Below are 57671 nucleotides of genomic sequence, written 5' to 3'. Positions count from 1 at the left end.
CTTTTGCTAAATGATGGCTTAAAAAGAATCTTTGGGTCGGGTCATTCGTTATATCTCTGACTAACGCGTCAGAGGATGCCACTGCTACCCCTCACGCAAGAATTACTCAATGCCTATTGTCGCACTTTACTTCAACGGGTTGTTCTTTTTTGTCCATAAAATAAATCAGGCTGCATCCAAAAGAGTGATAATTAAAACCGAATATTACTTCGGGTTTTTCTTTAAATAGTTGTCCTGTATATTGTGAATCTAATTCAGTAAAATCTGAACCTTCACCGCTGTAGAGCATGGTGTCGATTATTTTTGTCTTTGTTTTAGCATCGATGATTAATAGGTGCTTGGCCCAAACGTAATTGTACCTCAGAAAATTTTGAATAAAGTAGCTTTTGTCTTCATTTTTATAAGTGTAGGCTTTTTCAGGAATCATTTCGGGATGATTTTGCCTACTTCTAGTGTAAGGAATTTCACTGCTGTTGATTTCTTTCCATTCAATGTTTTTGAGCTTGTCTTTGAGAAAAGGATTTTTTTGACCAACATAGACTAAGCTGGCCTCATCATGATTTCCTTGATTTAGCAATAATTCATCAACTTCAAAACCAATCATGTACTCGTGCTGAGTGAGTTCATATTTGCCTCCAATTTCATAAGGACTTAGCATGGCAACAAGCTTGGCCAAACTAACAGGGATAGTGCTGAGGGAATTGTTGACATAGTCATAAATAAAAATTGTGTCGTTTTCTGATGTATTTGTTCCATCTAAAAACCGGGTTCGATACTCTGCGTTTAGCGTGAAATAAGCTATTTCTGAAGCATTCATTTCTTTCAGTTCTGGAATCGCTGCGGAGTCGGGATGAGGAGATAATGGATAAACCTCCGACATGGAAATCATGTTCCGCATTTGATGAGGATCTCCAAAACTTGTTAGACGGAAAAGATTGAAGTCTTGGGCAAGGCTTATGGATTGAAATAGGGACAAAATGATAAACACTTTAGTTGTTAACTTCATATCTTAAGTATTTGGTGCTATAGTTCTTTCTTAACCAAAATTAAGAAAAAACACTGCAAGTGCTACTTTCAAACTTTATGAAGTCTGTATATTGAGATCAACAAACTAAAAATTAAAATCTATACTATGAAAAAGTTACTATTGATTAGCACAACTATTGCCATGTCTTTTGCCTTTACATCTTGTGAAGAAAAGACGGTAGGAGATGAAATGGAGGATGTTGGAGAAGAACTAAACGAAGCTGGTGAAACGGCAGGCGATCAAATCGAAGAGAAAACGGAAGAAGTGAAAGAGGATATTGAGGAATAAAACGTGATTTTTTCACTGTCTAACCTTCATCTTTTCAATTATTTATATCTTTACGCTATCTAATAATAGTTTACTAAAATTTATCTTATGAAAAAAGTATTTATTTATGCTACAGCATTTGCTTTTGCAATGACATTCACTGCTTGTGAAGAGAATACAGTAGAGTCTGAAATGCAGGATGTTGGAGAAGAGTTGAACGAAGCTGGTGAAGCAGCAGGCGACAAAATTGAAGAATCAACTGAAGAGGTGAAAGATAATGTTGAAGAGTCTGCGGAAGAAGCAGGAGACAAAATCGAAGAAACTTCAAATGATGTTGAAGAATCTGTAGAGAAAGGTGCAAACAAAGTTGAAGCGAAAGCGACTGAAGCAAAGCAAGAGGTGAAAGAAGCAGTGAATGAGCACCCAGCTAAAACAAATGAACACCCTGCAAAGTCTCCAGCTAAAGATGCGCCAACTTTGCAAAAGAAATAAATCTTGCTTAATTGAAGAAATTCAATTCAAAGAGAAAAGAGCTTATTCGTAAGCTCTTTTTTTGTTTGTAACTCTAGCTTGTTCGATTTGAAAAACATCTTGGGTTGTGCGCTTAATCAGGTGTTTGATTTATTAGCTATAGCACTGGAGTACCTTAAGCGCACTTTTTTAATTCAACTACCATAGTAAACTACAATGCTTTTTTATCGCGCCCTAAAACCCACAAAAGAAATGGGCTAGTGAAGTCCTTTATTTCTCGTTTTCGTATTTGCTTTTATACTTATCATAAAGCTTGGTTTGAACATTTGTTAAGTCAATAAACGCTCCGTTTACCATGCCTAAAATTAAATTGTTGCTTCTCATATCCAAAGGTGTTCCCTTGTTTACAAATAAAGTAGCTAACTTTCCCTCCTCTATACTTCCGGCTAATTTTTCTATGCCCAATATTTTTGCAGTATTTAGAGATATTGCTGATATTGCCTCTTCTTCTGTTAATCCATAGGCCATTGCTGTTCCTGCTAAAAATGGAATATTTCTCGTATTCATCGTTTCCATTCTTCCAGAGTTTTGAATGCAAAATAAAACACCAGCCTCTTTGAGCAGGTAAGGTAGGCGATAGGGTAAATCTATTGGATCGTCTTCGTTGGATGGCAGGGTGTGACCTCCTTTTATCATAACAGGAATATTGTATGCATTTAATTGATCTGCTACTTTATAAGCGTCATAGCCTCCAATGATTACAGGGAATTTTATCTCAAGCTCGCGTTGAAAGTCAATAATATCTAATAAAGCACGCATTTCATCAGCGTGTATATATAACCTTTTTTCTCCTTTAAAAAGTTCTCTCATCGCTTCAAAACGCGGGTCAAAGAGGTCTTTTGTTTCACTATAGCTCAATGCTGCTTCAAAAAACGCCCTAATTTCCTTTAGTCGGCTACTGTAGTTATCATTAGATTTTTTGGTAGGAGAAGAGGAGTTCCAATTCCCGCCCACAGCAGTGGATGGCCAATTCAAATGAATACCATCATCTTTTTTGATTACTGCGTCCTCCCAATTCCAAGCATTTAAACTCATAATAGAGGAAGTTCCAGAAATTATGCCGCCCTCAGGTGTTGCTTGTGTGTATAGAACACCGTTCGTTTTTACTGTTCCAATAATTTCAGATTCTGCATTGTATGCCGTTAGTGATCGCACATGCGGATTGTATGTCCCTACTTCTCTAAAATCTCTTGTGGCACGCACAGCGTCTATTTCTGTTAAACCTAGTTTAGAGTTTGGAGCAAAAAATCCAGGGTAAACATCCAAGCCTTTTAAATCAATAATAGTGTCCCATAAGGTAGGGTCTAGGTTGTGTGTAAGTGCATTATCGACTAAAATAATTTTATTGCCTTTTATTCCTATGAGTCCTTGGTTGATCACTTTTCCATTTCCAACATGGACCGTTCCCTTAGAAAGCAACATTGTTTTCTGCGCTGTTCCCGAAAGTCCAATAAAGTAAGTAAGTGCAATCGTTAATAGTATTTTTATTGCTTTCATTTTTTAATGTTTTGAGTCTCCAATACTGTCACAATGCCAATGTTTTTCCTTTTTTTTCACGAAAGGTTTCTTGGCTTCTCCATTCTGATTTTCACTGAGCATTTTGGTAATTATTCGTGCTTTCTCAGTTTGAATGCGGTAAAAGTGATCTACGCTTTTATAAGAATCATAAAGCAACTCTCCGTCCACAAATGTTTTGACCACCTGCGCATTTATGCTTAATGGATTGTCTGACCAAATTACAACATCAGCATCTTTTCCTTTTTTCAAACTTCCCATTCTTTCGTCAAGATGTAAAAGTTTGGCAGGATTTAATGTCACCATTTTCCATGCATCTTCTTCAGACATTCCACCGTATTTAATAGATTTAGCAGCCTCTTGGTTCAAACGACGTCCCATTTCGGCATCATCAGAGTTAATCGCTACAACAACACCTTGCTCCTGCATTAAATTTGCATTGAAGGGAATAGCATCTTTCACCTCATATTTATACGCCCACCAGTCAGAAAAAGTACTCCCGCCAGCACCATGTTGCGCCATTTTATCTGCCAATTTGTAACCTTCCAAAATATGAGTGAAAGTATTTACGGTGAATCCCATAGAGTCTGCAACTTTCATCAACATATTTATTTCACTTTGTACATAACTATGGCAAGAAATAAATCGTTCTCCATTTTTAACCTCCCAAACGGTTTCTAATTCCAAATCCTTAGCTGGAGGTAAAATATTTAAACGCTCCGCCTTTTTAGTGGAAAGTGCATTGTACTCCTCCCATTTTTTCTTGTATTCTTCAGCGCGAATGAATGCGTCGTAGAAAACCTGTTCAACTCCCATTCTTGTCTGCGGAAAACGTACTGTTTGATGAGTTCCCCAATTGCTTTGTTTCACATTTTCCCCCAAGGCAAACTTGATGAATTTAGGCATGTCTTTCACTAACATTTCCTCTGGAGAATAGCCCCACTTTAGTTTGATAATTGCAGACTGACCGCCAATTGGATTAGCTGAGCCGTGAAGTAATTGAGAAACGGTAACTCCACCGGATAATTGCCTGTAAATATTGATGTCATCATTTCTTACTACATCGGCTATGCTCGCTTCTGCAGAAATAGCTTGTCCACTTTCGTTTACTCCTTTTGAAATGGCAATATGCGAATGCTCGTCAATAATTCCAGAGGTAACATGCATTCCATTACCATCTATTTCTATTGCATTGGCTGGAATGCTAAAGGTGCCTGTTCCTACAAAATCTATTTTCCCATTCTTAAGCACGATGCTTGCATTCTTAATTACTCCTTTCGCTTCATTGGTCCAAATAGTGGCATTTCTAATAACGTATGTTTTTGTTTCTGGTAATGAGTCCAGCCCATACGCCATGTTAGGAAACCAAACTTTTCCAACTGAATTTGTGTCCACCTTTACTTTGTTTTTTTCCAAATCCTCAGGGTCTACTTTGTAGCCCGAGAGTTGTATTCCAGACCATTTTGCCCATGTTCCATCGGGCAGTTGTGCGTTACCAATGAAAGCATCAATTTTCGGACTGAAATTTCCGTGTAAAGTAATTACGCCTTCATATTTGTTGTCTTTTATCTCGAAATAGAAAACAGCGTCTCTGTAGTCTACTTTTACGCCTACTTTTGATGTCAATGTATCCACCCTTGTTTTCATTGTGGAGGAGTCGGTAATTTTTTTGTAACTCACTGCAGTTCCTGTTGGTTTTTCTGCCGAACCTTTAATATCGACAACGTAAGAAGTTTCAGGAAGGCTAATTCTGTATTTTCCACGAATGTCAATTTCAGGTGTGTTGCTTATGAGATGTTGTTTCCCAATCGACCAAGATTCTTCCAAAATAGCATTCTTCATTTCAAATGGGTCTTTGTCGAAAACGGAGAAACTAGCAATTTTACCTTCGTCCAAAGTTCCCAATTGATCTTCCATATTGAAAATCTCAGCAGGAATTGTTGTTAATGCTGCTAAAGCATCCTCTCGCGATAAACCTCTTTCGAGCACACTATGAAAATGTTTCCAAAAGTCTTCTGCTTTGGTATGTCCTTTTGAGGAAATGGCAAACTGCACATTATTCTTTTTCAACAAGTATGGATTTGATGGAGCCAATTCCCATTCCTTTAAATCACCTAAAGGGATTTGTTGAGAAATATAAGGGTCACCTACGTCATAAGCTGCCGAGAAGTTGATAGGTAAAATCATCGGCTGTTTCCAGTCTTTGAAGTCATGAATTTGTTCAAACTCATTTCCACCGCCAACAATCACGAATTCCAATCCAAATTCTTCCGCTATTTTTTGAACTCTTAAAACTTCTAGCTTGTCATTTACACTAAAGATTATTGGGCCAGAAAGTTGCTTATTTAATGCTGCTAAGGATAAATTTGCAGCAATCGATTCCTCGTGGTTTTTATAGTATTCGGCATCATAAAGTGCTTGACGCAATAAAGCGATTACCCCCATTTGTGATGAAGGGTAGGTTTGCCTAGACACTCCTTTTTCAAGTGAGAAGTATGCAGCACCATTCGCTTTTAAAATTGCTTTTTTATAAGGAATATCCCCTAAAGCGACCAAAGCTCCATTTCCACGTGCAATCCCATCATCGATGTGTGTGGCAGCAACTGAAAACCCCATTTTTTGTAAAGTTTCCGAAGCTTTTTTATCTACCTTGAATTCATTGGCAGCATTAACTTCGGGGTGAATGGATTCATTCCAATAATATGCGCCCTCTTTGCTGGTTTCAATCTGCGGATCCTCAGCGTTTTTTGAAACTTCTGCTTTAGGAAGTCCAACCGATGAGTAGCTTTCAATAAATGAAGGAACAATTGTTTTTCCTTCCATATCCATTACAATTGCACCATCGGGAAAGCGAACTAATTTTCCAACAGAAATGACTTTTCCGTCTTTGATGACGAGTGAACCTTTCTTGATTATTTTTTCTGGACTTACGATTATTTTGGCATTTCGCAAAACGTAGGTTGAGGGCTCAGATTTTTTCATTCCGTTGTTGGGAACAGGAATTTGACCAAAAGAAAAAGTAACAGTAAATAGGAGTAAAAATGACAGAAAATATATTGTTTTCATTGACCTTTCATATTTAAAGATGCGAAATTAATCATTTATAAAGAATCGATAAATCAATTCAGTTGATTTTAGGTATATTTGACCAAAAAAATAAACAAATGAAAGGATTAATAGCAGCTCACTCAGGCTTAAGGTACATTGTATTGGCATTATTGGTAATTGCCATCTTTAATGCAATAGCAAATTTAAAATCAAATAAGTATGAAAAGAAGGATAAAATGATCAATCTTTTCGCAATGATTTTCATTCATATTCAATTGTTGTTGGGGTTGGTTTTGTACTTCATCAGTCCAAAAGTTCAATTCGTGAAAGAAACAATGAGTGAACCAATTTTGAGGTTTTACACTGTAGAGCACATCTTATTGATGGTCATTGCAATCATTTTTATCACATTAGGAAGGAAAAAGGCGGAAAAGCAAGCAGAACCAGCTAAGCGTCACAAGATGATATTGAGATATTATGGTTTAGGTTTATTAATTATTTTCATTGCCATTCCTTGGCCATTTATCTATAATGTTGGTGCTGGATATTTCTAGCCAAAATTAGTTAAGAGTAGTCTTATTGTTGGAAAATATACGTAGTATTATTGAATGGAAATAGGTAAATTATCAGAGGAGTTAGAAGGAGAAAAAGCCGTTTTAGTTGGTGTAATTGAACAAAACCAATCTGAAGCAGAAGCGATTGATCACATTGACGAATTAGAGTTCTTAGCACTTACTGCTGGAGCAATAACAGAAAAGAGATTTCTGCAAAAGCTTCAAAGGGCAGACTCTAAAACTTTTCTAGGCTCAGGTAAAATCGAAGAGGTAAGAAAATACGTTGTTGATGAATGTATTGACATGGTGATTTTTGATGATGAACTTTCTCCATCCCAATTAAGAAATATTGAAAAAATAATGCAGGTGAAAATTCTGGATAGGAGTAATCTGATTCTGGATATTTTCGCCTCGCGTGCTCAAACTTCACATGCGAGAACACAAGTCGAATTGGCGCAATATCAATATTTATTGCCCCGATTGACCAATATGTGGACCCACCTTGATAAGCAAAAAGGGGGAATCGGGATGCGTGGTCCAGGTGAGCGTCAAATTGAAACTGACCGTAGGATCATTAAAGACAGAATCACCTTATTAAAGAACAAACTTAAAAGCATTGATAAACAAAAAGCTGTTCAACGCGGAAATCGTGGGCAGCTTGTTCGTGCTGCATTGGTGGGTTACACCAACGTTGGGAAAAGTACAATCATGAATGCTTTGAGTAAATCAGAAGTGTTTGCTGAAAATAAACTTTTTGCAACCTTAGATACAACTGTAAGAAAAGTGGTGATTGAGAACCTTCCTTTTCTGTTAACGGATACGGTAGGTTTTATAAGAAAACTTCCTCACCAATTGGTTGAATCATTCAAATCTACATTGGATGAGGTAAGAGAAGCCGATTTACTGATTCATGTTGTAGATATCTCTCATCCAAATTTCGAAGACCATTACCAAGTGGTCAACGAAACCTTAGCAGAAATTGATAAAACAGACAAACCAACAATTGTTGTTTTTAATAAAATTGACGCTTATCAATATACTCCGCAAGACGAAGATGATTTGTCACCTAAAAAGAAAGAGAATTACACTTTGGAGGAATTAAAAGCGCAGTGGATAGCAAAAATGGATACGAATAAATGTGTATTCATCTCAGCACAAGAGAAACTCAATTTTGATGAGTTGAAACATGTGGTTTACGAAGAGGTGAAAACCATTTTTCAAATTCGATATCCATATAATAACTTTTTGTACTGATTCTTCATTCATAGTGGATACAATCCCCGACGAACTTAGCTTTGCCATAGCGCACGATGAAGTCAGGTTGATCAAAAATGGTTGAAGATTGATGTTTTCAAATCAAAGCGCTAATGAACAGAGTATTATTAACGGGGGCTACAGGAAATGTTGGAGAGGAGGTCTTGCGACACCTTTATACCTATAGTAATAAATGTGAAATTGTTGCAGGAGTACGTGATGTGAATCGTGCTAAAAGTAAATTAGCGATTTTAGAATCAATTGCTTTTAGAAAGTTTGACTTCGAAGATAGTGCTACTTTTGTCTCTGCCTTTCAAGAAATAGATATTTTGTTTCTACTTCGGCCGCCTCACATATCAGAGGTCGAAAAATATTTTAAACCCTTATTAGAAGCGGCTAAAAAAGCGGGAATTAACAAAATTGTTTTTCTCTCTGTTCAGGGAGCGGAAAAAAGCAAAGTAATCCCGCACAACAAAATAGAAAGACTAATACAATCGCTTGACTTTGAGTACATATTTGTGAGGCCAAGCTATTTTATGCAGAATTTGACTACAAGCTTAATTTCAGAAATTCAAGAGAAAAGAACAATTACTTTACCCTCAGGAAAAGCCAAGTTCAATTGGATTGATGTGAAGGATATTGGTAAAGCCACTGCGGTTTTGTTAAGTTCCTTCGATTCACATAGAAACCTAGCCTATGAAATTACAGGTTCTGAAAATTTAGATTTCTATCAAGCATCCGAGTTGATTTCTAAAGAAATAGGAAGCGAAATTAATTTTAAAAGCATCAATCCTATTCGGTTTTACTTCAAAAAGAAAAAGGAGGGAATAGAAAGTGCTTTTGCTATTGTAATGACGATTTTGCACTTTTTACCTAGATTACAAAAGGAACCAGAAATTTCTGATAATTTTAAGAAATTGACGGGAAGTAAACCAACAATTTTAAAGGAGTTTGTTGAGAGAAATAGAGCGCTGTTTCTAGGTTAGTGTGTTTATTCTAAATTTTCACGAATATATTTATTCTATTGAACAAAGCGTTCCCACAAGATTTAATCTTGTGGGAACTTTTTTTATTTCTTGGCCTATTCCCTCATCAATAAGCCACAAAAAAAGCTTCTCGCTAAATGTCGAGCTTATTTCGAAATGAAAAACAGATCGAAAAATATTGACCTGATTTTACTTGTAATTGACATGTGGGTATTAGATAGCCATTGTTTTATAAATTGATTCCACTTAAAGTTACCACTAATTTCAATTTAAAACCTTTGAGATTAGTTTAGTATGACTTATTGAAGATTTTGTAATCAACAAAAGAGATTCCACAATACTCGGTATTTTCGAAATGACAATCAATAATATATAACACCTATCATTCCGAAGGAGATAAACGACTGAGGAATCTCATTTTGATTATCGTTAAAAATTAATTTGGCTTCAAAGTCATAGTTTATAGCTAGTTATTTCTATTATAAAGAACTGGTATGATAGCGGGTAAACACTTTTATAATATAACAAATCGCCACGAATTAATGTGCCCCCCTTTTTTATTGAAAAATAACCCTTAAAGGCTACGTCGATAAACCCACCGTACCACTACACAAATATGAAAAACCCAAACTGAGTACAATAAACTTCAACCAATTCGTCATTCCTAATTCCAACATTCGTAATTGATTCTCTAAACCATCACAAACTGATGATCTTTCAACAAAGCCCTCAGCGCTGGATCTGGCCCTAAAAACTGTTCGCCAAATCTATCCATTTCTTCTTTCGTTTCTTTAGATAGATTTTCTTGAATTTCTTCTATGTATGTTTGACCAATAACAAAAGGTGTCATTTGTGGAATAATCTTTCCTCCTTGAAATTGACCTACAATATGATATTCATCGTTGAGTTTGATTTCTTCATCCGAGAACAAACAATTAGATTTCCAATCAGCTCTCCAGTCTTTGCTCCACCGACTTTGACGTTTTTCTAAAAATGAAGCGCCGCCCATCATTTTCATGAGATAAGCCTTTGATTCCTTACTCATTTTTTCAGACTGCTTTTCAGCACACGGAACACAAATCGCTACTTCAAACAAAGTTACATCCTGACCTTCGTCTACTCTTTTGTAGGCTTTTTCAATGGTGTAAGGCGTGCTTCCATTACTTAGTTCTCGCTCACAAATTTTGCAAGCCGTAAAGGGTTGATCGTCGCTGTCTGAGTTAAAATCGTTGGGGATCTCTAAATTCATAATTGTCAAATATTCAAAAAGTTCTGAATTAGCTTTTTTGCTCTTGTTTTACTTCTCTTCTTTAATAGCTTTTAAATAGGTTTTCAAGCTTTGTTCATCTTTTTTATCCAAAATAAGCAAACGATTATCAGCTTCTACAACAATATGATTGTCCAAGCCTTGAATAATCGCTAATTTATGATTGGGTAAATTAATTAAGCAATCAGTAGATTTAAAAACATGAGTATTGTCTCCTTTTACACTGTTTCCGTTGACATCTTTATCTAAATGATCGAAAAGGCTACCCCAAGTTCCTAGGTCGCTCCAGTCAAAATCGGCTAAAATAACATCCACGTTTTTCGCGTTTTCCATTACGGCAAAATCAATTGAAATGTCTTCGCAGTTTCTAAAGGCTTCGTTTACAAATTCATATTCTCCTGGTGTATTGTAGATTTTAAAATTATCGCAGAACAATTCGTGTAAATCCGGTTTGAACTTTTTAATGGCTTTCAATATGGTTTTGGCTTTCCAAACAAAAATTCCCGAATTCCAGTAATAATCTCCGCTTTTAAGAAAAATTTCAGCCATTTCTCGATTGGGCTTTTCAGTAAACTGCTTCACCTTCGAAATTTGACCTGCAATAATATCTCCGTCCTGGTGGAATTGAATATAACCGTACCCCGTGTCTGGACGTGTAGGTTTTATTCCTAGCGTAAGAATTCTATCTTCTTTATCCGAGCGAATGAGTGCCGTTTCAATGATGCGATCAAATTTTGATTCTTTTAAAATGAGATGATCCGAAGGCGCAACTATTAAGTTGGCATCTTTATTAATGGCATATATTTTTGCAGCTGCATAAGTAACACAAGGTGCAGTATTTTTTCTTTCTGGCTCAGTTAAAATCTGATTTCCATGAAGAGCAGGCAATTGTGTTTTTACTAATTCTACATAATTTTCATTGGTAACGATGAAGATGTTTTCGTCGGGAACAACATTGCGCAAACGTTCGTGTGTCAATTGAATCAATGTTTTACCAATTCCTAAAACGTCTAGAAATTGCTTTGGGTATTCTTCAACAGACATAGGCCAAAAACGGCTACCAACACCACCCGCCATTATTACTGCGTAGTTATTCTCTCTCATCATTCCTCTTTTAATGGCTCAACTTCCGCCAATCGATTGACGAGATATTGTTTGCCAGTTTTTACTTCCGTGCAAAGATACTTTCTTCTGCGTAATATTCCGCGTTGAAAGGTCATTTTACCCAGTCTAAAGTACATATTGTTACCAATGTTCTCAAGGAGTTCCTTTTTGTGAGCATCTTTATTAAACGCTCTAAGGGCTCTCATTAAATGAATGTCAGAGCAGCTCGAAGCTTTTAAATTATTCAAACTGCGAAGAAGAGCCTGTTCTATTGATTCTGGAAGTTCTTTTTTCTCTAAAACTGGAATCAAGAGTCTTTTGAACTCACTTTTCCACTCTTGTCCATGGGGTAGCACCTTTCCTCCGTATTTAATATAAGTGGTCATGTGTGCAAATTCATGAACTGTGGTAATTAAAAACGCATAAGGATTTAGATCACCATTTATGGAAATACGATGTGGTTCTCCACGAAAAGGTGGTCTGTAATCTCCAGCTTTAGTTTTTCTTGGTTTGCTAATTCTAAAGGCGATATTTTCAGAAAACATTAAGTCTACAATATAAGGAATGTAGCACTCTGGGATGTAGCGTTCTAAGGCTTTGGTTATATTTTGTCTTTTCGAATTCACAGCTCAAATGTAATTATAAGTTTATTTTTTATCGAATAATTTGTCTCGTTTAAGAATAAGCTATTAATTTAGCATAGTAATGAGCTATATAGTAAGCATAGGAAAATACGTTGGAATGATGAAAGAGGTGTTCTCTAAGCCAGAACGCTTTAAAGTATATTATACCCGTACAATATCAGAGATTAATACAATTGGAATAAATTCGGCAGGAATAGTGGCTATTTTATCCGTTTTTATGGGGGCTGTAATTGCATTGCAAACCGCCTCAAATATGGATAGTCCCTTACTCCCCAAGTATACCATTGGTTACATCACCCGATCCAGTACCATTTTAGAGTTTTCTCCAACCATTATTTCGCTTATTCTAGCGGGTAAGGTGGGTTCTAATATTGCTTCCGAAATTGGAACAATGAAAGTAACTGAACAGATTGATGCTCTTGAAATAATGGGGGTGAACTCACTGTCTTTCCTTGTTTTGCCAAAAATAATTGCCGCTGTTTTCTTTTTTCCATTCTTAATTATTTTTTCTATGGGATTAAGCATTCTGGGGGGGTATTATTCTGTTACAGCATCTGGTTTAGCTTCGCATGAAGAGTTTGTTTATGGTGTGCGCGCTTTCTTCAAAACAAGCGATATTATTTATGCTTTGGTGAAAACTTGTGTTTTTGCATTTATCATTGTGTCAGTGTCTTCCTTTTACGGGTATTATACCAAAGGTGGAGCGTTAGATGTGGGGACTTCCTCTACCCATGCAGTGGTTTGGAGTAGCATCGTTATTCTATTGACCAATTTTGTACTCACCCAATTAATTCTGATGTAATGGTTGAAGTGAAAGGTATAAATAAATCATTTGGGGATAATCACGTTTTGCATGATTTTTCGGCTAAGTTCGAAGCAGGAAAAGTAAACTTGATTATTGGTCAATCCGGACAAGGAAAATCCGTTCTTACCAAATGTATTGTTGGTTTAATGGAGGTAGACTCTGGAAGCGTTCTGTACAACGATAGAGATTTCTCTAAGATGAACAGAAAAGAACGAAAAGGAATCAGAACAGAGATTGGTATGCTTTTTCAAGGTTCAGCACTTTTTGATTCCATGACAGTGGAAGAAAATATCATGTTTCCTTTAAAGATGTTTACCAAAATGTCTAAGAAGGAAATGGAGGATAGGGCTAATTTTTGTCTGGAACGTGTTGATTTGGTGGGTAGAAATAAACTTTTGCCTGCTGAGTTGAGCGGTGGGATGATGAAGCGTGTTGCGATTGCCAGGGCAATTTCCATGAAGCCAAAATACTTGTTTTGCGATGAGCCCAATTCCGGTTTAGACCCAAGTACTTCTATATTGATAGATAACCTTATTCAGGAAATTACTTATGAATACAATATGACAACAGTGGTGATTACTCATGATATGAATAGTGTAATTGAAATTGGAGATCATATTGTTTTTATATACAACGGGAGAAATTGGTGGCAAGGAACTAAAGAAGAAATCATTAAAACAGACAATAAGGAAATTAATAATTTCGTTTATGCTTCCAAATTTATGAAGACCTTAAAAGGGAAGTTGGCTTAAAATAAAAGATTTAGAATATGAAAATTTATCACAATCCTCGCTGTTCCAAAAGTAGAAACGCTTTACAATTATTAGAAGAAAAAGGGCTGGATGTAGAAGTTGTGAAATACTTAGAGAATACTCCAAGTAAAGCGGAATTGAAAGCTTTGTTAAAGAAGCTAGATATGAAAGCGGAGGACATTGTAAGAAAAGGAGAGGCAGCGTACAAAGAGCATTTTAAAGGAAAAACCTTAAATGATGACGAATGGATCACAGCATTTGTAGAATATCCAAAATTAATTGAACGTCCAATTTTTATTAAAGGTGAAAAAGCAGTTGTGGGAAGACCACCCGAAAATGTGCTAACACTATTGTAGACAATCAGGGGTCAAGAGGTGTTCGGTCGAAATTAGCCTTTCACTGATCCTATGAAAACTGAAAAAAGCATAAGCGAAGAGCTGGATGTAGATGCTAGTATAGAGAGATGGTTTGAATTTACCTTTTCCAATACGCGAATAAGTTCCTAAAATTCTTTCACTTCAAACGGATTAAAGTTCCCCATGGCTTCCACTTCTTTAATGGTGTTTTTCTCCACACGTAAGACTCTTCCTGGGAATTTCTCAACTAATCCCATGTCGTGTGTTGCCATTAGCATTGCGGTTCCTTCTTTGGCGATAGCATGCAACAAATTCATGATAGCTCCGGAAGTTTCAGGGTCTAGGTTCCCCGTAGGCTCATCTGCTAAAATCAACTCTGGATTGTTAAGAAGCGCACGGGCAATAGAAACTCTTTGTTGTTCCCCGCCCGAAAGCTCATGGGGCATTTTGTAAGCCTTTTCCTCAATTCCTACCATACGCAAAACTTCAAGACCGCGTTGCTCCATAATTGCTTTCTTTTTCCAGCCGGTGGCTTTCATGACAAAAAATAGATTTTTCATGACAGAGCGGTCTGTCAACAGTTGGAAATCTTGAAAAACAATCCCAATTTTTCTTCTCAATAATGGAATCTCACGTTTCTTGAGTTTGTTTAAATCATAGCCCACAACTTCTCCTTGACCATCAACAAGACGCAAGTCAGCATACAAGGTTTTCAAAAAACTACTCTTTCCAGAACCCGTTTTACCAATCAGATAAACAAATTCTTTCGAAGAAATTGTTACGTTAACATCTTGCAGAACAGTTACTTTTTTCTGCTCAACTCTTCCCTGAATAATATTGATTACCTTCTCCACAGTTAATTGTTTTTACAAAGATGATTAAAATAATAAAAGAAAATTAGGTCAACAAATAACAATCTTAACAGAAATGCGTTTAAAACTTTTCACAGCTTGCCATTTTCCCTTGGCTATACTCCCTATTTTTATAGGTTAAAGTAAAAGTATTTATTAAAGTCTTACGATGATTACAACGCGTGGTTTTATTTTTCTCGTTTCTATACTCCTATCTGCAGTAGTTTGGAGTCAATCCACTGAGAAATATAGTGGAGATTATGCAGATTTTTATCGTGCAGAGGAATTGTTTGAAAAAGAACAGTACAGTGCTGCCCGTGAGGTTTTTACAACTTTTTTAGAAGGGTTTTCTGATCCTCAGGATCCTCAATACATCAAAGCAAGATACTATGTTGGAATTTCGGCTTTGGAGTTGTATAATACAGATGCCGTGAAAATATTGATGGAATTCAATAATGAATATCCAGAAAGCATATACAAAAATGGAATTTACTTCAAGATCGGCGAGCATTTTTATCAGCGTAAGAAATATAAAGATGCCAGAGAATGGTTGTACAAAACAGATCCCACGCAGATTGATACCGCTCAAGTCGCAGCTTACCATTTTAAGTTAGGTTATTCCAATTTTCAACTGAGTGACTACACTGCGGCAAGAAATGAATTCTTCGATATTAAAGATGGCAATTCTAGTTATAGCGCTCCAGCCTTGTATTATTATTCGCACATAGCTTACAAAAATAAAACCTACAGTGAGGCTTTGGTTGGTTTCTTGAAACTGAGAGAGAATCCTACTTTTAAGGATGAAGTTTCGTACTACCTCACTCAAATCTATTATTTACTTGGAGACTATGAGAAAGTCACAGAATTTGCCCCAAATTTCTCGGCAGAAGAGAATGGAATTGCCAATAATTCTGCTGAAATGAATCTGCTAATTGGAGATGCTTATTACAAAGTTGAGAAGTTTGATGAGGCAGTTGCTTACCTGGAAGATTATAGCAATAGAAAACCAATGTCTCGCGATCAAAGTTATGCATTGGGCTACGCTTACTTCAAAAGTAATAATTATGAAAAGGCCATTCGCTTGTTTGATCGTGTTTCAAGAACTGAAGATAAGTTAGGACAAACTTCTTTTTATCATATTGCGCAAGCTTATTTGTACAAAGAAGAACTCAATTACGCAAGAACAGCATTTAGGTCGGCAGCAGGGCTGAACTTTGACCCTATAGTTCAAGAAGATGCTTTGTATAATTATGCGGTTTTATCTTATAAGCTAGACTATAATCCATATAACGAAGCCATTAAAGCATTTGAATTGTTTTTAACTGAGTTTCCAAATTCTGAGAGAAAAGAAGATGTGTATAGTTACTTGGTCAACGTTTATTCGAGTACAAAAAACTATGCAGAAGCATTGAAATCATTAGAACGCATTCCGAATTTAAACATCAAATTAAAAACAGCTTATCAGGTGGTTTCCTATAATATGGGAATTGAGAAGTACGAGCGTGGCGATTTTCCAGGTTGTATTTCAGCACTTAAAGGAGTGGCGAAATATGATGTAGATCCAATGATTACCGGAAAAGCCAAGTTTTGGGAGGCAGATGCGCATTACATGATGAAAGAATGGAGTTTGTCGCTTCAAGAATTTAGAGAGTTCTTAAACGTGCCGGGAATGAATGATGTAGAATTGAAGCAATCGGCATACTACAACATCGCTTATATCTATTTTGAGCAAGAAGACTGGACACAAGCCATTCAAGCTTTTAGGACTTTTACGCAGTTAAATGATATCCAAAACGAGAATAAATTGGCGGATGCCTTCGCTAGAATTGGTGATTGCTATTATACAAAAGAAGACCCAGATTTTCAGAAGTCCGCCATGAATTATGAAAAGGCACTAAGCTACAAAATTGCGAAGAAAGATCATTACCTCTATTCCTTATCCAAAGTGTATAAGCTCATTCCAGGAAAAAGAGCTGAACAGATTTCTACTCTAAATAGAATCCTAAAAGATTTTCCAAAGTCATCATTCGTAATTCCAGCGAAATTTGACATTGCCATGAGTTATAAAAATGGCGGAAACTATGACAATGCACTCATTAATTTTGAACACATAGTCAATAACTATCCAGATAACATTTTGGTTAAAGACGCCTTGATTGAGATTGCTGATATTAAGTTTAAGCAAGAAAAGTATCAGGAATCTGAAAGCTATTTCCGTCGTGTTTTAAGTGAATTTACTTTGGATGATCCAACATGTAAAAGAGCAACGCAAGGAATTGTAGATGTGTACAGAGCAACGCGTCGTCAGGATAAAATCGTTGGTTTGAGTAAAGAATATGCTTGTGCCGATATTTCTGAAGATGATGAAGAGATTTTCTTTTATGAAACAGCAAGTGAATTATATGTCAACGAAAATTATGATGAAGCTATTCCAGAGTTAAATAAATATTTGAACCGTTATCCGAATGGCAGATTCACTGTTCAATTGTTGAGCTATTTGGCAGATATTTATTACCAACGTAGTGAAGAAGAATTGGCAATTACTTATTACGAAAACATCATCAACAGACCAAATTCAGCTTTTACAGAAGAGGCATTGGTGAGAACGTCGAAATTGCTATATAACAATGAGGAGTATTCGCGTGCTTTGCCTCATTATGAAAAATTGGAAAGTTTGGCTTCGAAAGCTCAGATTGTTTTCAATACGCGTGTTGGACTAATGCGAACTAATTTCATACTTGAGAATTTCGCAAAAGCTGCTATTGCCGCCAATAAAGTATTGCAAGATGAGTTGTTGGATGACAAAGAAATCAGAATCGAAGGAAATTACATTGCTGGAATGTCGATGTTCGAGATAAAAGAATATCAAAAATCATTGCCTTTCTTGCGTTGGACAGCAGACAATACGGGGAAAGTTCGTGGAACCGAAGCGCTTTATACTTTAACCTATGCCAATTATCATTTAGAAGATTATGCAAAAGCGGAACAATTGCACAATGAATTGTTGCAGCGAAAACCAGCTTATGACTATTGGATTGCGAAATCATTGATATTGCAAACAAGAGTTTTCATGATGAAAGATGATTTGTTTCAAGCAGAGCAAACGATTGATTTAGTAATTAAAAACTACCCGAATCAAAATGATGGTGTATTGATAGAAGCAGATAAGGTAAAGTCTGAATTGATGCAATTGAAAAACTCACCAGACGATTTCGAGGACGATACAAACAGAATGATTGACATAAATAATGGAGGCGATGAATAAGCAGATGGTTTTATTTTTTAGCGCAGTGACAAGCGTATTTTTCTCTATGCCATTGGCTTTTGGTCAGGGTGGAGGTGATGTAAATATTGTTACGGATTCAGATCGTTCAATTACACCTGCATCTCGTATTTATTTGCGTCCAAAAATGATTGATACGGCAATTACTTCACCTGTTTTGGTTTATCCTTTACTGGTTTTAAAAGAAGAAACTTCTTTTGAGGTGGAGGGAATTGAGCCGGCAAATATTCGTCATCGTCCACAACTTTCTCAGTTGTACAACGGCTACGCTAAAATTGGTGGAGGAAGTCGATTGAGAGGTTTGGGAGAAGTGTATTATAACTCGACACGTTCTAGAAAATACAATTGGGGAGCACATGCTTTACATCATTCAGAATGGGGTGAAATTAGCGAATATGCACCTTCGATGTATGATAAAACAAGCGTTAAAGCCTTTGGAAAAGTGGAAGAAAGTCGTTTTTCTTATGGTGGAGGAGCGCATTATTTGAACCAAGGATTGCATTATTATGGATTTCAAAATCCCGATGCCGATAGAGACAGCATCAAACAGCGCTATCAATCTTTTGGTTTCAATGCTTTTTACGATTCTCACAAGAAAGATTCAGCCATGTTGAATTATAGAATTGGTGTAGAATACGATAATTTCAGCGATAGAAAACCAGAAGCCGATAGTTTGTCAGACTGGCGAGGTAGAGAGAATTTCATTGGAATTAAAACCAGTTGGCAATACAATACAAGTTCGAATGTCTTATTGTCCAATCTTCGTGCGGATTTAGATATCGGTTATAACGGTTATAAATATGGCATTGGAGATACTTCAATTGCACTTTTGGACACCGGAATAGTTTCCAAAAACACAGTAATCCAATTGCGACCAGTAACCAGCTTTTATGGAATGAATGAAAAACTTCAATTCAAAGTAGGAGGGGAGTTTGCTTTGGATGTTCATGAAGAAACGAAAGCCAGCCTATATCCGATTGCAGAAGTGCGTTATTCTTTATTTGATGATATTTTTATTCCTTACGCGGGAGTTGAAGGAGGATTAAAGCAACAACGTTTCGCGCATTTGGCAGCCGAAAATGAATTTATTGGCTCTAATAACCAAATTAAAAATGAAAGCAGATATAAGTTTCATTTCGGGATTAAAGGAACATTAACTTCTCGCATTAGTTTTAATGCCAATGTTGCCTTTATGAACTGGAGAAATCACGCTTTGTTTATCAACGACACCATTTATTCTTCAGGAAATCAATTTCGAGTAGAATATGATACAGTTGCGGTAACCACAATTTCTGGTAGCATCTCTTATCAACAAGACGAAAAATTAAAAATTGATCTTATCGGTCGTTTTAATACTTACGCAGCCAACAACAATCCTTATGCATGGAATCTTCCACAATTGGAATTAATTACGAGAGGAACGTACAATATTGCAGATAAATTAATTGCTAAAGTTGATTTTTCGTTGGAAACAGGGCGTAATGCACGCGTTTTTGACCCAACATTGGAAGGAGCAAAGCTTGAGGATGGAATGTATTTCAAAAAACTAGGAGTTTTGGCGGATGTGAATATTGGAGCAGAATTTAGGTACACACCACGTTTATCCATCTTCGCTAATTTCAATAATATTGCAGCACAAAATTACCAACGCTGGAACGGATATCCAGTAAACGCATTTCAATTTATGGCAGGATTGACCTTTAGGTTTTAAGGAGATTGTATTTGAATGCTAAGATAAAAAAACGCTTTTTCAACTATTAATAAAGAAACAATTCCTATCTAGAAAATGCTGGTTCGGAGAAACTCTCCCTTTGGAGGGAGATACAGAGGGCGGATTTGCTGTACCGAGATTTTGGTTTTAGACTAGTCAAAGTCTAATATCTAAAATCTAAATATCTAACATCTAATTTTCAATACCATGTGTCTAATAGCATTTGCATACAACGTTTCTAAAGAATATCCCTTAATTCTTATCGCCAACAGAGATGAGTTTTATGATCGTCCTGCACAAAAAGCGCATTTCTGGAATTCAGAAAGTGAGCCTGAAATTCTTGCAGGAAAAGATTTACAAGGAGGAGGAACTTGGTTTGGAGTGAGTAAAAATGGCAAGTGGGGAGCCGTCACCAATTACAGAGATATTGAAAATATTAAGGAAAATGCGCCAACACGAGGGAATTTAATTCCTGATTTTCTAAAGTCTTCAGATTCAGCGGAAGAGTATCTTTCTCAATTAAAGATGAAGGCTGCTGAGTACAATGGTTTTAATTTGCTTCTAGGAGATGAAAATGGAATATATCATTATTCGAATATTTCAAATGCCATTACTAAAATACAACCTGGAATTCATGGAGTAAGTAATGCTTTGTTAAACACGCCTTGGCCGAAATTAGAATTCGCAAAAAGTGAATTAGAGGATAAAATTCAAAGTCATAATTTGAACCAAGAAACATTGTTTACCATTCTTAAAAACGAAAAGAAAGCCGATGTGGATCAACTGCCCAAAACAGGATTAACAGATGAATTAGAAAAGCAACTGTCCTCTATTTTTATCGATATTGACAATTATGGAACACGCTGTTCTACTTTGCTTTTTATAGATAAAAGTAGAAAGATGAAGTTTGTGGAGCGGACTTATGATGCTGGAAATATTGAAAAAGGAGAAGATGTGGTGTTTGGGTTTTAGAAGAATGTTTTGGTAAATTCGATTTGTAAGATAAGCTTCCTTTTGTGCAGAATGACTTGCTGTTTTTTGAAAAAAAAAATGACGGATTTGTCAAGTATTTTAGTCAATTCATTAAAAATTATTGCTTGATAATTCTAAATACTTTGCTCTCATTATTATCAATTACACGTAAGAAATATATTCCACGTTCAAACCTACTCAGATCAAACGTTTTATTGTTTCCAGAGAAATTTTCGAAGTGATATACTGTTTTTCCTAAGCTTGAAAAAATAGTAATTGTTGAATTTTTCAGTGCTTTACCAGATACCGACATGTTGATATTTCCATGCGTCGGATTAGGGAAAACAGTTATTGAGTAGGTGTTTTCTTCTTCAAATAATACAGATTTTATTGTTGAGTACTCGTAGTCCCCATTAAAATCAGTTTGTTTTAATCTGTAGTATTGAAAACCTATTTCAGGTTCTAAATCGTATAAGGTGTATTCAATTTCATAAGTAGAATTTCCAGCACCGTTTATTTTGCCAAGGCTTTTCCAGTTATATCCATCTGTTGATTTCTCAACAGTAAAATAATCATTGTCTCTTTCACTTAAAGTGACCCATTTTGTCCTGACTCTGTCAATCTCTTTAATTGCATCAAAATATAGAAGGTTTATTGGTAGTGGAATTAGGGGTGTACAAGTTTCTGGATCAACGACAATATGAGAGAATTGGGCAAAACCATCCGCATTCCCGCCTGAAAAAGGTGAAACAGATATTGAATAACAGATCTCATTGGTCGTTTGAAAGCTTGAAAATCCGTCTGCCAAACCACCGGCAAAAGGAGTGATAGTTATAGCATTACAAGAATCACCATACCTAATATTTGAAAAACCATCTGCAATTCCTCCTGAAAATGGATTGACGGATATGGAATAGCAGGTGTCGCCAAACCTTGAACCTGCATATCCATCGGCTACACCACCACTAAAAGGACTAACTGCAATAGCGTTACAGACGTTGCCAAAGTGAGCCTTAGCAAACCCACCGTTTATTCCACCCGAAAATGGAGAAACAGAAATTGAATTGCAGTTGTTGGTAGCGAGGAGTGCATTGCTGCTTCCATCAAACTTACCGCCCAGAAATTGTGAATTGCCATGGAATTTGAGTAAGGTGAAAAGTAACGCAATAAAAGAATATCTTGCTGTTATAGCCATGATTTATTGGTCTAAAATTGTCTAACTCCTCTTCCTCCTGTCTGTTTGTTTCGATTGGCATTATAAGTATTATTTGTTAGGTTAGCACGATTTGCAATCTGATTGTAAATAGCCGATGCATCCCAGTTTCCACCTCTTACAATAGTATGAGTTGGGTCTAGACTCCACCCTGTTTGATTTACCTCACCATTTGGACTTATCTCACCATTACCCAATATTCCAGTAAAAGGAGCTATGTTGCCATTTGCAAATCCTACAGAAAATGTTTGCTCCCATACATTTCCAGAAAGTTCCATAACTCCCCAATAAGAGGCTCCCGCCCCAATTCTATCAGTAGTTTGAGTAGCTGCAAACCCAACTCTTAAAGGGCCAAGGCTTGAGGATCCATTATAGGCACATAGACCTCTACCTGGAATTAGAGTTGCATTAGAAAGTTCAGCACCAGTTCCTCCGCCACTAAGAGAACTCGACACAGCTGAAGTAATTGATGTATTTCCCCATGCATACTCCAGGTTTACAGCAGGTGTTAATCCTCTGGCAGCTTTTTCATACTCTAATTCTGTCATTGGACGCAATGCAGACCAATCTAAATAAGAAATCAAATCTTGCCAATTTAAAAAATTACAAGCTATATTATGACCATCAGTAGACTCGTTGAATGTAGCATTGTTATTTAAATTACACCCATAAACTGCGGGAGTAGTTACATTACCCTGTGACTGAATTTGAATTCCATTACGGTTACGGATTTGAGATGCGTGATCAGATAATGCATTAGTACCAACCACTGAATTAGGTATGCGCTCTGTTCTTGAAGTTTGTTGTGTAAAATTCAGCAAATTTAAAAAAGAAGCATATTGCTCTTGAGTAATCTCGTACTTCATTATGTAAAACCTTCTAAATCCTTTAGGGAAAGCTGAAGGAACAGCTGGGTTATATGTAGGATGTGTTGTTCCTTGACCATTGTGCTTTAAGGCGCCTTGTGAAATGCTATTTTCTGAATTGACTTTATAAGGTTGAGCGGTTACGTTGTTTCCAGCAATACCGTAAGTGCTGGACCCACCAGCTTCAAAAGCCCCGTCTAATACTGCAACCATCTCAATACCCATAACTTCAAAGTTTACATTTGCTAAATTATAAGTTCCTTGAAGTTTTATAGTTACTTAAGTTGAAGGGATGGAACCAAAACCAAAGGTTGAACGTCTTATAAACACACCTTTACCATCTGGAACTGGATTTACAGCTAATAAACCTGCCGCTGTATGATCAGCAGCCGTAGTACTTACGTTTACATGTTCCCAGGCTTTGTCGAAAGACTGACAATCTTGAGCCTTAATGAAAATCCAAACAGCATCCCAATTACTAGGCGGGTTATTTGTGAACCAACTGTTATCCCACGAAATGTTAAATTGAATTGTTGATGTTGTGGCATTTACATTTGTTATTTGCAGATTATTGGCAAAAGTTGTACTGTAAACCATTGTAAGAAAAGTAGTGAAGAATAAAAAGATATGTTTCATGAAAAATAGTATAATTATAGCAAAAATAATTTTTGTAAAAATAACTAAAACGACATTACACCGTTGCCTCTAAAGGACATTTCTTAAAATAGCTTAAAAGCTTTACGTAAAATTGATTTTTGGATTGATCAGGTTTAGTTTAGTTCAATCCTTGTCTTTCCTCCCAATAATCCCCCAAGCTGCCGCGAGATTTAGCGCAGCTTCTCGTGGCCTTGGGCAGAAAGATTGATTTTACCTCCCAAAACTTCTTTATATTCCCCCAAAATATCTTAAATTTCACCTCGTTATAAATTTCAAAAACAATCTTTGAACATTAATTAAGTTTAAAGTGTTTTGTAACTATAATAAGTAAATGTACTTTTGCGGTAATACGATTTTAACACATGACGAAATTTAACCCTGGTCTTCTCTTAAAAGACATCAATAATCCTGCTGACTTAAGAAAGTTAACAGAAGAGCAATTACCTCAAGTTTCTGAGGAAGTGCGTCAATATATTATTGATGTTGTATCTGAAATTGGTAATTCGCACTTTGGCGCAAGTCTAGGAGTGGTCGAATTAACCGTAGCCTTACATTATGTTTTTGATACGCCAACCGATCAATTGGTTTGGGATGTTGGACATCAGGCATACGGACACAAGATACTTACAGGAAGAAGAGATTCATTTCCAACCAATCGAACGAAAGGTGGAATTAGTGGTTTCCCGAAAAGAAGCGAAAGCGAATACGATACCTTTGGTGTGGGTCATTCGTCGACTTCCATCTCTGGAGCTTTAGGAATGGCGGTTGCCAATCGTTACAAAGGTCATCCAGAGCGTCAACACATCGCTGTAATTGGTGATGGAGCAATGACTGCTGGTTTGGCTTTTGAAGGTTTGAATCATGCTGGATTTGAAAAAGATGCCAATTTATTGGTGGTTTTGAATGACAATTGCATGTCCATTGACCCTAATGTCGGGGCATTGAGAGATTATTTGACAGATATTACTACTTCTCATACTTACAATAAAGTAAAAGATGAGGTGTGGACAATGTTGGAGAAAATTTCAAAATTTGGTCCTGATGCTCGCTCGGTGGTGAGCAAAGTTTCAACCGCTTTGAAAGGAAGTTTGTTGAAACAAAGTAACATGTTCGAATCGCTAAATTTCCGTTATTTCGGGCCTGTAGATGGTCACGATGTTATCGGATTAGCAAAAGTACTTGAAGATTTAAAAGATATTCCTGGTCCGAAGATTTTACATTGTTTGACCAAAAAAGGGAAAGGTTTCAAATATTCTGAGGAAGGAAATCCAACACAATGGCACGCGCCAGGGGTTTTTAACAAAGAAACAGGTGAAATTGTAAAGATTGTACCAAGTTCTCCTCAGCCTCCAAAATACCAAGAAGTTTTTGGACATACGATTGTAGAATTAGCAGAGAAAAATGGAAAAATCATGGGTATTACTCCTGCGATGCCTTCAGGTTCTTCTCTAAATATTATGATGAAAGCAATGCCAGATCGTTCATTCGATGTGGGAATTGCAGAACAACACGCAGTAACTTTTTCCGCAGGATTGGCTACTCAAGGTTTAGTGCCTTTCTGTAATATATATTCTTCATTCATGCAACGTGCCTACGATCAGGTGATTCATGATGTAGCATTACAAAATTTGAATGTTGTTTTCTGTTTAGATAGAGCAGGTTTTGCCGGAGCAGATGGAGCTACACATCACGGAGCTTACGATATCGCCTACATGAGAAGTATTCCGAATATGATTGTGGCAGCACCTATGAATGAAGCTGAATTGAGAAACATGATGTTCACAGCGCAGCAAGAAAATATGGGACCATTCAGCATTCGTTACCCGAGAGGTAAAGGTGTGATGACCGAATGGAAAACAGCGATGAAAGCCATGAAGGTTGGAACAGGTCGTAAAGTAACAACAGGTGAAGATATTGCTATTTTATCTATCGGTCACCCTGGGAATTTCGCTCAAGAAGCCATCAAAGAATTGGAAGGAATGGGCGCTTCGGTTGCTCATTACGACATGCGATTTGTAAAACCACTCGACGAAAGTTTGTTGCACGAAATATTCTCAAAATTCGATAAAGTAATTACCGTAGAAGATGGTTGTTTGATGGGAGGAATGGGAAGTGCGATTCTAGAATTTATGGTAGACCAAGGATATTCTTCAAAAGTAAAAAGACTTGGAATTCCAGATGAATATATTCACCACGGAACACAGCAAGAGCTTTATGCAGATATGGGTTACGATGTTAAGGGAATTATCAAAACGGTTGTAGAAATGCTTCCAGAATTGGTGAGTTCAATGAGCTCGGAGGAAAAAGTGAAGTATTTGGTGGGGTAGGAAAAAGATTGTAGAATTAAATTACCCCATTTAGAGGCGTACGGCCGTTCGCCTCTACATGGGGTAATTTATTTTTCGTTAAATCGAAAATCTAATTTTTTAATTCTATTTCTTTGTTAAACAAAATACTCCTCTTTCAACCTACATATTTTTTATATCTTTATTCCATTAAACGATAAATATCTCAGACCTCATGAAAGCACTAATTTTATTCAGCATTCTATTTATTTCATTTACTTCCTTTTCTCAAAAACAAAAAGTTAAAGTAAAAAACGACATTGTTACTTTGGATGGAAATCCTTTATTTAAGATGGTTTCAAGCAATTATCCTGATGGATATACTTTGTATAGTCTGGATGATGAAAAGTTGGCGGTTTTTAATTCGCAGTTTTATAATGACCCTAAACAAGTCACAGCAGGAAGTCCGGAAGGGAGGGTTGGTTATTTTGAAATCACTTTCTTTAATGGAGATTTGGACCAATGCGAAATTCGAATTGTGGGCTTTAAAAAACAACTCGCACAACATATTATCTCTGCTGGATTAATTGAAGACGGAAAGCTAGTTGAAAAAGCAGTGAAAGAGTTCTGTGCTATCAATGGCTCGCGATTTTCAGAAGACCGAAAAAATAGCGGAACAACTATTATTATCAACAATAACTAGTATGCGATAAGAAACGTAGGATTTTTCTTATGAATAAAAAGAGCATGGTGTCGTTGACTTTATTTTTCCCTGTTCATTTAATTCTGTTTTTCTGCCTAGCCTTCAGCACTAATCGTATATTTACTCAATGTTTAAAAAATGATGAAGTTTCATGAGTAAAAAAGCCATCGTAATTCTGCTTGCACTGTTTTATGGATTTACCCTATTCCTGACCTTGAATAGACACAGTAAAGCGGGTGTCCAGAATTATCACAGTGAAATTTGGGCAGATAAAGCAGGGTATTACGTTTATTTACCTGGCTTTTTCATTTATGATTTTGAAGCAAAAGACTTCCCGAAAGAAATTGATCGAAAAACTGGTCATGGTTTTTTCTTGGAAGATGATAAGGTGAAAACAAAATACACTTACGGGGTTTCATTATTACAAGCACCGTTTTTCCTTGCGACTCATGTTATAGCCACAACTTTTGGATACGATGCTGACGGTTTTTCCAGAATCTATCACGCAATGATTAATGTTTCGGCAGTTACTTATTCGTTTTTTGGATTGATTTTGTTGTATTTGTTCCTCATCCGGCATGTCCATAAAAAAGTGGCTTTTCTGACAGTGACTTGTTTGTATTTAGGAACGAATCTGTTCTATTATTCCATTTTTGAAACTGGAATGTCGCACATTTATTCCTTCTTTTTATTTACTTGTTTTTTATACTTGTCGCCCTTTATTTTCAAGCCTAAGCAAAGTTTTTTTCTGTACATTTTATTCGGTTTGATCGTTGGGTTGATTGTCGTGATAAGGCCCGTAAACGTTTTTCTCCTACCTCTATTTTTCGTGTTCAATAAAACTAAAATCACAGAATTAGTAAAACAAATTGGTCCAATATTAATAATGCTAGCTGCAGCTTTTGTTACTTTAATTCCTCAGTTCTTGTATTGGAAATATGCCTCAGGAAGCTATTTGTTTTACTCCTATTCCAATGAAGGTTTTAGCAATTTGTTTTCGCCTAAACTGCTGAATATTTGGTTTTCGACAAATAATGGATTGTTCGTTTACAGTCCTTTAATTATATTTAGCTTGATAGGAATTTTCTTTTTAAAGCAAATTTCTGTTCAAAAAAGAATTCTTTTAGCTTCGTATTTCCTTTTTATTTCAGTCGTTATTGCTTCTTGGCACGATTGGACATACGGTTGTTCTTATGGCTGCAGACCATTTGTAGAATATTATGCTGTTTTGGCTTTGCCATTGGCCATTTTTTTGAGAGAAATCAATACTCAGAAATATTTAAGAATTGTTATTTGGATAATCATCTTGTTAATGATCGTTTATACGCAGAAAATAATGTTTTCTTATGATGGCTGCTGGTATGGTGGAAATTGGGATTGGCAAGAGCTGTACTCGATTCTGACCGGACCAACAAAGTGATTCTTCTTAACTGTTTTTTTGTTGTTAAAAACGCTAAAATATAAAATTGGAATTTTTACAAAGTCAATCCAACTATCAGCGCAGTATAAAGAAGGAAATTATGAAATCTGCAAAAAAAAACTGCAGGAGAAATATTCACCTAAGCACTTCACTCAAGCCTAAAACATATTATTAGAATTCCTGAGCATCAAGAGTCAAAACTCCCCCGTTAATCCTTAAAAATTAAACATTAATAATTATAAAATCAATACTTCACAAAGACATTCTTCGGCTCAGTAAAGAACTTCATCGCTTCCCAGCCGCCTTCTCTTCCTACACCAGAAGATTTTGTTCCTCCAAATGGCGTGCGTAAATCTCTTACCAACCAAGCGTTAATCCATACAATTCCTGCTTCAATGTCATTGGCCATTCTGTGTGCGCGTTTCAGATCATTCGTCCAAATCGTAGCAGATAATCCATATTCGGTGGAGTTCGCCATCATCAAGACATCTTCCTCGTTTTCGAAAGGTGTAATCGTAACCACAGGACCAAAAATCTCTTCTTGGTTCGTTCTGCAATTGAATTCTAATCCTTCGATTATTGTAGGAGCAATATAAAAACCTGCATCATAAGGTGCCTCTAATTTCACTTGATGTCCACCGGCTAGAATTGTTCCCCCTTCTTCTTTGGCTAGTTCAACATAACTCAAGACTTTCTCCATGTGCGATTTAGAGACTACAGCACCCAATTGTGCTTTTGGATCAGTAGGGAAGGAAACCCTAGACTTTTTAATTTTCTCTACAAATTCCTTTTTGAATCGCTCATAAATTCCTTTTTGAACGAAAATTCTTGAACCACACAAACAAATTTGACCTTGATTGGCAAAACTAGAGCGAATGGTTGTGGTCATCATTTCATCAAAATCACAATCATCGAAAATGATGTTTGGGTTCTTTCCACCTAATTCTAAGGAAAGCTTTTTAAACATCGGTGCAGCAATCGTAGCAATCGTTTTTCCAGTTGTTGTTCCTCCAGTAAATGAAATTGCTTTCGTTACTTCATGTCGAACAATTGCATCTCCAGCGGTATGACCAAATCCATGAACAATATTTAAAACTCCTTTAGGAAAGTTGATGTCCTCCATTACTTTACACAGTAAATAAGCGGTGTAAGGCGTAACTTCAGACGGTTTAGCAACCACGCAATTTCCTGTTGCCATCGCTGGAGCAATTTTCCAAGAGAACAGGTACAGAGGTAAATTCCATGGAGAAATACAGCCCACAACTCCTAATGGCTTGCGTAAAGTATAATTGACACCTACACCCACCATTTCATGCGATTCTGAAGCGTAATGTTGAATTCCTGTAGCGAAAAACTTAAAATTAGAGATTGCACGTGGAATATCAACATGTTCTGCCAGTTTGATTGGTTTTCCATTGTCTCGACTTTCTGCTTCAACAAATTCAGACATTCTTGCAGCAATTCCGACGGAAAGTTTCATCATCCAATCGCCACGTTCTTCAATGCTTAGTCCAGACCAACTTGGGAATGCTTCCTTGGCTGCTTTTACCGCTTCTTCAACATCTTCCGCTTGCGAATCTGGAATTTGAGAATAGGCAATTCCTTTTGCAGGTTCTATATTGTCGAAGTATTTTCCTGCTTGAGGTGCAACAAATTTTCCGTTGATGTAATTCTGAATTTTTTCCATGTTGAAGTACTTTAATCTTGTCTTGTAAAAATATAAAACTTAAGCGATTTCCCTCGTTTTTAATCTAAAGGTCGCCATCATTAAAATTCCAAAAAGAATACATGCAAATAGCAAGTGGGCAGTTTGAACCAACCCAGGAACGTTAAAGTGGTTTAGGATTACGCCACTTAATAATTCAATGGCTAACATTACGAAGGCCCAGTGAATGATGCGTAAATCTTTTGTTTTCCTGGATATCCAAAACATTACTGCCATTAAAATCAAAACTAACCACGAAGAGCTCCTGTGAATAAAGAAAATCATACCCAAGTTCTCTGCCCAACCTTCTCTGCCGATTCCTGCTTTTGTGAGGTGGTCAATTTCTTCACGGACTTGAGTACCTAAAAACATCTGTGCAAATACGACGACAAAAACGAAAAATACCAAGGCGTAAAATGATTTGCTTACTTTTATATTCCTTTGTTGAGAAGGAGCTACTAGACGAATAATATAAAGTTGTAATCCGATTATGATTAAGGCGAAAAGAAGGTGAACAGTTATGGTCCACGGAACCAAATTAGTTGCTACTACAATAGAACCAAACCAAGCTTGAAAGAGCAGGAAAATGAGATTAACCGTGGCAATAACCACTAATTTTCTTTGGCGGTACTTGGCGATTATCCATAGAAAAACAAGCAAAACTCCATTTCCAGCTAAAAAACCGAACAGTCGATTAACATATTCTGTCCAGGTTTTTCTTGCATTAAAATCTTGTTCATAAAGGATGGATTTGTCGTTACGAATTTTTTCAGCACTTTCTTCTAATCCGATGGCAGATAGCATATTGCTAAACTTCTCTACTTTTTTTGCTCGTTTCTCACTATAAATCCCCTTGTAATTTTCGGGCAAATTATCACCATTTGTTGGCGGAACCCATTGCCCAAAACATTTTGGCCAGTCCGGACAACCCATCCCGCTTCCTGTTATTCTAACAAAACTTCCCGCTATGACTACAAGGAATATAAAAACTAAAGTTATCCAATTAACGCGAACAAACCACTTACCGTATTTCATTACTAGCTATTTTTTGAAGGTAGAAAACCTGTTTTAAATTTACTTTCTACTGTAAGGCAAAAATACTATTCAATCGTTTATAAAGTCTGAAATCAAGAATGTTTTTAATCGAAATGATGAATTAGAGACGAAATTTTGATTTGTACTGCTTTTTTAGGCCATGGGTGTTTGCACTTGCATCAGTATGGGCGATTTACAAACTTAGCGAAGCAATCTCATGTCCAATCAAGTAATCGTCCCTACCATGCGCAGGAAAATTTCATAAATAAAATTTCCGAAAAAAAATATTTAAGAATGCTAAATGCCAAGTTTTGAATTTAAAAGTTTAATAGCAAGACAGTCAATTGCATATGTAGGGACGATTTGCAATTCATCCGTACTAATGTCAATGACTGTTTTTAAAACTGGGAGTAACGACGCTAATGGATTTTTAAAACAAAATTAAATGGCTTTGAAGTTCATTGAGACCGAGTTAACACAATGTCTCGTATTCTTCTCCGTAAAATTTTCCCCTTCAAAAACGTGACCCAAATGTCCTTTGCAATTAGAGCAAACTATTTCTGTTCTTCTGCCGTCTGCATCTGGAACTCTTTCTACCGCTCCCTCGATTTCATCGTCAAAAGATGGCCAACCGCACATGGCATCAAATTTAGATTCTGAGGTGTAAAGTGGCTGGTCACACTGCTTGCATGTGTAAATTCCCTTAGCGTTTTCATCGAGTAAAGTTCCAGTAAATGGACGTTCAGTACCTTTGTTAAGGATTACTCGTTGTTCTTCCGCAGTTAATGCATTATATTTTTGATCGATGTTTGACATGTCTTTAATTTCTTAAGTTAACGTTTTTGCTTATTTTTTGTTTATGTAAACAAACATTTTTCTAATCTGTTCTTGGTCGTAATCCTTTATAGATCTACCAAATTAGTAGATTACAAAAATAATCAAAGCGAACAAAAAAAAATGGGTTCTAGCCTTGATGCATTTCCGTCCAAGATATAGGAAAAATTTCAAACAACTGCAGTATGGTGATTTGTTTTCTTTTTGTAGTTTTATGGAACTAATTAAGAAGCAATGAGTTTAAAAATATTTTCTCTATTAATGACGGCTTTTATAGTATTCACCGCTTGCAAAAAAGAGGGGTGCACAGATAAAAGTGCTATAAATTACAATGCTGAGGCAGACAAAGATGATGGTTCTTGTGTTTACAATTCTGCTGGTACGGGCGGTACCTTGGAGATCCCGGATTTCTATAGTTTTGAAGACAACAAGGGGAATTCTACGGTTCAATTTCAAAGCCAAACAGATATACTTCAACAACTAAAAGAAATGGTTGAAGTGCTGGAGTCGGGGACAGATGGGGCCATTTTGCCTAACACAATTTTCAACATGTATGGTAATCAAGATGGAAATGGTGGTGGAAATTTCTCTTTTTATTCTGATTATGGTTTGGCGTTTCAGACTTCCTCTGATGGCGAAGATCAAATTAGAGATTGGTTCTACGATTTGGCTTCTGCAAGTAATTACAATGGATATACTGCGGCAAACGGTCAAGCGGGAGTATTAATGTCGGGTTCCAAAAAATACTTATTTGATGAAAAAGGATATGAACGTGTTCGCTTGATTGAAAAAGGACTGATGGGAGCTGTTTTTATGTATCGTGCGCTAGAGGTGCTTTTAGGTGAAGATTATATGAATGTTAATAATTCTGAGGCAGTTGACCCTGAGAATGGTGAGTATTATACAAAGATGGAACATCATTTTGATATGGCTTTTGGATCTTTTGGAGTGGATACAGATTTTCCAACTCAAGTGCCTGATCATTCTTGGGGTAAATACTGTAATGAGAGCGACGCTGCCTTGAATTCTAACGCTGTTATGATGGACAACTTTTTGATGGGACGCACCGCAATTTCAAATGGTGAATTGGTTGAACGCGATGCTGCTATCTCCCAAATTCGTTTGATGTGGGAAAACATAGCTGCGCAACAGGCACTTCATTTTTTAAATTCGGCGAAATCAACATTTAATTCTGATAAGGCGAAGACGCTTCATGCACTTTCAGAAGCCTACGGTTTTTGTTGGATCCTGAGATATGCTCCAGGGGAAACCCGAAGGCTGACAAATTTTGATTACGGAACGTTAATTGGAAGTTTCACAGATAATATGTGGAATATGACGACTTCTAATATCAATGACCTTATCTCCTTTATTGAATGGAAATATAACTAGGGCATGGATAGTAGCCTTGCTTAAAGTGATGTTCATCGTATTGTTTTCTGAAGGGGTTGTCTAGTGCTTGGCGTGCACGGTAAGATACCATAAATAAAGAAAGTGCTTTTTGCGTTAGTTTCATTACTTTTAACCGCCTTATGTCTAGAAAGGCCTGATATGAATAAACTCAAGGCGCATCAGAGATTTCCGATTTTATAAAAGTCCCCTGTTTCCGCCCCATCACTATGTTCCACTTTTTTGCAACGAAAAGCGATAGCTTTTAACGCAGTGTTTGCAAATTTTTAGCAATCAGTATTTAAAACACTTTTTGTTTAAATGAGGTAGTTCGACTGAGTCATCTCTTCATAACGTTCCTGAGTATGATAACGAATTTTAATGTTTGATGATCTTTTTTATGTGCAATAGGATCAACTGTTAGGCTTGTAAGGAATCAACTTTTAAGTTTTTTCCTTGATTTGTGTTGAACATTTTGTCTTGTTTTGGCATTAAAGCTAGAATTAGAGTTGGGCGATTATCAAAATCGGATATTAAAAAACATACTTTAATTTATTCTTATGTATCAGTTTTTTAGTGTTTTGTGATTGTTTTGAAAGGGCTTGGTTTATTTAAAACGATTCTAAATACCGTATTTGTGGTATTGCCTATTCTTTAAACCCTCTTTATTTTTGCCGAAAAATGATTAAACAATAAAAGATGATTAGAAAAATATTTGTTTTCACAGCAGCAGCAGCAGCAACAATGTTAGTCGCTTGTAAAAAAGAAGGATGTACTGACGAAAACGCTATGAACTACAGCACTGAGGCAAAAAAAGATGATGGTTCTTGTGTTTACTCAAGCGCAGGAGAAGATGCATACACTGTTCCTACAACTTATGTTTTTACAGATGCCAACGGAAATTCAACGGTAAGCTATGGTGGTCAAATTGATCGTTTATCTCAATTAGAAGAGATGGTCGTTGTAATGAAATCAGGAACAGAAGGGATGGTTTCAGAGCAGGATTTGTTGGATATGTATGCAAATACTGGAGATAATGGAGCTGGAAACTTTTCTTTTTCTTCTTCAAAACAATTAGAAAATAAAACATTTACAAACGATGTTCAAATGTTTAAAGACTGGATGGCTGATTTAGTTGTTGCAAGTAACGACTTTGCTTCTACTGCAGCTGATGGTCAAGCAGGAGTTTTAACTTCAGGAACGAGTAAATATTTATTTGATGCTAACGGTTATGAGCCAGTTCAATTAATTGAAAAAGGTTTAATGGGTGCGATTTTTATGAATCAAGCAGTGAACGGATACTTTGCAGAGGGTAAAATGAATGTGGATAATAGCGATGCAGTGGATGCAGCAGCTGGAAAATATTACACAACTATGGAGCACCACTTTGATGAAGCATTCGGATATTTTGGTGTTGAAATTGACTTCCCATCTAGCATCCCTAGTAGTTTTTGGGGTAAGTATTGTGATAAGCAAGATGCAGATTTAGGTTCTAACGCAATCATGATGAACAATTTCTTGAAAGGTCGTGCAGCAATTTCAAATGATGATATGGCAACACGTGATGCAGCAATTAAAGAAATTCGTTTGATGTGGGAAACAATCTCTGCAAAACAAGCGGTTTATTACTTAAACTCTGCAAAAGCACAATTAGGTTCTGACAATGCAAAAGCATTCCACGCACTTTCTGAAGCGTACGCATTTGCTTGGAACTTACGTTATGCTCCACTTGAAACAAGAAGAATGTCGCAAGGCGAGCACGCAACTTTAATGAATATGTTCCCAAGCAATATGTGGGATATTACTGTAGCAGACATCAATGCAATTGCAGCGAGTATTGACGGTAAATTTTAATTAAAAAACTAAAGAATTATGTTGAAAAGATCGGTAGGTTTTGTTTTAATGCTCAGCGTCGGACTTCTTTTTTCTTGCAAAGACAAGAAAGATAAGGACAGCGAGGAAAATGAATTCAACAAAGCTGAAATGTTAACCAATGTTTCTGCAAATATCATTCTTCCTTCTTTAACGCAATTCGATGCTGAAATTAGTGATTTGAAATCAAGCTTTGTCAATTTTAAAAATGCCCCAACACAAGCAAATCTTGACGAAGTAAAAATGAATTGGAAGGCGAGTTACTTAACGTGGCAAACTTTAAAGATTTTTGATTTTGGTCCTATTCGAGATATCGGATTTAAAAGCTCTACAGGAACATATCCTGTCGATCCAGCAAAAATTGAATCTAATATCAATTCTGGATCATATAATTTAGCCGCAATTTCAAATTTAGATGCGATTGGATTAAATGCCTTGGATTATTTATTCTACAATTCAAATGCATTGGCTGAACTTCAAAATAACGCTGCTTATGTTGAATATGCAGAGAAAGTGATTCAGAAATTGTACAACGAAACACAGTCTGTTGTGAATGCTTGGTCGTCTTATAAATCAACTTTCAATGAATCAACTGGAACTTCTTCAACATCAGCTTTCTCTGAATTTGTGAACGAATTCAATAGAGATTACGAACTGGCTAAAACAGCTAAAATCGGAATTCCAATCGGAAAAGCTAATCTTGGTTTGTCAAATCCAGAGTATGTAGAGGCACGTTACAGCGGAATTTCATTTGATTTATTAATTGAAAGCATCAAGGCATTGAAAGCGACTTACAATGGAAAAGGTTTAATTAATGGTAAATCTGGACTTGGGTTTAGCGATTATTTGGTGAATCTTGAAAAAACAAGTCTTGACAATACAATCAATAATAAATTTGATATTATTTTATCTAAAGCAGAAGGTTTTTCTATGACTTTAGAAGAAGCAATTAATGATCCTTCAATGGAAAATCAATTGGATGAATTGTATTTGCACCTACAACAACAAGTTGTCAATATAAAAACAGATATGACAGCAGCCTTTGGAGTATTGATCACTTATCAAGATAACGACGGTGATTAAATCTCTAAAACAAGGCTTTAGAGCTGATTTTTTTAAGCAAACAGCTATAGCTCCATTAATTATGTTTCGCATAATTTTTGGAGCTATGCTGCTTTTTAGCAGTTTGCGTTTTATTATGAAGGGTTGGGTGGAAACACAATACATCGAACCAAAATTTTTCTTTGGGTTTCTTGGTTTCGAATGGGTAAAACCCTTACAAGGAAACTTGATGTATATTCCATTTATACTCATGGCTATTGCAGCTTTGTTTATCATGTTGGGTTTTTTCTACCGCATCAGTACTTTTGTGTTTTTTGCGTGCTTTACTTATGTTGAACTGCTCGATAAATCCAATTATTTAAATCATTATTACTTCCTAAGTTTAATGAGTTTCTTGATGATGTTGGTTCCTGCACACCGTGATTTTTCAATAGATGCAAAGCTTTTTCCTCACATCAGAAGAAAAGAAACCGCAGCTTGGCACATTAATATTTTAAAATTTCAATTGGCTGTTGTTTACATTTTTGCAGGAATAGCAAAAATCAATTCAGATTGGCTTTTTGAAGCTCAACCTTTAAGGACCTGGTTGCAGGCCCATCACAATCTTCCTTATGTTGGAGGGATTTTAAAGGCGGAAGTTACAGCTTACTTCTTTAGTTGGATGGGCTGTATTTACGATTTGTTCATCGTGTTTTTCCTAATGAGTAAAAGAACAAGACCATTTGCCTATTTAGCCGTTATCTTCTTTCATATCGTGACTTGGTTGCTTTTCCCAATTGGCGTTTTCCCTTGGGTAATGATTTTCTCAACCACAATTTTCTTTGGAGTAAAATTCCATCAACAGCTTTTAAATGGGCTTAAAAGATTGTTTAAATGGACAGAAAATATTCCTGAAACAATAAAAAACATTCCTACTCCAAAGCCTTTTGTGAAATATGGAATCATTTTATATATCGCTATACAAATTCTTGTTCCTTTACGTTTTGTGGCTTATCCAGGCGATTTATTTTGGAATGAAGAAGGATTTAGATTCTCCTGGCGTGTAATGTTAATGCACAAAGAAGGTCACGCCACTTTTTACGTTACTGATAGAGAAACGGGACGAACAATTGAAGTGAACAATACTGATTATTTGACTGTAAGGCAAGAAGATCAAATGATGACGCAGCCCGACATGATTTTGCAATTTGCTAAGATGCTACAAGAAGAATTTGATGGAAAAACTTTTTCCAATAAAGAGCAATCGATAACTTTGCGAAATCCAGCGGTGCATGCTGAAGTTTATGTTTCGCTAAATGGAAGAAAATCGCAGTTGTTTATTGATAAAAAACACGATTTAACAGCTTTGTCGTATAATTTAAAACACCGTGATTGGATAGAACCTTTTGAAAAATGAGAGCAGTATTTTTTATCATATCTTTTTTAATGGCATCCATAGTTTTCGGTCAAGAAAAGTACAATGGAATTGTTGTGGATCAGTTTAATGAAGCCCTGCCTGGAATAAAAGTTCAGAACTTGATTTCAAAAGATTTGGCGCGCTCTTCATTAAACGGTGAATTTGTTATTCGTGCAAAACATGGCGACACAATTCAATTTACGTTTAATCAGTTTGATACTTTACGCGTTCTTGCAGGAGTCGATATTGCAACAAAAGGAGAAAGCCGATTGAAAATGTGTTATGAAACTCAAGCTATTGGAGAAGTAATTATCGTGAAAAAACGAATGGCCGATTTTAATGTTGGTTTTATGCCGCCAATCAAAGGCGTGCGCTTAAATACAGGAACCAACTCAATCATTGAACTAGAAAATTTAAGCGGCGCAAAATCAACAGGAAATGCGCGAGAAATGTATGCTAAAGTACCGGGTTTAAACATTTGGGAAAATGACGGAGCAGGAATTCAAATTGGAATTGGTGGAAGAGGATTAAGTCCAAAACGTACTGCTAATTTCAATACACGCCAAAATGGATATGACATTAGCGCGGATGCTTTGGGATATCCTGAAAGTTACTACACACCGCCAATTGAGGCATTAAAAAGCATTGAAATTATCCGTGGTTCAGCCGCTTTGCAGTTTGGAACTCAGTTTGGAGGACTGCTAAATTTTGAAGTTTTAGATCCAGTTAAGCATACACCATTCCAGCTGACTTCAAGAAATACCTTAGGAGGTTATGGATATTTTAGTACGTTTAACCGTATTTCTGGAACACACAATAGAATGTTTTATCAAGCCTATCATCAATACAAAAAAGGGGATGGTTATAGAGAAAATAGTGAGTTTTTTCAACATCAGGCTTTTGCACAATTTGGGTATTATTTAAATGAAAACTGGACAGTAAGTGCAGAGTTTACGCATATGAATTACGTAACTAAGCAAGCTGGAGGACTAACAGATTTAGGATTTGAGGAAGATCCAAAACAAAGTATTAGAGATAGAAATTGGTTTGCTGTAGATTGGAATTTATTGGCTTTAAAATCAACCTATGAAATTAATCAATCTACGACCTTTGATATTCGCGCCTTTGGGATGATTTCTAACCGAAGAACAATTGGTTTTTTGGGGAAAATAACACAAACTGATTTGGGTGGAAATCGAGAAATGATTTATTCCGATTTCATGAACGGCGGAGTAGAAGCGCGTTTCATGAAAAAGTACAGTTGGTATTCAGAAGATGATAAAATTACTCCAAAAGTGAAGGGTGCTTTACTAGTAGGGGCAAGGGTTTATCAAGGTGAAACACAAACCAAGCAAGGAACTGCAGCAGATGGAGATGATGCAAATTTTATGTTTATTAACCCCGATGATGTCGAAGGTTCTTCATTTATTTACCCTTCTGTAAATCAAGCTTTGTTTGCAGAGAACATGTTCTTTATTGGAAAGAAATGGCGAGTGAATTTAGGAGTTCGAATTGAAAATATTTCGACAAGTTCTGAAGGATTTTACAAGCAATATGTTGTTCATCCTTTAAATTTCGACACTTTGTCGATTACAAGAGCAAGTGATTCTAATTCTATTTCCCGAACAGTTCCTTTATTTGGAACAGGAGTTTCTTATAAAGTAGGAAAGAATTCGAGTTTGTATAGCAACCTAACACAGAATTACCGCGCCATTAATTTTACAGATATTCGTGTAACCAACCCAAATGTAGTTGTCGATCCAAATATCAAAGATGAATACGGATTTACCTCAGAGCTTGGGTTTAGAGGTTTGTTAAAAGATGTTCTGATTTATGATTTATCAGCCTTCTATATTTTCTATGGCGATAAAATTGGACTAGCTCCAAAACCAAAAACCGTGAAGAAAGAGAGAACAAATATTGGTGATGCTCAAAATTACGGAATAGAATCTTTTGCTGAAATTGATTGGTTGAAATTAGGTGAAAAAGAAAGAAATTGGGCGCTAAAAACTTTCGTTAACGCTTCTTACATCAACGCCAATTATATCACTTCGAAAGAAGCTAATTATGTTGGAAATAAAGTGGAATACGTGAGTACTTTTATGGTGAAATCTGGAATTAGTTCTTCGTTTAAAAACTGGACATTAAAAGTGCAAGGAAGTTTTAATTCACCGCAATTCTCTGACGCGTCAAACGCAGTTGAACCAACAGGAGACGCTGTAATTGGAGAGGTTCCGGCTTACATGGTTTTTGATTTCAGCGGAAATTATAAATTCAAAAAATATTTCCAAGTGGAATTTGGGGTGAATAACTTTACGAATGCGAGTTACTTTACAAGAAGAGCAACCGGTTATCCTGGACCTGGAATTTTACCTTCTGATGGGATAAATGGATATGTTACGCTGCAGTTTAAGTTTGCAAAGTAGGGTTGTGTAGAGAAAGAATTACGCAAAGTTTGTTAGAGTGTTTACGAATGACATCGCATAACGAATGACTAAAATAGCCTTGCATAAACTTAATTTTGTTTGACTTAATTTCGTACAGATAAAGCAATGTCCCAAAGAGAAATAAAAATACTGTTTTTTAAAATCTGCGAAAATCAGCGTTCGAAGATCCGCGTCATTCGCGTTCCATTACAGCGCAAGCTTCAAACCAACCTTCAAGCCACCCCCGAGCAAACCAACCACCAAACCACGTTAAACTACTTGTCCGACAACAGACGGATTAATCATTACCTCACGTAATCCTGTTTAATTACCAGCATATATTGGTTGTCATCCAATTTCAAATAACCTTGGTCGTAGCAGAAAATATACTGACTTCCTTTTTTTGTTGTGTAGATATTTGTGTAATAATGAAAATTAAAACCTTCTTCAGCCATTGTGATGCCATCAACCGTTTTCTTACCATCTGGATTTAATTTCGCTAAAATCCTCCTGTTTTTTCTGAGAATATTATTGATTCTGCGCATGTAATTACTGCTGTCTTCGTTCAATCTGTTGTTGAAAGTGTTTCGGCAATAATCTCCACAAAACTTTTGATCACGCCTTCCTGATAATGGCGCTTCACACTCTAGACAAGTTCTTTTTGCTTTGGTTTCTGACATAAGTAGACGGTTTTACAAATCACTGCATCTAATTTAAGGAAAATAAATGGGTTCAAACGAGGCCGTCAGAAGATTATTGCAAATACGACAAATGACGTATTGCTGTGATTGGGGCTCAAGCTTAAATTTGTACAAAACTAAATATTATGAAACATTCAAAAATAATTATTGCAAGTTTAATATTGGTATTAGGACTAGGTTTCACTTCCTGTAAAAAGGAGGGTTGTACGGACCCGGTGGCTGTAAATTATAATGACGATGCTGAAAAAGACGATGGAAGCTGTGAGTATGCTACACCGGCAGCATCAGCTCCTACATCTTACTCTCCTAGTTTTGCAGGAGAATTTGGTGCACTAATCGCCATTAAAACCATAAGTACCTCAGAAAGTCCAATTGGTCCAATCGATACCGAATTAGGAACCGCTGTAGCCGTTTTTAGTGAAAATTCTGGAAATTCATTCGTTGGCGCTGGAACTGTAAAAGTAGAGGGTGAAGTCCTTTCAAAGCAAGACAACAACTCTTATGTTTATATGCCGAGTCAGACAAATCCTATGGGCTTAACATATGGTTCATCTGTAAGTTGGGAAGGAACAGGAGCAACTTGGGAAGCTTTTTCTACTTCCACTAATCAAGGGTTTTCAAGTGTAAACCCAATTACATCGGGTGATATTTCTACTTCTGGTGACTATACCTTAACTAGTGGTTCGGTAGCAAATGCAGATTCAATTTTGTATGCAGTTTATGGTTCAAACGGAAATCAATTAGTAATTCTTGGAGGAAACACAACTTCTCATACTTTTACCGCGGCAGAGCTCAGTAATTTAGGAGAAGGTTCAGGTTACGCGCAAGTTGTAGGATTAAATTACGACCAAAAAGTAATTGGAACAAAAGATTATTGGTTAATCAATGAAACGGTTAGAACGAAATCCATTGAGGTTAAACCTTAATCTTCATGTGAAATATTTGTAAATCCTATCATTTAAATCACAAAAATGTTGGTTGGGAATTCGTAGGACGATTTGCAAATCGTCCGTACTACGAATATCCCAACCAATTTTTTTTATCCCTAGCTGGTGCGAGATTGCAAAACGCCCTCCTAGCTGGTGCGAGATTCTATCTCGTACCATGCTAGTATTAATGACTATGCTCTGTCTCCCCTTTCAACATCTCAGCAATTAAATAATACGCTCCATTCTGAACAATCTTCGCATTTTCTGGTAATGGCGTTAATAAATCAATAGAAACCCAATCGCCTTCTTGTTTTCCAGTTTTAACTTCAACCATTTGAAATTCAAACTCTTTTTCTTGCTGCTCTTTAGTTTGAGTATTGATGAAAATATAAGACTTTCCATCTTCGGTAATTACAGCAGACTCTGGTAAGGCCATTAATTCATTTTCTTGTGTGAAAATCTTGCCCTTTATGTACATTCCTGCCACTAAGTGAAAATTCTTTTCCTCGATTTCTGCATGAATGTGAACTGCTCGCGGTGCTTCTTCAAATCGCTTTCCGACAGATATAATTTCTGCTATCAAAGGTTGAGTAGATGTGGCGACTGTAAATTCTATCTTTTGACCTTTCTTTACATGGATAATGTCTTTTTCAAATACCATAAAATCCGCATGAAGATGTTCTGTGTTTACAATCTTAAACATTGCTGTTTGTTGTTCAACGAACTGACCAATTTGAATGTCTACTGCTTCAATGGAACCATCAATCGGACTTTTCACAGGGATTCTCTCATACAAATTTCCTTCTTGAATGTATTTTAAATTCAAATTTAATTGCTTCAATTGCGCTGCATATCCGTTCATATCTCCTTTGTTGGATAAATATTCTGATTTCGATTTTTGCATGTCTTTTCCTGCGCCAATTTCCGCTTCAGAAAGTTTGGTTTGTCGATCAAGTTGCTTCGATAAATATGCATCATTATGAAAAGCTTTCAAGTAAGCCGTTTGAATATTTATGAAATTGGGATGACTCAAATAAGCCAAAACTTGACCTTTTTTGACGTTTTCTCCTTCAATTACTTCGATGGATACGACATTTCCACCTAAAACAGCAGTAATTGTCGCTTCGTGTTGTGGTGGAACTTCCAAACTTCCATTCGTGTAAACAATTCCTTCGAAAGTATGGCGCTGCATGGTGTCTAATTCAATTTTCAAACTTTTGAATTTTTGCGGAGAAAGATGTACTTCGTCATGCGCATGACGGTGTTCCTCTTCGTGTTCTTCCTCTGTGCTTACATTTTCATTTGTAGTGCAAGAAAAGAGACCCAATAGAAGCAATAAGCTTATGGTATATTTTATATATGAATTCATGATTTCTTAATTTTTATATTTTTAATCTTGAAGATAATATTCAAGTAAATAACGCTGTTTTAAATAATTGTCTAAAGCATCCCAAGCATCCACTTCAATGCGAATGGCAGTTCTTACCGTTTGAAGGAATTGCGTGTAATCAATTGCGCCTTCTTCAAATAAAGTGATCGCACTTTCTCTTTGTAATTGCGCTAGTGGAAGGGCTTCTTCCTGATAATACATCCACGTATTTCTCCATTTCTGATAGTCTTCGAAAGTGGAATTGAGTTCCACCTGAATTTCTATTTCTTGCTGCTGAAAATTTTGCTCTGCAATTTTCCTGTCGATTTTAGCGGCTTGAGATCGTCCTAATTCCCGATTAAAAATCAATGGAATACTGATCCCAATTTCATACTTGTAAAACCCAGTTTGTGCTCCAATTTTTTGTTCCCCAACACCACCGCTAATTGTCGGGAAATACTGAGCGTTTTGCTTTTTGATTTTCGCATCTGCTATATTGATTTGCTGCTGATAATAAGTCAACAAAGGGTGATTAGAAACAGAATCTGCATTCAATTCAATGAGTTCAATAAAGCTCTCTGTATCGCTTTCCAAAACAGTGTAAATCGTATCACTTACCAACCAAAGGTTCAATTTCTGAATGGCTTTTAAATATTCGTGTCGCTTTTGATCCTTTTTTATTCTTAATTCATTGGCTTCATTTGCAGTTGACAAATACGACAAATTGGAAATGTCTCCGAGTTCATAACGCATTTTTTCTGTGGAACTGATTCTTGTAAAAATGGTGTCTAGCGTTTCATAAACCTTGTGAATAGACTGACTCACATAAACATCTGCCCAAGCTTTTTTTACTTCTCGACGAATAGAAAGCTCCGACAATTCTAAAGCTTTCTCAGCTAAAATGACTTCTTGGTTTTGAAGTTTTAAAGCTGGAGCAATTCCAAATAAATCGATGCCTTCTTGTTGAATTCCAATTCTGGTATAAATTCCGTTAGCGCCATTTCCTACTTCATCTTTCCCCGTATAAACAGAAGTGTTTCCGAAGTTCCAAGCCGTTTTTTTCAACACTTGCTGTTGTTCAACTTCCATTTTTTTTGCTTTGAGCATTGGCAATCGTTTCAAGGCTTGTTTCTGTGCATCTTCTATTGTTATGAAATGCCAGTTTTCTTCAAGTGAAGTTTGTGCATTAAACATAGGCGTAACAAGAATAAACAGCATTCCAATTCCCATGGCAAGTGATGGGTTTCCCTTCTTTTTCATCTTTCTTTTTTCTAAATACATGTATAAAACGGGCAAAACAACCAAGGTGAGTAAAGTTGCGCTAATCATTCCGCCAATTACAACTGTGGCTAACGGGCGCTGCACTTCTGCACCTGCCGAAGCGGAAAATGCCATAGGCAAGAAGCCGAAAATATCCGTCACAGCGGTCAACATAATTGGTCGAATACGCTCTCTGGTTCCTGTGAAAATCCGTTCTTTTATATCTGTTATTCCTTCCATTTTTAAAGAATTAAAACGATTAATAAGGACTAAACCATTCAGCACCGCAACTCCAAAAAGAACGATAAATCCAACTCCAGCAGAAATACTGAAGGGCATATCACGAAGCCATAAAGCATAAACTCCGCCAATTGCTGCCAAAGGAATAGCGATGTAAATCATGATGGATTGTGCGAATGATTTTAATGCGAAATAGAGCAATATAAAAATCAAAACAAGCGCAATAGGAACAACCACCAATAAGCGATTGCTTGCACTTTCTAAATTCTCAAATTCTCCGCCATAAGAAATGTTGTAACCCGCTGGTAAATTCAATTCTTTGGCTACTTTCTTTTGAATATCGGTGACCACAGATTTTACATCTCGACCTCTGGTATTCACTCCAACATAGGTCTGACGATAAGTGTCGTCTCGCGAAATTTGCATTGGTCCAGGTTCGTATTCTATGCTTGCAAATTCTTTCAACATTACTTGCGAACCATTAGGTAAATCAACAAAAAGCTTACGAATGTCATCAATCGAGGAACGGTAGTTTTTATCGTAACGCACCACCAAATCGAAGCGTCTTTCACCTTCGTAAATTGTTCCTGCAACTCCACCAGCCAAGGCTGTACTTAAATAAGTATTCAATTGTTCGATAGAAACTCCATATTGTGCGACTTTATCTCTATCAAATTTGATATTGATTTGAGGCAATCCAGATGTTCGCTCAGCATTTACATCTCCAACGCCTTCAACTGTTTGCACTAATTCTGCAAGTTCAGCGGCTTTTTTGTTTAAAACCTCTAAATCATCACCATAAATTTTAATGGCTACATCTTCGCGAACTCCTGTTAGTAATTCGTTGAATCGCAATTCAATGGGTTGGCTAAAAACAATGTTTACACCGACCAAAACTTCGGCTAATTTGTCTTCCATTTTGTGAATCAATTCTTCTTCTGTTTTTGCTGAAGTCCATTTACTGTGGTCTTTCTCTAAAATCACAAACATGTCTGCAATGTCCATTGGCATTGGGTCGGTGGGAATATCAGCCACTCCAATTCGAGAACCTGCCGACTTCACTTCGGGAAAGTTTTCTAATAATGTGTTTTCAATTTTGGTAGAAGTGGCAATCATTTCTTCCAAGCTACTCCCTGGTCGAATCAATGCTTGAATAGCTAAATCACCTTCTTTTAATTGAGGAATAAATTCGCCTCCCATTCTCGAAAAAGTGAAAAAAGTCATTCCTAAAATGACTAGTGCAATGGCAATAACAGCCAGTCTGAATTTCATTGCGGCTTCCAAAACTGGATGATAAACCTTGTTGATTCCGCCAATAATTCCATTACTGAATCGCTCTAACTTGTCTTCAAACTTTGCGTACCAACTGTTCTTGTTTTGAACTGGTCGCATAAATAGTGCAGACATCATAGGAACGTAGGTTAAACACAAAATAATTGCACCAATCATGGCAAATCCGAAAGTGTAAGCCATCGGTTGAAACATTTTTCCTTCAACTCCTTGCAAGAATAAAATGGGCATAAAGACAATCAAAATAATGATTTGACCAAAAAAGGCCGATTCCATCATGGTGTTACTCGCTTGGATAGCAACATCGTCCATTTCTTTTCTAGAAAAATTGAGTGTTCCCTTCCGCATTCGTCTTTGAATTTCGAAAACGGTTCCTTCAATAATAATAACCGCTCCATCGATGATAATTCCGAAGTCAATAGCGCCTAGACTCATTAAGTTGGCCCAAACTCCAAATTGTTTCATCAAAATAAAAGCAAACAATAAAGCCAAGGGAATTGTGGTGGCTGTAATTAATCCTCCTCTAAAACTACCGAGTAAAATAACCAAGGCGAAAATTACGATTAAAGCTCCTTCTATTAAATTGGTAGCGACAGTGTCAGTTGTTCTGGCAATTAATTCACTTCTGTCCAGAAAAGGTACAATTGTTAATCCTTCAGGCATCGAAGATTGAATTTTATCAATGCGCTCTTTCACACTGCTAATTACCTTGTTTGGATTGGCGTCTTTCAACATTAAAACCATTCCTCCAACGGCCTCTTTTCCGTCTTTTGTGAATGTTCCATAACGTACTTGACTGCCAAATCCTACGTTTTCTGCAATGTCTCCAATGGTAACAGGAATTCCATTTTCTTTTTTAACAGGAATCTTGCGAATGTCATCCAATGAGCGAATCAAACCTTCTCCACGAATAAAGTTGGCCATTTTATTTCGTTCAATGTAGGCTCCCCCTGTGTTGGTGTTGTTTTCTTCTAATGCTTTGTAAACATCTCCAATGGTAACGCCCATCGCCTTGAGTTTGTCTGGGTCTATGCTGACTTCGTATTGTTTGACGTTTCCACCGAATGCGTTTACACCAACAACGCCCTCGATAAGGGTTAATTGACGAGCGACAATCCAATCTTGAACCGAGCGCAATTCTGTTAAAGTGTAAAGTGAATCATATCCTGACTCAACTTCAATACTGTATTGGTATATTTCTCCTAATCCAGTGGTGATGGGTCCCATGCTAGGAGCTCCAAATTTCTCTGGAATATTTTGGCGAACATCAATTAATTTTTCTTGTACCAACTGTCGGGCATGGTAAGTTCCCACATCTTCCTTAAAAACAATTGTTACCACCGATAATCCGAATCGAGAAATCGAACGGATTTCTTCAACGCCAGGCAGATTTCCCATTTCAACTTCCACAGGATAAGTCACGAATTGCTCGATGTCTTCTGTAGATAAATTGGGAGAAACCGTCATTACCTGAACTTGATTGTTGGTAATGTCAGGCACTGAACCTAAATTGATGGTACGCATTGAGAAAATCCCAAAGCCGATGATGGCCAAGGTCATTAACCCGATGATTAACTTGTTATGAATGGAAAATGATATAATTCTGTAAATCATTTTTTTTTGTATTAAATAAAATGTAATGGAATTGAAAAGGAATTCCTTATTTATTGAACTTCTTCATCTCGTCCAATGTTTTTCAAAGCTGTGAATTTAAAGTTACAGCAATGAGTCTTTCATATGAGAGCGTTAAAGACAAGGCTTGCTAAATTTTTAATTGCAGGAGTTTATAAATATAAATGACTGAAATTAAAAATTTGCATAACGCAGTATTTGACGTTTTCAGATAAAGACTATACAAGAAGATTTGGGGGGCCACGCTGCTGCTGACTCTGTCGATCGGGTGGTGTATAATCAGGTGTTGAATATTCAATTAACTCTTTTGAATCTTCAAATGTTGGAACGAAAAACTCAGGATATTTAAGAACAGTGATAATGGCCAAAGATTTTACGTCAACTGTTTGGTGATGAACATTGGCGAAAAATCCAAACTCACATTTTTCTTTCGGATTGTCAACATCATCAAAAATATGCTGCAAGATATTTACGAACGAAGTTTCATCGTCGTGCTCTTCATGGCCAATGTGTGCAATTTCAGGATCAGAATTATCAGAACCGTGAAAGTGATTGGTATGTATGGAAACAATGTGTTGTTGATGTTCATATTCGCTTTCACATCGCGGCATTAGATTATTGGTGAGTCCAACTATATAGCCAACAATTAGAAAAATAGATATGAGTGAACGTATTGCTTTCATGAATATGTAAAGGTAAGTATTTTAAGTTATGCTTCGTAAGTTTCAGCTGAGAAGTGGTCTAATTTGTTTTGGTTTTAAATAAAGTGAACTAGTTTATCTGTTAATAGAAAGTGTTTCTTGTAATACCCCATTTGATATTATGAAACAAACCAAAAAAATAGGTAAAAAATAAGGAGTTTTCTTAACTTATTTTTAACCCTCATTAGGTAGTTCAAAATAAATGTTTTAGTTTTATAAGGAATTAAAAACTCTTACTTATGAAAAAGTTAATACAATTTACTCCAGTTTTTTGCGGTCTAACTCACACACACACACACACACACACACACACACACACACAGGTCTAGCCTGTTTTGTAGAAGGTTATTACTTTTAATTTTCGGGATTATGCTAGTGCCTTTTGTAAGCTTTAGTCAAACTCAAATCTATTTTTCTGAAAACTGGAATCAAGATGGAGGAGAAGTGCCATTGTTTTATAAAAACGCTAGTGCAACCGACGATATAGGAAACGTTTACATGGCGGGTTCTACAATAAACACCAATAACAATCATGATATAATTATTCAAAAATTTGATGCCGACGGCGGTTTGCTTTGGCAGCAAACTTTTAATGGTGCCGCGAATATGGATGATATGGCTGCCGACATTTATGTAGATGCGAATTATGATGTTTTTATAACAGGAACTTCGGTTGAACATGTGAATCATGATGATGATTTAGTCGTGCTGAAATATAAAAGTGACGGCCAATTTCAATGGGCTAGCTATTATGATAATGGCGGATCACCAACACCAAAGGATTACGGAACAGCAATTACTGGAGATAATAATGGAAGTCTTTTTGTTACTGGGAGTAGTTTTTCAACAAATAACCAGATGGACTATGTTACACTTCGAATCAATTCATCGAATGGTGCTCATTTATGGGTGAGCAGGTACGATCATGTTAGCTTAAATGATGTCGCTGCTAAAATAGAACTCCACGGAAACCAATTATATATAACCGGAGGAAGTCAAATGACTTTTAATAAGTGGGAATTGGCTACAGTGGTCTACAACACTTCAAACGGAAATCTGACAGCTGAAAAAAGAAGTCAAGGAAATGCAACACATGGATTGAATGAAGTTTATGATTTATCAGTGGATAACTCAGGTAACGTTTACGTTACAGGAGCAGTAGTTAATCAAAATACAGGATATGATATCAGTATTTATAAATTAGACCCACAATTAAATATTTTATGGGAAGCTCAATACGACGGGTATGGAGCTGATGATAGAGGAAAGGGAGTTAAAGTTGACGATTTAGGTAATGTTTATGTTACAGGATTTGTTTCTAACCCAAATGAAGGAAAAAATTATTCGCTTTTAAAATACAACTCTGCAGGAAGTTTACAATGGTCAAGAGAGTTTAACGGAGAAGCAAACCTTGATGATGAAGCTGTCCAAGTATTAATTCGCAGTAATCAAGATGTTTTTGTGACAGGATCTGCAATCAATAATGTGGATGAAGGAATAGTAACACTGGGCTACAAACCAAATGGAGAAATCTTTACACAAGCTAAATTTGGTGGTGAAAATGGATTAGTAGCTAAACCAACAGGAATAGCAAATGATATAGCTGGAAACATAATTGTAATTGGTAAAATAGAAGTTCCAAGTGGGAATTCAAGAAATATTACTGTGAAATACAATTTAATGGAGAAATCATTTAACCCAGTGATGGTTAATGGGGAGCCATCTCATAATGCCAATGAAGTTATTATTCGTTTTGATAGAAGCGCTGTAAATTATGGTGCTATTGATAGAAAGGGCTTTATTGCAGGTAAATTGAGTGATTTTGTAAAGCCTAGTGTTATCGGTTTGATGAACGAGAAACTTAATATGGAAGTGAGTCGTTTGAATACTTTTAAGATTTTTAGACGAATGACCACGGCAGATTCTTTATCTGTTACTCGCTTAGGTGATACAATTAAAGTGGATGATTTTTGGGCTACATTGTCTGTGGTATTTCCTAATAGTTTTAATATTTTAGATGGAATAGATAGTTTAAACTTAATAAGAAATATAATTCACTTCAGCGAACCTAATAGAATTGCTGTTTATGAAGGCATAATTCCAAATGATCCATTATTTAGTATTTTCAATCCTCCTTATTATAATCCTACCAACCAAACTGGTCTAGTTGGAAGCCTAAGAGGAATAAACTTGGTGTCTACGAATCCGCCCCCGGGAAGTCCATTTTTGCTTGAGCAAGGAGGTTGGGCTTTAGAAACCGGAAAGTCTGATATCAAGGTTGGTGTTTTTGATTCAGGTATTAATTGGAGACATGAGGATTTAGGAGATGGTTCTTGGAGCGGCAGTAGGGTAAAAGGTGGATGGGATTATGGAAAAGGCGTTCACCCAAGTTCACAAATGAACTCAGATCCAGTCACTACTACCGCCCAAAACGGTCATGGTACTGCTGTTGCTGGAATTATTGGTGCAATAAGAAATAATGGAAAAGGTGTTGCTGGAATTGCGGGAGGTGATTTTGAAGAAGGAATTGCCGGTGTTTCATTGTATTCATTAAGAACTTCAACCACATCTAATACTTTAGGAGACGATAGTCTATTTACTATTACCACGGCTTCAGAAGCTATTGTTGAAGGGGCCGTTTTTAACCCTTTAACAAATTTTGGTTTCGGCTTAAATATACATAATTATAGTTGGAGAATAGATGGTGCTCATCCAGAAATTGACACAATACTTTTCACGCTTAGGAATGCTGTCAACACTGCTTTTAAAAATAATGTTATTCAGGTTGCTTCAAGTGGTAATTTAGGTCAGTTTCATGAACATCTAGCTGATACATCCTTTTTTCCAGCAAGCTTCAATGATGAATGGATACTTAAAGTTGGAGCTTATGAACCAATGACTTTTGGCAGTAATCCCATTAAGCGGAGAGCATCATTCTCAGCTTTTGGGAGAAATGTTGACCTATTAGCTCCAGGAATGGGGCCTCAAGTTCATACCTTGCTGAATACTGGTGATTTAACTGCTGGGTTTAATAGTTATAGATCATTCAATGGAACATCTGCTAGTGCCCCTCATGTTAGTGGTGTTGCAGGTCTAATGCTGAGCTTGCATAATCCAGACTACAATCCTTTATATCCTAATAAATTAAGTCAAGAGGATGTGGAGTATATTTTACAAGAGAATGCATTTCCTGTTACTGAAGATCCTATGCTACCATTCGGTTCAAACTTATCTGTACCAAATAAGTATAGCGGTTTTGGAGCATTAAATGCTTTTACATCCCTTGAAAAATCTAGCTTACCCTATCGAGTGCGCCACTTCGATTTTAAGGTCAATAAGGACGCTGGAATTATATATGTTTCCAACCAAAATATTGAATTTCCTGAAGGAATAGATGGGATTCCAAGTGGCTCCCAGATATTACAGACAACAGTTTATGAAGTTACTCACACATTTAACCATAATTTACCCCTGAATGAAATATTTATCGATGGTTGGGTAAGGAATGCTTCTTCTGATTTGTATAGTTTAGAAGATACATTATTTAACTCACATTGGAGTGGAGTAAAAATAGATGCTATTGATGAGTCTAATGCAACTTTAACGGGGTATTATTACAGTACGGAAGTTTTAACAAATGGTGTTACTTCACTAGTTATTAGTCCAGAACCAGATAGTAATGATGACTTTAAGTTTGCTTATAGTGTCTACACAAAAGACACCTCATATCATCTTAATGTTGATGAAAATAATTTAACTTCTGATGAAGTAACTGTTTTTCCAAATCCGACAAATGATGTTATCAATGTTTTGTTTTCAAACAAAGCACATGACTTCAGTATCTATGACATTATGGGTAGAAAAATTCAAAATTTTAATATTGAAAACTCATCAGACAAAAGTTTAAAAGTTGATGTTTCGACACTCCCCAAAGGAATGTATTTGTTTATTTTTAATAAGGGAGAAAGTTTTATCACTAAAAAAATCATTAAACAATAAGATATGCAAACACGAAAAATTAATATTGTATTTGTGTTTTTTGGTATAATTATGTTTCTGATACTGAATAGCTGCAAGAAGGAAGAATTGATATGCTCAACTTTTGGTTTTACTAAGAATCTGATATGGGAAGATTCAGGATGTGATGAATCGTTTGATCAATCACCTACTGGTGATGAGTTCAGAATCCAAGAAGGTAATCAATTTATGTATCCTGCATTTAATCCGAATAATCCTTATGAATTCGTTTATTATCAAATTGCTGCGGATTCAGGAAGTCAAATAATAACAGGACATCATTTGATGAAATTCAATTACAAGACAGGTGTAAAAACTAAATTATTAGACAATGTTGAAATTACTGGGCATCCTGCTTGGAACTTAGAAGGTTGGATTGCATTCAAAACTGTACCTTCTGGGTTTTTTATCGTTAAAGATGACGGAAGTCAATTAACCCAATTCTCTGAATTGTCTTATGGCAATCTAGACAATGGTTTAACTTGGATAAACGGAAGCAATACACTTTTATGGGGTGGAGGTCAAGCGAATGGAACTTCTTTCATTAACACAAAAACCATTGGTGATCAAGATAAAGTGCAGATATATAGTGAAGTAGCAATTTTTGATGTTTTTATGGTTTCTCCCGACAACATACTTATTGCGAATAATGGATTTACTTATTATACAACAATTGATTTGAACCTAGATTCCTTGTATTTTAAGCTACATCAATTCAATCACAGCGGTTCACCTTATGGAAAAATGAATTGGCATGTAGATGGACGAAGATTTTATATGAGTTTTGTTGGTTCCCTTGAATTAGCTGGTTTTTTCGAGATTGATTTCCCTTCAGGAGAAGTGAAAAGAATAATCAGGTTTTGTGACAAAGAAATCATTAAAGAAGCAATTTGCTCACCATTAGGCGATAAATTAATCCTTCAAAAAATCGAAAGAACATTAATTCCAGGGCCTGATCCGACGATAAGTATTGGTGGTTTTTTAATTGAAAACTCTAGTTTGTGGTTGTATGATTTGGATACTAGAAAAGAGGTAAAGTTGGACTTAGATTAAATAGATTCTGTTCAATTAGCGACTAAATAGAAGGTAAAAATTGTCACTCAATTAATATTGTTTTGAAATGTTAAACCTTTTTAAAACAAGCAATAAATATGAAACTAAAATACATAACTTTATTGATTTCCCACTTCCTAATAATGCATGTTCAATCGCAAAAAATAGATCGCCTTTCTTTTCAGTTAGGATATGGAGTAAATTATTTTAAAATGGTTGATTTAAATACTGCTTTTTCTAATGGGTTTTTAGAAAATGAACTGGAAATGGATGATTTCGAAATAAAAACCGGAAATAGTTTTGAATTTAATTTACTGTATCAATCCATAAAATTATTCGATTTTGGAGTCTATGCTGGATATCAATATACTATTAAGAATTCTACTCCTTCTTCTTATAAAATGAATGAATTTAATTTACCTATTGAAGAGTGTGAGGGAAGATATGAGTTAAGAACTGAAGCTTTGACGATTGGTATAACTAATAGCTGGTACATCGATCAAATTGTAAATAACGTGGAAAAAGATAACTTTCTGAATCGCCTACGTTATGGAGTTGAACTAAGTGCTGGGATCGGTTTTTCAAAAATAATTAGCAATTTACTACCTGCCAAAGGCGCAGTAAATCAAAGTGAATACTTCGCTTATACAAGTTCTGATTTCCAAAGTCAAATTGGATTAAAAGCAGAATATGACCTCACAACAACTCCAATAATAACATCCTTAGGCTTGCGTGTGGGTTATCAATTTTTAAAAACTGGGGAAGTTCGTGATGCGGCAAATCAAGTATGGAACGTCAATGACCAATATCCGATTACTCTAGATTTCTCTGGAGTCTATTTCGGAGTTTATATAAAAATTGGGAAATGAAAATTAAACATCATGAAAAGTAAAATAAAATATACAATCATAACATTACTCCTTACTATTTCAACCAGTTCTATTGGACAATTTGGCTTTCTAGGTGTAAATCATACATATCAAATTCAAGGTAATAACTTCCAGTTGTTTTCTGAAATCGCCTTTGCATTTGGATCTGGTAGTTCCTGTCCTGAAATAGACACAATAATAGTTTCCGAAAGTAATAATGTCATATTAATAGATTTATATTATGATACAAGAGGGGCATGGACACAATTAGGATGCAATGCTTATGATACTACTTCAATAAATTTTATAAATGTCGATACTAATTTAACCGCAGTTTTGGTTAATACAAATATTATAAGACCTGGAAGCAGTATTAATGATACAATACATTCCAAAGTTCAAACTGATACTTTAATAATGGGTTCGCTCAGTATTCCGGAGAATCACATAAAGAATGACATTAGGTTATTCCCAAATCCTGTCACAACCCATCTCAACTTCACACTAAACGAAAGTCCAAACTCCTTAAAACTCGAAATTTATGATGTATCAGGAAAAAAAGTCCAAACCAAGAATTTCCCGAACAATTCAAATGAAGAGTTCAAAGGTTTTGTTGATATTTCAGAATTAAAGAATGGTTTGTATTTCTGTAAATTTTTAAATGGAGAAAGGTCGGTTACACGGAAATTCCTTAAACAATGAGCTTAGACCTTCTAATCTCAATCTGATTTTTAGAAAACACATTTAAACAACACTAATCCGCTTCAATTATTTTATTGGAGCGGATTTTAAGTTTTAAAGCGAATCTAAATCTCTTTCTATTTTTTTGGAACCGTTAATAAATACTAAAGGACACCCTAAATTGTTGCTATGAAAATTATAAATGTTTATTTTAAGCTTTAAGCAATAGTAGTCACGATAATGCCGATGATTGCTTTTAGAACTCACATGATTTTCAGAATCACAATACTTTTTATTTCCTTATGTCAAACACATCCAACTTTGCCCAAATTATAATTCCACAAAAAATAATTAAAGAAGTTCAAACTGCGCTAAGTTATTATCCCGAGCTAAAAGATATTAATCTTGAAATCAAATTCAAAAAGAACATCAAGAAATCAACAATGCAAGCCAGACCGAAAATTGCTAGTTTTTTTAAAAGCAGAAAAAACCGAGAATACATCATTCTAATCAGTGAGAAATTCAAAATTTCAGATAAGGAATTCGCTACAATTAATGTACCCAAAGATGTAATGATTGGGTGGATAGGTCATGAATTAGGACATATTATGGATTACCAAAACAGAAGCAAATTGAATTTAGTTTGGTTTGGATTGAAGTATCTTTTTTCAGCCACATCAATTATCGAAGCCGAACGAGCAGCAGATACCTTCGCCGTTCAACAAGGAATGGAAGACTATATCCTAAAAACCAAAGATTTTATTTTGAACAATGCTGGAATAGATGCCGCTTATAAACTAAGAATTCAGAAATTTTATTTATCACCTGAAGAGATTATGGAAATTGTGAATGAAAGAGATGGAATAATTACGAAGTGATTCGTAATTCTGGCTCAGTTCTAATTATTACAGCAAAATTAATGCTTCAATATTAATCTTGATAAGTTCTTTCTTAGAAATAAATTGTGATTCAATCTCCAAAAGAGTTCTCCGTCAACTGAAGGATCCTTCAATCACAAAAATCATAGATTTTTCTAATTAAAGGATGACATTGTTAAGCTGGGTGTGGGGTGAGAAAGGTGGGACAAAAGGGCGATGCGGAGCATCGCCCTTTTGTCCCACCTTTTTCACATTTCCACTTCTACTGACTGTCATCCCTTATTAAAATTATTTTTGAACTTGTTAGAAAATTATTTTAATGAGGGATCTCGTCAGTTGACGGAGGGCTCTATTTAGTATAAAGGATCATCTTTTCCTAATTTAGCAAAGCATTAAGACTTATACTGTTTACATCTATTATCATCACAAAATGCGGTCATAACTAGAACTAAGCCGTAAATATACAATAACTTCGAAGAAGAGGTTGGAAGCCAGAGCGTTAATCCTTAATGATTAAGCATTAATCATTAGAACCGATTTTTAACGAATTTGGAAAATTCATTAAAAGTCGTTTCTCCCATTACTTTCTCCAATTTCACCTGTCCGCCTTTCTTTTTGTTAGCTCCCGACCAATCATAAAAAACTTGGGTTGGAATTAATTTTACTTTTAAGCCTTTCAATGCTTTTCCACGAGCAACTTTGTAGTTTTTATTTCCATTTTTCAAGAATTCATCGATGGAGTGACTCACTTTGTCTTCGTCTAATTCTTCATCAACTCCAATGTACCAATAGTGATAAAATTCACCGTCTTCCGCACGTTTCGCACAAACAGTATATTCTGTGATTTTAGTTGAAAATTCAGCTTCTAAATTTTGCATTGCATCATCCATTTTGTTGACAGACAATTGAGAACCTACAACATTTAAAAAGAATTTTGTTCTTCCAGTAATTTTAATTTCCGCTCTTTCAACGTCGGTGAACTCTATTGTATCGCCAATTTCATACCTCCATGCACCACTTACGGTGCTAATAATTAAAACATATTCTTGATTGAGTTTTACATCTTTTAATCCAATAGAAGGAGCGTCTTTTACCAAGGAACCATCGGGATTAATATACTGCGCTTCAAAAGGAACAAATTCAAAATAAATTCCATTGTCTACCAATAATTTCATGGCGTCCGTTTCTGGTCGGGTTTGAGAAGCTATAAAACCTTCCGATGCAAAATAAGTATCAATTACTGTAATTGGGTGGCCCAATAAATCATTAAAACTTTTTTCATAAGTTCCAAAAGCTACTCCACCTGATGTGTAAACCTGAAGATTTGGCCATATTTCATGAATATTATCAACTCCGTGGTATTCGATAACTTTCTTCATCATTAATTCCATCCACGTCGGAATACCGCTCAAAGCGCCAATGTCCCAACTTTTTGCATTTTCTGCAATCGCTTGAATTCTTTCTTCCCAATCATCGATTTTCGCAATATCATCTCCCGGTTTATAATATCCTTTAAACCAAAATGGAATGTTATTGGTGCTTATTCCACTAATTTCACCTTCTAGATAATTCTTATTTTCCTTTAAATTGGTTGAACTCCCCAACATCATTATTTCTTTCTCAAATAAATCAGCTTCCAATTCAAAATTGCTCAATGCCGTAATTTGTCTGATTCCCGCTTGTTTTATAGCGTCAATCATGTCGTCTGAAACCGGAATACGTTTACTTGTTTTTCCTGTGGTTCCAGAGCTCAAAGCAAAGAATTTCGGTAACCCGGGCCATGTTATATTTTCTTCTTCATTGTCATACCTGTGCCACCATTCTTTCTTCATTTTGTTGTAATCGAAATAAGGAATTGTTTTAGAAAAAGCTTCTTCGATGTTCTCAGCGTTAAGTATTTCTTGGAACGAATAATGTTTTCCAAACTCAGTGTCTTTTGCCTGTGTAAGCAGATTTTTTAGCACGGCTTCTTGCGCTTCAATTGGGTCGACTTCACTTGTAACAAAATCTTTAAATTCAATAAGTCCTTTAATTATATTTCCGAAAATTGGCATTGGTATTATTTTTAAGATGAGAATTTTTACGTGAAAAATCAAAATTAGAGAGGACTCCATATTTTATAATAGAATTGTATTACACTACATGACAATTTTCAATAAAACCTTGCTAAATCCTTTCTTTTCAGGGTTCAAAAGGAAGCTTGATATATATTCTAATCCATATTTGAAAACCGATTTAGCTCTATGACCATGCTTTTTTAT

General features: G+C 36.0%; 43 protein-coding genes. 25 read left to right on the top strand and 18 right to left on the bottom strand.

What is annotated here, in order from left to right; translation table 11 throughout:
- Window positions 1-106: 106 nt before the first annotated feature.
- On the bottom strand, window positions 107-1006 hold the full coding sequence (locus DIT68_RS13685; protein WP_146194226.1) for a hypothetical protein: 900 nt from the start codon (window positions 1004-1006) through the stop codon (window positions 107-109).
- Between the two features lie 126 nt (window positions 1007-1132).
- On the opposite strand from DIT68_RS13685, the gene DIT68_RS13680 reads away from it, so the two are divergent.
- Entirely contained in the window at window positions 1133-1315 is a 183-nt protein-coding gene (locus DIT68_RS13680; RefSeq protein WP_109360382.1) for a hypothetical protein, read from the top strand.
- A gap of 87 nt (window positions 1316-1402) precedes the next feature.
- Window positions 1403-1786: a ring-infected erythrocyte surface antigen domain-containing protein gene (locus DIT68_RS13675; RefSeq protein ID WP_109360381.1), complete on the top strand. Its 384-nt coding sequence runs from the start codon at window positions 1403-1405 to the stop codon at window positions 1784-1786.
- 249 nt (window positions 1787-2035) lie between these two features.
- On the opposite strand, the gene DIT68_RS13670 is transcribed toward DIT68_RS13675, so the two are convergent.
- Entirely contained in the window at window positions 2036-3322 is a 1287-nt protein-coding gene (locus DIT68_RS13670) for an amidohydrolase family protein (RefSeq protein ID WP_109360380.1), read from the bottom strand.
- A gap of 3 nt (window positions 3323-3325) precedes the next feature.
- On the bottom strand, window positions 3326-6406 hold the full coding sequence (locus tag DIT68_RS13665; protein WP_109360379.1) for an amidohydrolase family protein: 3081 nt from the start codon (window positions 6404-6406) through the stop codon (window positions 3326-3328).
- Window positions 6407-6504: 98 nt separating this feature from the next.
- Here DIT68_RS13665 and DIT68_RS13660 point away from each other — a divergent pair, with 98 nt between their 5' ends.
- The 3 genes from DIT68_RS13660 (at window position 6505) to DIT68_RS13650 (ending at window position 9182) form a co-directional block, all read left to right on the top strand.
- The gene (locus tag DIT68_RS13660) at window positions 6505-6942 is read left to right on the top strand and encodes a cytochrome B (RefSeq protein ID WP_109360378.1); all 438 of its coding nucleotides are present in this window, start codon (window positions 6505-6507) and stop codon (window positions 6940-6942) included.
- Window positions 6943-6996: 54 nt separating this feature from the next.
- The gene (hflX, locus tag DIT68_RS13655) at window positions 6997-8196 is read left to right on the top strand and encodes a GTPase HflX (protein WP_109360377.1); all 1200 of its coding nucleotides are present in this window, start codon (window positions 6997-6999) and stop codon (window positions 8194-8196) included.
- A 113-nt stretch (window positions 8197-8309) separates the two neighbouring features.
- Entirely contained in the window at window positions 8310-9182 is an 873-nt protein-coding gene (locus tag DIT68_RS13650; protein WP_109360376.1) for an NmrA family NAD(P)-binding protein, read from the top strand.
- Between the two features lie 691 nt (window positions 9183-9873).
- Here the strand turns inward: DIT68_RS13650 and DIT68_RS13645 are convergent.
- Genes DIT68_RS13645 through DIT68_RS13635 form a run of 3 tightly spaced genes read right to left on the bottom strand, consistent with a single transcriptional unit; the run spans window position 9874 to window position 12179 of the window.
- Window positions 9874-10431 (bottom strand): hypothetical protein, encoded by a 558-nt coding sequence (locus DIT68_RS13645; RefSeq protein ID WP_109360375.1) that lies wholly within the window; start codon window positions 10429-10431, stop codon window positions 9874-9876.
- 48 nt (window positions 10432-10479) lie between these two features.
- Entirely contained in the window at window positions 10480-11553 is a 1074-nt protein-coding gene (locus DIT68_RS13640) for a mannose-1-phosphate guanylyltransferase (protein WP_109360416.1), read from the bottom strand.
- Complete coding sequence (locus DIT68_RS13635) at window positions 11553-12179, bottom strand: SprT-like domain-containing protein (protein WP_109360374.1); 627 nt, start codon at window positions 12177-12179, stop codon at window positions 11553-11555. The genes DIT68_RS13640 and DIT68_RS13635 overlap by 1 nt, the downstream gene beginning before the upstream one ends.
- 79 nt (window positions 12180-12258) lie before the next feature.
- Between DIT68_RS13635 and DIT68_RS13630 the strand changes: the two genes are divergently transcribed.
- From DIT68_RS13630 to arsC, 3 genes are read left to right on the top strand one after another with little or no spacing between them, the layout of a single operon-like run.
- A complete protein-coding gene (locus tag DIT68_RS13630) occupies window positions 12259-12999 on the top strand; it encodes an MlaE family ABC transporter permease (RefSeq protein ID WP_109360373.1) in 741 nt (246 codons plus the stop codon).
- On the top strand, window positions 12999-13754 hold the full coding sequence (locus DIT68_RS13625; RefSeq protein WP_109360372.1) for an ABC transporter ATP-binding protein: 756 nt from the start codon (window positions 12999-13001) through the stop codon (window positions 13752-13754). Before DIT68_RS13630 ends, DIT68_RS13625 begins: the two co-directional genes overlap by 1 nt.
- Window positions 13755-13771: 17 nt before the next feature.
- Window positions 13772-14110 (top strand): arsenate reductase (glutaredoxin), encoded by a 339-nt coding sequence (gene arsC / locus DIT68_RS13620; RefSeq protein ID WP_109360371.1) that lies wholly within the window; start codon window positions 13772-13774, stop codon window positions 14108-14110.
- Between the two features lie 146 nt (window positions 14111-14256).
- On the opposite strand, the gene DIT68_RS13615 is transcribed toward arsC, so the two are convergent.
- A complete protein-coding gene (locus DIT68_RS13615; RefSeq protein ID WP_109360370.1) occupies window positions 14257-14964 on the bottom strand; it encodes a cell division ATP-binding protein FtsE in 708 nt (235 codons plus the stop codon).
- A gap of 166 nt (window positions 14965-15130) precedes the next feature.
- On the opposite strand from DIT68_RS13615, the gene DIT68_RS13610 reads away from it, so the two are divergent.
- From DIT68_RS13610 to DIT68_RS13600, 3 genes are all read left to right on the top strand, one after another.
- On the top strand, window positions 15131-18226 hold the full coding sequence (locus tag DIT68_RS13610; RefSeq protein WP_109360369.1) for a tetratricopeptide repeat protein: 3096 nt from the start codon (window positions 15131-15133) through the stop codon (window positions 18224-18226).
- Window positions 18219-19955, top strand: coding sequence for a hypothetical protein (locus DIT68_RS13605; protein ID WP_146194225.1), 1737 nt, complete (start codon window positions 18219-18221; stop codon window positions 19953-19955). Before DIT68_RS13610 ends, DIT68_RS13605 begins: the two co-directional genes overlap by 8 nt.
- 207 nt (window positions 19956-20162) lie before the next feature.
- Window positions 20163-20927 carry an NRDE family protein gene (locus tag DIT68_RS13600; protein ID WP_109360367.1) on the top strand — a complete coding sequence of 255 codons (765 nt, stop codon included), beginning with the start codon at window positions 20163-20165 and terminating at the stop codon, window positions 20925-20927.
- A gap of 118 nt (window positions 20928-21045) precedes the next feature.
- On the opposite strand, the gene DIT68_RS13595 is transcribed toward DIT68_RS13600, so the two are convergent.
- From DIT68_RS13595 to DIT68_RS13585, 3 genes are read right to left on the bottom strand one after another with little or no spacing between them, the layout of a single operon-like run.
- Window positions 21046-22122: a T9SS type A sorting domain-containing protein gene (locus DIT68_RS13595; protein ID WP_109360366.1), complete on the bottom strand. Its 1077-nt coding sequence runs from the start codon at window positions 22120-22122 to the stop codon at window positions 21046-21048.
- Between the two features lie 11 nt (window positions 22123-22133).
- The gene (locus tag DIT68_RS13590; RefSeq protein ID WP_109360365.1) at window positions 22134-23231 is read right to left on the bottom strand and encodes an SUMF1/EgtB/PvdO family nonheme iron enzyme; all 1098 of its coding nucleotides are present in this window, start codon (window positions 23229-23231) and stop codon (window positions 22134-22136) included.
- 54 nt (window positions 23232-23285) lie between these two features.
- Window positions 23286-23642, bottom strand: a complete 357-nt coding sequence (locus DIT68_RS13585; RefSeq protein WP_109360364.1) for a hypothetical protein — start codon at window positions 23640-23642, stop codon at window positions 23286-23288.
- 383 nt (window positions 23643-24025) lie between these two features.
- Here DIT68_RS13585 and dxs point away from each other — a divergent pair, with 383 nt between their 5' ends.
- The 3 genes from dxs (at window position 24026) to DIT68_RS13570 (ending at window position 28071) form a co-directional block, all read left to right on the top strand.
- The gene (gene dxs, locus DIT68_RS13580) at window positions 24026-25990 is read left to right on the top strand and encodes a 1-deoxy-D-xylulose-5-phosphate synthase (RefSeq protein ID WP_109360363.1); all 1965 of its coding nucleotides are present in this window, start codon (window positions 24026-24028) and stop codon (window positions 25988-25990) included.
- A gap of 193 nt (window positions 25991-26183) precedes the next feature.
- Window positions 26184-26651, top strand: a complete 468-nt coding sequence (locus DIT68_RS13575) for a hypothetical protein (protein ID WP_109360362.1) — start codon at window positions 26184-26186, stop codon at window positions 26649-26651.
- Window positions 26652-26802: 151 nt separating this feature from the next.
- A complete protein-coding gene (locus DIT68_RS13570) occupies window positions 26803-28071 on the top strand; it encodes a hypothetical protein (RefSeq protein ID WP_109360361.1) in 1269 nt (422 codons plus the stop codon).
- Window positions 28072-28315: 244 nt separating this feature from the next.
- Here the strand turns inward: DIT68_RS13570 and DIT68_RS13565 are convergent, their stop codons facing one another.
- From DIT68_RS13565 to DIT68_RS13555, 3 genes are all read right to left on the bottom strand, one after another.
- The gene (locus DIT68_RS13565; RefSeq protein WP_109360360.1) at window positions 28316-29758 is read right to left on the bottom strand and encodes an aldehyde dehydrogenase; all 1443 of its coding nucleotides are present in this window, start codon (window positions 29756-29758) and stop codon (window positions 28316-28318) included.
- Window positions 29759-29797: 39 nt separating this feature from the next.
- Window positions 29798-30811, bottom strand: coding sequence for a COX15/CtaA family protein (locus DIT68_RS13560; protein ID WP_109360359.1), 1014 nt, complete (start codon window positions 30809-30811; stop codon window positions 29798-29800).
- Between the two features lie 441 nt (window positions 30812-31252).
- Window positions 31253-31627, bottom strand: coding sequence for a methionine-R-sulfoxide reductase (locus DIT68_RS13555; protein WP_109360358.1), 375 nt, complete (start codon window positions 31625-31627; stop codon window positions 31253-31255).
- 252 nt (window positions 31628-31879) lie between these two features.
- Between DIT68_RS13555 and DIT68_RS13550 the strand changes: the two genes are divergently transcribed.
- From DIT68_RS13550 to DIT68_RS13530, 5 genes are all read left to right on the top strand, one after another.
- Window positions 31880-33037 (top strand): DUF4856 domain-containing protein, encoded by a 1158-nt coding sequence (locus DIT68_RS13550; protein WP_109360357.1) that lies wholly within the window; start codon window positions 31880-31882, stop codon window positions 33035-33037.
- A gap of 696 nt (window positions 33038-33733) precedes the next feature.
- Complete coding sequence (locus tag DIT68_RS13545; protein ID WP_109360356.1) at window positions 33734-34888, top strand: DUF4856 domain-containing protein; 1155 nt, start codon at window positions 33734-33736, stop codon at window positions 34886-34888.
- Window positions 34889-34906: 18 nt separating this feature from the next.
- Window positions 34907-35989 carry an imelysin family protein gene (locus DIT68_RS13540; RefSeq protein WP_109360355.1) on the top strand — a complete coding sequence of 361 codons (1083 nt, stop codon included), beginning with the start codon at window positions 34907-34909 and terminating at the stop codon, window positions 35987-35989.
- Window positions 35982-37364 (top strand): HTTM domain-containing protein, encoded by a 1383-nt coding sequence (locus tag DIT68_RS13535; protein WP_394336383.1) that lies wholly within the window; start codon window positions 35982-35984, stop codon window positions 37362-37364. Before DIT68_RS13540 ends, DIT68_RS13535 begins: the two co-directional genes overlap by 8 nt.
- A gap of 29 nt (window positions 37365-37393) precedes the next feature.
- Entirely contained in the window at window positions 37394-39790 is a 2397-nt protein-coding gene (locus tag DIT68_RS13530; protein WP_158276194.1) for a TonB-dependent receptor family protein, read from the top strand.
- A 305-nt stretch (window positions 39791-40095) separates the two neighbouring features.
- Here DIT68_RS13530 and DIT68_RS13525 read toward each other — a convergent pair whose 3' ends face one another.
- Window positions 40096-40470 carry a hypothetical protein gene (locus tag DIT68_RS13525; protein ID WP_109360353.1) on the bottom strand — a complete coding sequence of 125 codons (375 nt, stop codon included), beginning with the start codon at window positions 40468-40470 and terminating at the stop codon, window positions 40096-40098.
- Between the two features lie 146 nt (window positions 40471-40616).
- On the opposite strand from DIT68_RS13525, the gene DIT68_RS13520 reads away from it, so the two are divergent.
- Complete coding sequence (locus tag DIT68_RS13520; RefSeq protein ID WP_109360352.1) at window positions 40617-41417, top strand: hypothetical protein; 801 nt, start codon at window positions 40617-40619, stop codon at window positions 41415-41417.
- A gap of 187 nt (window positions 41418-41604) precedes the next feature.
- Here DIT68_RS13520 and DIT68_RS13515 read toward each other — a convergent pair whose 3' ends face one another.
- The 3 genes from DIT68_RS13515 to DIT68_RS13505 form a co-directional block, all read right to left on the bottom strand.
- On the bottom strand, window positions 41605-42789 hold the full coding sequence (locus DIT68_RS13515; protein ID WP_109360351.1) for an efflux RND transporter periplasmic adaptor subunit: 1185 nt from the start codon (window positions 42787-42789) through the stop codon (window positions 41605-41607).
- 21 nt (window positions 42790-42810) lie between these two features.
- The gene (locus tag DIT68_RS13510) at window positions 42811-47193 is read right to left on the bottom strand and encodes a CusA/CzcA family heavy metal efflux RND transporter (RefSeq protein ID WP_109360350.1); all 4383 of its coding nucleotides are present in this window, start codon (window positions 47191-47193) and stop codon (window positions 42811-42813) included.
- Between the two features lie 236 nt (window positions 47194-47429).
- Window positions 47430-47894, bottom strand: a complete 465-nt coding sequence (locus DIT68_RS13505) for a hypothetical protein (protein WP_109360349.1) — start codon at window positions 47892-47894, stop codon at window positions 47430-47432.
- Between the two features lie 387 nt (window positions 47895-48281).
- Here DIT68_RS13505 and DIT68_RS13500 point away from each other — a divergent pair, with 387 nt between their 5' ends.
- The 5 genes from DIT68_RS13500 (at window position 48282) to DIT68_RS13480 (ending at window position 55410) form a co-directional block, all read left to right on the top strand.
- Window positions 48282-51911: a S8 family serine peptidase gene (locus DIT68_RS13500; protein ID WP_109360348.1), complete on the top strand. Its 3630-nt coding sequence runs from the start codon at window positions 48282-48284 to the stop codon at window positions 51909-51911.
- Window positions 51912-51914: 3 nt separating this feature from the next.
- Window positions 51915-52982 (top strand): hypothetical protein, encoded by a 1068-nt coding sequence (locus DIT68_RS13495; protein WP_146194224.1) that lies wholly within the window; start codon window positions 51915-51917, stop codon window positions 52980-52982.
- A gap of 98 nt (window positions 52983-53080) precedes the next feature.
- Window positions 53081-53851, top strand: a complete 771-nt coding sequence (locus tag DIT68_RS13490; protein WP_146194223.1) for a hypothetical protein — start codon at window positions 53081-53083, stop codon at window positions 53849-53851.
- Between the two features lie 12 nt (window positions 53852-53863).
- Entirely contained in the window at window positions 53864-54553 is a 690-nt protein-coding gene (locus DIT68_RS13485; RefSeq protein ID WP_109360345.1) for a T9SS type A sorting domain-containing protein, read from the top strand.
- A 281-nt stretch (window positions 54554-54834) separates the two neighbouring features.
- Entirely contained in the window at window positions 54835-55410 is a 576-nt protein-coding gene (locus tag DIT68_RS13480) for a hypothetical protein (protein ID WP_109360344.1), read from the top strand.
- 527 nt (window positions 55411-55937) lie between these two features.
- Here the strand turns inward: DIT68_RS13480 and DIT68_RS13475 are convergent.
- Complete coding sequence (locus DIT68_RS13475; RefSeq protein WP_109360343.1) at window positions 55938-57464, bottom strand: GH3 family domain-containing protein; 1527 nt, start codon at window positions 57462-57464, stop codon at window positions 55938-55940.
- Window positions 57465-57671: the final 207 nt, after the last annotated feature.

This window comes from Brumimicrobium oceani, from assembly GCF_003143775.1.
Taxonomy (GTDB): Bacteria; Bacteroidota; Bacteroidia; order Flavobacteriales_D; family Crocinitomicaceae; genus Brumimicrobium; species Brumimicrobium oceani.
The sequence above is the reverse complement of the archived record's forward strand: the minus strand, read 5'-3'. Positions and strand labels throughout refer to the sequence as shown.

Bases quoted from the DNA above. Each gene is read 5' to 3' on its own strand.
- DIT68_RS13685 (WP_146194226.1), bottom strand. From the start codon at position 1,006: ATGAAGTTAACAACTAAAGTGTTTATCATTTTGTCCCTATTTCAATCC.
- DIT68_RS13680 (WP_109360382.1), top strand. From the start codon at position 1,133: ATGAAAAAGTTACTATTGATTAGCACAACTATTGCCATGTCTTTTGCC.
- DIT68_RS13675 (WP_109360381.1), top strand. From the start codon at position 1,403: ATGAAAAAAGTATTTATTTATGCTACAGCATTTGCTTTTGCAATGACA.
- DIT68_RS13670 (WP_109360380.1), bottom strand. From the start codon at position 3,322: ATGAAAGCAATAAAAATACTATTAACGATTGCACTTACTTACTTTATT.
- DIT68_RS13665 (WP_109360379.1), bottom strand. From the start codon at position 6,406: ATGAAAACAATATATTTTCTGTCATTTTTACTCCTATTTACTGTTACT.
- DIT68_RS13660 (WP_109360378.1), top strand. From the start codon at position 6,505: ATGAAAGGATTAATAGCAGCTCACTCAGGCTTAAGGTACATTGTATTG.
- hflX (WP_109360377.1), top strand. From the start codon at position 6,997: ATGGAAATAGGTAAATTATCAGAGGAGTTAGAAGGAGAAAAAGCCGTT.
- DIT68_RS13650 (WP_109360376.1), top strand. From the start codon at position 8,310: ATGAACAGAGTATTATTAACGGGGGCTACAGGAAATGTTGGAGAGGAG.
- DIT68_RS13645 (WP_109360375.1), bottom strand. From the start codon at position 10,431: ATGAATTTAGAGATCCCCAACGATTTTAACTCAGACAGCGACGATCAA.
- DIT68_RS13640 (WP_109360416.1), bottom strand. From the start codon at position 11,553: ATGAGAGAGAATAACTACGCAGTAATAATGGCGGGTGGTGTTGGTAGC.
- DIT68_RS13630 (WP_109360373.1), top strand. From the start codon at position 12,259: ATGAGCTATATAGTAAGCATAGGAAAATACGTTGGAATGATGAAAGAG.
- DIT68_RS13625 (WP_109360372.1), top strand. From the start codon at position 12,999: ATGGTTGAAGTGAAAGGTATAAATAAATCATTTGGGGATAATCACGTT.
- arsC (WP_109360371.1), top strand. From the start codon at position 13,772: ATGAAAATTTATCACAATCCTCGCTGTTCCAAAAGTAGAAACGCTTTA.
- DIT68_RS13610 (WP_109360369.1), top strand. From the start codon at position 15,131: ATGATTACAACGCGTGGTTTTATTTTTCTCGTTTCTATACTCCTATCT.
- DIT68_RS13605 (WP_146194225.1), top strand. From the start codon at position 18,219: ATGAATAAGCAGATGGTTTTATTTTTTAGCGCAGTGACAAGCGTATTT.
- DIT68_RS13600 (WP_109360367.1), top strand. From the start codon at position 20,163: ATGTGTCTAATAGCATTTGCATACAACGTTTCTAAAGAATATCCCTTA.
- DIT68_RS13595 (WP_109360366.1), bottom strand. From the start codon at position 22,122: ATGGCTATAACAGCAAGATATTCTTTTATTGCGTTACTTTTCACCTTA.
- DIT68_RS13590 (WP_109360365.1), bottom strand. From the start codon at position 23,231: ATGGGTATTGAGATGGTTGCAGTATTAGACGGGGCTTTTGAAGCTGGT.
- DIT68_RS13585 (WP_109360364.1), bottom strand. From the start codon at position 23,642: ATGAAACATATCTTTTTATTCTTCACTACTTTTCTTACAATGGTTTAC.
- dxs (WP_109360363.1), top strand. From the start codon at position 24,026: ATGACGAAATTTAACCCTGGTCTTCTCTTAAAAGACATCAATAATCCT.
- DIT68_RS13575 (WP_109360362.1), top strand. From the start codon at position 26,184: ATGAAAGCACTAATTTTATTCAGCATTCTATTTATTTCATTTACTTCC.
- DIT68_RS13570 (WP_109360361.1), top strand. From the start codon at position 26,803: ATGAGTAAAAAAGCCATCGTAATTCTGCTTGCACTGTTTTATGGATTT.
- DIT68_RS13565 (WP_109360360.1), bottom strand. From the start codon at position 29,758: ATGGAAAAAATTCAGAATTACATCAACGGAAAATTTGTTGCACCTCAA.
- DIT68_RS13560 (WP_109360359.1), bottom strand. From the start codon at position 30,811: ATGAAATACGGTAAGTGGTTTGTTCGCGTTAATTGGATAACTTTAGTT.
- DIT68_RS13555 (WP_109360358.1), bottom strand. From the start codon at position 31,627: ATGTCAAACATCGATCAAAAATATAATGCATTAACTGCGGAAGAACAA.
- DIT68_RS13550 (WP_109360357.1), top strand. From the start codon at position 31,880: ATGAGTTTAAAAATATTTTCTCTATTAATGACGGCTTTTATAGTATTC.
- DIT68_RS13545 (WP_109360356.1), top strand. From the start codon at position 33,734: ATGATTAGAAAAATATTTGTTTTCACAGCAGCAGCAGCAGCAACAATG.
- DIT68_RS13540 (WP_109360355.1), top strand. From the start codon at position 34,907: ATGTTGAAAAGATCGGTAGGTTTTGTTTTAATGCTCAGCGTCGGACTT.
- DIT68_RS13530 (WP_158276194.1), top strand. From the start codon at position 37,394: ATGGCATCCATAGTTTTCGGTCAAGAAAAGTACAATGGAATTGTTGTG.
- DIT68_RS13525 (WP_109360353.1), bottom strand. From the start codon at position 40,470: ATGTCAGAAACCAAAGCAAAAAGAACTTGTCTAGAGTGTGAAGCGCCA.
- DIT68_RS13520 (WP_109360352.1), top strand. From the start codon at position 40,617: ATGAAACATTCAAAAATAATTATTGCAAGTTTAATATTGGTATTAGGA.
- DIT68_RS13515 (WP_109360351.1), bottom strand. From the start codon at position 42,789: ATGAATTCATATATAAAATATACCATAAGCTTATTGCTTCTATTGGGT.
- DIT68_RS13510 (WP_109360350.1), bottom strand. From the start codon at position 47,193: ATGATTTACAGAATTATATCATTTTCCATTCATAACAAGTTAATCATC.
- DIT68_RS13505 (WP_109360349.1), bottom strand. From the start codon at position 47,894: ATGAAAGCAATACGTTCACTCATATCTATTTTTCTAATTGTTGGCTAT.
- DIT68_RS13500 (WP_109360348.1), top strand. From the start codon at position 48,282: ATGCTAGTGCCTTTTGTAAGCTTTAGTCAAACTCAAATCTATTTTTCT.
- DIT68_RS13495 (WP_146194224.1), top strand. From the start codon at position 51,915: ATGCAAACACGAAAAATTAATATTGTATTTGTGTTTTTTGGTATAATT.
- DIT68_RS13490 (WP_146194223.1), top strand. From the start codon at position 53,081: ATGAAACTAAAATACATAACTTTATTGATTTCCCACTTCCTAATAATG.
- DIT68_RS13485 (WP_109360345.1), top strand. From the start codon at position 53,864: ATGAAAAGTAAAATAAAATATACAATCATAACATTACTCCTTACTATT.
- DIT68_RS13480 (WP_109360344.1), top strand. From the start codon at position 54,835: ATGTCAAACACATCCAACTTTGCCCAAATTATAATTCCACAAAAAATA.
- DIT68_RS13475 (WP_109360343.1), bottom strand. From the start codon at position 57,464: ATGCCAATTTTCGGAAATATAATTAAAGGACTTATTGAATTTAAAGAT.